Raw genomic sequence first — 44,122 nt, 5'->3', positions numbered from 1 at the left:
CGGCTCCGTTGGCGCTTTTGACCCACCTTTTTGGGGGGGGGGGGGGGGGGGGGGGGGGGGTGTGGGGGGGGGGGGGGGGGGGGGGGCGCGGCGCCCCCCCCCCCCCCCCCCCCCCCCGGGACCTGTGGTCAGTGCTGGTAGGTCGGAGTGATGATCGCCCTTGCCAGGGTGTGGAAGGCGAGGTTGAAGCTGACCACCGCCGGGGAGGCGTCCTGGTCCACGTCCAGCTTGTCCACGTCCACGGCGTGCACCACGAAGTAGTAGCGGTGCGGGTGGTCGCCCTTGGGTGGGGCGGCGCCGCCGAAGGCTCGGGTGCTGTAGTCGGAGCGGACGTGGAAGGCATCACCCGGAAGTGTGGCGTCCGAGGTGCCTGCGCCGGTGTCCAATTGAGTGGTGGTGGCTGGGAGGTTCACGGCGACCCAGTGCCAGAAGCCCGAGGGGGTCGGGGCGTCCGGGTCGTAGCAGGTGACCACGAAGCTTCGGGTCTCCTCCGGGAAGCCCGACCAGGAGAGTTGAGGTGAGGTGTTGCCGCCCTCGAAGACCTGGGCGTCGTCGAGCTGTTCGCCGTCGCGCACGTCCGTCGAGGTGACGGTGAAGGTGCCGACCTGCGGGAGCAGCTGGTAGGGGTCGGGAGCGACTGGGCGCTCGAGGCTCATGGGAGTCCTCCTTTTGTGATCACTTCGACCCTATCCCCGTGCAACCATGGGGGCCTGCGCGGCGTCTTTCGCGTGGAGGGGGATTTTTGATGTCGAGGTTGCGGCTTTTTGCTGCGTTTTTACTGGTTGCCGGACTTGTGGCGTGTGCGGACGCGCCCGAATCCGGGTCCAGTGGGCCGGTGCTGACCACGTCCATGCCGCCGGTGACCACCACTACGCCGGAGCGGCCCAAGCGGATGTTCGAGCCGCCCTATCCGTATGGCACGGTGCAGGCGAAGGCGCCCGCGATCGCTGACGGGATGGTGCCCGTCGTCACGCGCGTTCAAACGGACAAGCCGTACGTGTTCATCACGATCGACGACGGGGCCGTGCAGCATCCGAAGGCTCGTGAGCTGATGATCGAGGCCGGGGTGTGGCCGTCGGTCTTCCTGAACACGAAGTACGCCGAGGGGCACAAGGACTACTTCAAACAGTTGCCCGTCACGGTGCACAGCCACACGACGAACCACCCGAACCTGCAGGGCAAGGGGTTCGAGTTCCAGAAGAACGAGATCTGCGGCAACGCGGACTTTCTCGCTGGGGATTACGGGAAGCGGCCCACGTTGTTCCGGCCGCCGTTCGGGAACTACGACGCGACCACTCGTCACGCGGCGGCCAGTTGCGGGTTCAAGGCGCTGGTCAACTGGACGGCGGCGGTCAACGACGGGCGCGTGCAGTTCCAGCAGGGGGACAAGCTCAACCGCGGCGACATCGTGCTCATGCACTTCCGGACGACGTTCGTCGAGGACTTCACGGCGTTCCTGAACCGGGCCAAGCAGGACGGGCTGACGCCGGTACCGCTGGAGGACTTTCTGGGGTAGCGGGCAACCAGGAGGCCCGGTCGCGCGTGACCTGCGCGGGGGCTTTCTGGTGAAGAGGGGGAGAGATGAAGCGGATCGCAGCAGCAGCGCTCGTCGCCGTGGGGATGGCGGTCGGTGTCGTGCCGGCCGCGTCGGCGGCTGAGGGGAACGAGCTGACGGCCGTCCGGACCGGGCTGCACGCCAGGTTCGACCGGGTCGTGTTCGACTTCAACGGGCCACGACCGAGCGTGACGGAGTACCGGGCGACCTCGCTGGAGCACTGCGCGTCCGGCAAGCCGATCACGGCCAAGGGTGACGAGTTCCTGGTCGTGAGCATGCAGCCCGCCAATGCGCACAACTACCCCGGGCCGCGTGCGTTCGACACGCCTGGGCTGGCGAAGGTCAAGAGCGTCACGAACACGTGCGACTTCGAGGGTCACCTGGACTTCGCGATCGGGTACGCGCCGAAGGGGCTGTCGTACAAGATCACGTTCCTGGACAACCCGACCCGTGTCGTGGTCGACATCAACAACAGCTGACTGGGGAGACGAGTGAAGAAGCGTCTTGGCGCGGTGCTGCTCGCGGTGGCCGCGGTGTTCACGTTCGTACCGGTGGCGTCGGCGCAGGGGCATGCCGAGCTCACGAACATCCGTACCGGCAAGCACGACGGGTACGAGCGGGTCGTGCTCGACCTGAACGGGCTGCCGAGCAACTCGATGTCCCGGGAGGCGACCGAGGCCTCGAACTGCGCCTCCGGCAACCCGGTTCCGATGGCGGGCAACGAGATCCTGGAGACGATGTTCTTCGGTGCCGCGTCGTACGACGAGAACTTCGACCCGACGTACACCGGTCCGCGCAACTTCGTGCCGCAGGGGCTCACCAACATCAAGGGCATCGCCTTCACGTGCGACTTCGAGGCGACGATGGGCATCGCGGTCAGCTACGACAACACGAACTCGTGGCACAAGGTCTTCACGCTGACCAACCCCGACCGGGTCGTCATCGACATCTACTCGTACTGACGCAACTGTGGTCTGGGGCACACGTCTTCAGGGTGTGGGAAGAGCCCTGAGAGGGGGCCGAGATGAACAGACGTCTTGTCGCGGTGCTCGTGGCGGTGCTGGCGGTGTTCACGTTCGTGCCGATGGCGTCGGCGCAGAGCACGGCCACGCTGTCGGACATCAGGACCGGGCAGCACAACGGCTTCAGCCGGGTGGTGCTGGACCTGTCCGGGGCGCCGGCGGAGTATCGGGTCAGTGAGGTCACCGGCGTGTCGCACTGCGCGTCCGGAAACCCGATCACCGTTGCCGGGCCTGGGATCCAGGAGATCCTGGCGGTCACGTTGATCGGCGCGGCCGCGCACGACGACAACGGGAACCTGACGTACACCGGGTCGCGGAACTTCGCGACGCCCGGCCTGAGCAACATCCGCGGGGTCGCGCTCACGTGCGACTTCGAGGCCACGCTGGGAGTTGCCGTCGGTTATGCCAACACCGCGTCGTGGCACCGGGTGTTCACGATGACGAGCCCGAACCGGCTCGTCATCGACGTCGGCCTGTAGACACGAAAAAGCCTCGTGGGGGCAGTAGTCGCCGCTACTGCCCCCACGAGGGGTCCTATTTCCGTTACGCCGCAACGGTCGTGGCGACGGTCTCCTTCGAGAGCGCGTGCTCCAGCACCTGCGCCACGTCCGAGACGAAGTGCACGGTCAGCTGCTCACGCACCGACTCCGGCACGTCCTCCAGGTCCGGCTCGTTGCGCTGCGGCAGCAGCACGGTCGTGATGCCCGCGCGGTGAGCGGCCAGCAGCTTCTGCTTCACGCCACCGATCGGCAGCACCCGGCCGGTCAACGAGATCTCGCCCGTCATCGCCACGTCCGAGCGCACCGGGCGGCCGGACAGCAGTGACGCCAGCGCCGTCGTCATCGTGACGCCCGCGGACGGACCGTCCTTCGGCACCGCGCCCGCCGGGACGTGGATGTGCACTCCCCGGTCGGCCAGCGCCGCGGCCCCTTCGTCGTGCGAACGCAGGTACGACAACGCGATCTGCGCGGACTCCTTCATCACGTCGCCCAGCTGACCGGTCAGCGTGACGCCGGACGCGCCGGTGTCCTTCGGGGCCAGCGAGGCCTCGATGAACAGCACGTCGCCACCGACACCCGTGACGGCCAGACCCGTTGCCACGCCTGGGACGGAGGTGCGCTCCGCCGATTCCGGCGTGTTCTTCGGGCTGCCGATGTAGGACTTCAGCGACGGCTGGTCGACCGTGATCGGGAACTCGGTCTCGCCCAGTGCCACCTTGGCGGTCGCCTTGCGCAGGATGCGCGCGAGGGCCCGTTCCAGTTGCCGCACACCGGCTTCCCGCGTGTACTCGCTCGCGAGCTGGTGCAGCGCGGGCTTGTCGAACGTGACGTCCTCAGGTGTGAGGCCGGCGCGTTCGATCTGGCGCGGCAGCAGGTGGCCGCTGGCGATCGTGACCTTCTCGTCCTCGGTGTAGCCGTCGAGCTGCACGAGTTCCATGCGGTCGAGCAGTGGCGCCGGGATCGTGTCCAGCACGTTCGCGGTCGCGAGGAACACGACGTCCGAGAGGTCGAGCTCGACCTCCAGGTAGTGGTCGCGGAACGTGTGGTTCTGCGCCGGGTCCAGGACCTCGAGCAACGCCGCCGTCGGGTCGCCGCGGTAGTCGGAGCCGACCTTGTCGATCTCGTCGAGCAGCACGACCGGGTTCATCGAACCGGCCTCGCTGATCGCGCGGACGATCCGGCCCGGCAACGCGCCGACGTACGTGCGGCGGTGACCGCGGATCTCGGCCTCGTCCCGGACGCCACCGAGCGCCACGCGAACGAACTTGCGGCCCATCGCCCGAGCCACGGACTCACCGAGCGACGTCTTGCCGACGCCGGGAGGACCCGTCAGCGCGAGCACGGCGCCCGAACGACGTCCGCCCACGACACCCATGCCGCGCTCGGCACGACGCTTGCGCACGGCCAGGTACTCGGTGATGCGCTGCTTCACGTCGTCCAGGCCGGCGTGGTCGGCGTCGAGGATCTCGCGCGCCGCCTTGATGTCGTAGGAGTCCTCGGTCCGCTCGTTCCACGGAATTTCGAGGACGGTGTCGAGCCACGTCCGGATCCAGCCCACCTCGGGCGACTGCTCGGAGGTGCGCTCCAGCTTGTCGACCTCGGCCAGCGCGGCCTTCGCGACCTTCTCCGGCAGGTCGGCGGCCTCGACGCGGGCGCGGTAGTCCTCCTGCTCGGTCGCGGGCTTGCCGTCGAGCTCGGCCAGTTCCTTGCGGATCGCGGCCATCTGCTGGCGCAGCAGGAACTCGCGCTGCTGCTTCTCGACGCCTTCCTTGACGTCCTTCGCGATCGTCTCGTTGACGTCGAGTTCGGTCAGGTGCGCCTGACCCCACTCCACCAGCTTCTCCAGCCGGGTGGTGACGTCGCTCGTCTCCAGCAGCCAGATCTTCTGCTGGTCGTCGAGATAGGAGGCGTAGCCCGCGAGGTCGGCCAGCGCCGACGGGTCGCTGATCTGCTGCACCGAGTCGACCATCTGCCACGCGCCGCGCGTCTGCAGGATGTTCGTCACGAGCGCGCGGTACTGCTTCGCGAGCTCGCGGGTCCGGTCGGTGATCGGGGAGTCGTCCGCGATCGTCGCGTTAACCCACAGCGCCGCACCCGGCCCCGTGGTGCCCGTGCCGATGCGCACGCGCTTGGTGCCGCGCACGACGGCAGCGCGTTCGCCACCGGGCAGGCGGCCCACCTGTTCGATCTCGGCCAGTGTGCCTACTGCTGCGTACTTCCCGTCCAGCCGTGGAACGAGGAGCACTTGATGATTTGCCGCGGTCGTGGCGGCGTCTACGGCCGCACGGGCCTCAGCGCTCGCGTCCGCACCGGAGATGCGGATCGGCACCACCATGCCGGGCAGCACCACGACGTCGTCCAGCGGCAGTACCGGCAGGGCCAGAGTCTCGCCCATCTCGTCACCCTCCAAAGTTGAGTCTGTATCGCTCAACCATCTGGAGTGGGGTGGTGTTCCCCTGGCGTGTTCGCTGTCAGCGAGCAGCTGCCCGGAGGCGTCTGACCAGCGCGATCTCACCTGTCACACGGGCGAGCGCGGTGCTCGTGGGGCACGCGGCGAGCACGCCCACGGGCTTGCGCCGCAGGTCGAGACGGTCGCCGCCGGGAAATTTCACCGAGCACCGGTTGGCCGCCGCGACGAACGGCAGGAGCATCTCGCCTGCCTCGACCGTACGCCCGCTCAGCACGACGGGGCGGGGCGTCCGGCGGGCGGGAGCGAGGGGAAGCGGGGTGTCGAACCGCAGCAGCTCCTCGACGGCGTCCCGTGCGAGCGCCGGTTCGTTCCTGAGCAGCTCGGCCTGGGCCGGATGATCGTGCAGCGCGTGCATCGCGTTGGTGAGGAACGCCTGCGTCGTGGCCAGGGATGTGGCGGCGAACGCCTCCACACCGTGCGCGAGCGTGAACGCCTCGGCCGCCGTGGCTGCAAGCGATTGCGCGAACGTGGCGTCGTCGGCGTCGAGCAACTCGATGGCGCACAGGGTGACCACGGGCCGGACGACCTTCATGGCGTGCGTGATCACCCGTTTGGGCAACGGGTCCGGGTCGCCCGCGTCCAGGCCGAGCACTGTCAGTACGTCGTCGTAACGGGTGATGCACCAGCCGCCGATATCGGCGTCGAAGTGCACCGGCGAGCGTTCCCTGAGATGGCGGAACCTCGCGTGGAGCTCAGCGGTGCTGGAGGGCATGTCCTCTCACACGTGACCGAGACCATCCCGGTTCGGATGTGTGGTGGTGGACACCCGTGCGGCGACGACGGAGGATGCGCACGTGATGGAAGAGCTGAAGTGGGTCCCGTCCACGGTCGACGTCACGCGCCCGAGCGTGGCGCGGATGTACGACTACTACCTGGGCGGCTCGCACAACTTCGAAGCCGACCGTGCCGCCGCCAAGCAGGTGGAGCAGATCTTCCCCGGTGTCGCCCAGAGCGCGCAGGCGAACCGCTCGTTCCTGCGCCGGGTCGTCCGCCACCTCATGACGCAGGGCGTCGACCAGTTCCTCGACCTGGGCTCCGGCATCCCGACCGTGGGCAACGTCCACGAGATCGCCCAGCACGACAACCCGGACGCGCGCGTCGTCTACGTCGACTTCGAGCCGGTCGCCGTCTCGCACAGCAACGCCCTGCTGGCCGACAACCCCAACGCGAACGCGATCCTGGCCGACCTGCGTGCCACGACCTCGGTCCTCGCCGGCGCCCGCGAGACGCTCGACTTCTCCCGCCCGGTCGGTGTGCTGGTGATCGCCGCGCTGCACTTCGTCCCGGACACCGACAGCCCGTACGAGGCCATCGCCGAGTACATGGCCGACCTGCCGGCCGGCTCGTACCTTGCCATCACTCACGCCACCTGGGACACGCTGTCCGAGGAGGAGCTCGCCGAGGCCCGTGAGGTCGCCAAGATCTACAGCAACTCGGACAACAAGCTCACCATGCGCACGCACGCCGAGGTGACGCGGTTCTTCGACGGCATGGAGATGCTGGAGCCGGGCGTCGTCGCGGTCAACGACTGGCGCCCGGACTCCTTCGACGAGGCCCACGTGGGCATCTACGGCGCTGTCGGCCGCAAGCCCTGAAGCAGCCTGTCCCTGATCTCGTTCGTCTCGCGGTCGTTGAGGGTGCGTTCCGGCGCCCTCATCGTCACGCGGATGAGCACGTTCTTCTGACCGCGCTGGGCTTCCAGCCTCTGCTGGACGTGCGGCGGTAGTTCTTCTGACGGCGTCTCGCTGAGGATCTCGATCTCCTCGACGACGTCCTCCGGCACGAGCGCGCGGATCCGGTCGCCCAAAGTCTCGGCGTCCTCTTCGCTGTTCGCGATGATCGAGATGTCCCTGATCGCGGCCGGGTGCCGGGAGATCGGCCGGTACTCGGTGAGGTCCAGCATCTGCGTGCTGATCCGCGGGTCGGTGTTGCGCAGCAGGCGGATGTCCGGGATTCCCTTGCGCAGCATCAGGATCCGGTCCAGGCCGAGGCCCATCGCGAGCCCGTGCGGGTGGTGTTTGACGACGTGCCGCGCGGCCCTGCCGCACTCGCCTACCTCGACCCACTCGCCGTCGTGCTCGACGTCGATCTGCTTGCCGTGCGTGGTGTACGGGTGCTGCGCGTCGATCGTGCGATAACGCTTGCCGGGCAACAGGGTCGTGACGACCGTGCGGATGAGGTCGTCGAGCGGTTCCTCGGCGTTGCTGATCCGCCAGACGTCCAGCTGGTGCGGCGTGCCGGTGTGCAGGCGGTCGACCGTGTCGCGGCGGTAGACCAGGCCGGGGCAGAGCAACGTCACGTCCGGCGTCGCGTTCTTGAGCGCCGGCGGGATCATCGCCGTGGTGTGGCTGCGCAGCATGCACGTCTCGCTGACGTACCTGGTGTAACGGGCGTCCCGGGTGATCGCGTCTTCGGGGTAGCCGAGGTGTTCGTAGTTGTGCTCCACCGGGACGAGCGGGTGGTGGCGGACTTCCCGCGGGTTGTCCAGCGCTTGCCTGAGGTCGGCGATGAGGAGTTGCATCGCGTGCGGGCCCTGCGCGGGATCGGTGAGATCGCGGACGTTCAGGGCGTGCACGAGTTCTTCGGTGCGGTACATGGGGTTTCCCGTTCTCCGGTCTGGGTTCCTGACTGCGGAGTCCCCCGACCGACGGGAAGGTCTTTCAGGCGCGCGCCACCCACGCAGGTCGGGGGCGGCTAAATCGACGCGTCATGGGTTCAGACTAGCGTGCCTACTCGGGTGGCGTCAGCCGCAAATCCGGATCCACCGGCGGCACCCCGTCGAACGGCCCGTCGTCCTTGAGCCGCCCGACGTGGTCCAGCGCGACGTTGATCTCGTCCCGGAACGGATCGCCGTCGGCAGGGGGAGTGCGGAACCAGGCGTGCAGTTCGGCCGGGATCTCGAACCGCTCCAGCAACTCCTCGTACAGCGCGTCGCGGTCGGCTGCCTGCTCGCCGAGCTCCTGGTACTCGCGCAACGCCATGCGCAGCCGGATCCAGCGGTAGCGGTCGGTGTTGCGCTGCTGCTGGAACCGGTCGCGCAGCATGTCGCCGGCCTGCTGCCCGCGCAACGCCAGCCGCTTGATCGTGGCGGGCGGCATGAACAGGTTCGAGCCGCCCTCGTCGTCGGACTGCCGCACGTGCGCGATGCGGCCGCGGTAGCCGGGCAGCGCGGACTGCATGGTGTCGCGCCAGTCCAGGAACGTGTCCAGGATGGACACCAGGAACCGCGGCACGGAACCGATCGACGAGTAGGGGGTGCCGGTGGCCGACGCGTCCTGCTCCGGCAGCCACACGTCGGTCCTGTCGCCGTTCGGGTAGGGCTGGATGGTCAGGCCGAACGTGGGCCAGCGCGGCAGCAGCGCGTCGAAGAAGTGGATCGGGAAGTTGCTGGTGATGCCGCCGTCGGAGAACCAGTGCACGCGCCCGTCCCGGCACAGCGGCACGGCGGCGATCAGACCGGGGAACGACAGCGACATCCGCACGGCGAGCACGACCGGCAGCTGGTCGCGAGGAGGCAGTTCCCGCAGTGGCATGTACTTGTGCAGCGGGCACTTGACGTCGGTCTCGCGCCCGTTGAGCTGCTCGACCACCCGGCTCGGCAACACGTAGCCGAGGCACTCCTCGCAGTACTGCCACTCTTCCTTGAACGGCAACCGGTACGGCCGCCCCTCGGACAGGTCCGTCGTCATCAGCACGAGGTTGATGTCGCCGAGGTCGCCGAACGTCACCGCGTCGGACGTGCCCGCGAGGTCGTCCAGCCGGTCGGCGATCCAGTCGGCCAGCGGCGGCACGCCCGTCGACTTCGGCACCCCGGCCAGCCGATCGAGCCACGACGGCGTGTAGTCACCGGTGCCGGGCACAAGTCCGAAGTGGATGGACGTCGCGTTGGCCTTCAGGAACCGTTGCATCGCATACCCGTACGTGACGATCAACGCGCTGACGGCCGCGAGCGACAGCACCAGCCACACGAGCAGCACGATCGCCGCCGTCGCGTAGTGCCGCGAGAACGCCAGCCCCAGCACGAGCGGCACTGCGGCGAACACCCAGGCGGGCCAAGGCAAACTCGACCGCAACGGCCACAGCACCATGACCAGGCACGCCAGCGCCAGCACGACGACCAGCGCCGCGATCCACCCCGGATACGCGGAGGGGGCGAGCCACGCCGAGAACAGCACAGGCCCGCCCAGCCACAACAACGCCATCAGCGCCAGCACCGACTTGGCGCGCAACCCGACCGCACCCAGCAACGCGAAGAACAGGCACGAGATCGCGCTACGCCCAGTCGTCTCGCGCTTCTGCATGGACGCGATGACGATCCGGTACAGCGCACGGGTCTTCCCGGCGGGCTGGAACAGCTGAGCCATCCGCCATCGTTCCGCGCCCGACCCGGACGTGAACCAGTCGATCAGCCCGGCCAGCTTCTCGAACCCACCGGAGGCCCGGCCGCGTTCGGCCGCCGCCGTGAACCCCGCGGCGATCGCACCGGCGGACGCGCCACCGATCTGCTTGAACTCGTAGTGGCGGGCCAGCGAGGCGACCGCGAGGGGGTACACGACACCGCTGGTCGTGCCGCCCCGCATGGTCAGGTCGCAGTAGCGGTCGTACTCCATGTGCCCATGATCGCGCGATCAGCGCGGTCCGTCGGAAAAATCACTCGGACGCCACGATGAGCAGGTGTCGCGCGTACTGTCGAGTACGTTCGGACCGATTGCTTGGATGCCGGTGTGGCCGCGTACGACGTCGCTCGTCTCCTGCCTGCCAATCCGGAACTGCGTGCGCTGTGCCGGGCGCTGGCCGCGCTGGAGGTCGTGCTGGATCCCGGCAGCGAAGACCGCCACCACCTCTACGACACCGAGTGGGCACCCGGTGAGGAGCCAGCGTCCAAGCGGGACGGAGCGGCAACTACGAGATGCCGGTCGACCTCGGCGCGGTGCGGCACTTCTACGCGGGGCTGCCGCTGACCGCGGACGTCGTGACCGCACTCAACCCCGCCACCACCCTGGCCGCCGTCACCGACCAGGTCGTCGCCATCGGGTATCCGGTCTGACGTTCAGTCGGACGCCGACTCGATCGGGAGCCGTTCCGCCGCCAGCCACCACGAGATCACGTCCTGCGCCACCTCGGCCACGGGCTGGTCGGCGGAGACCACGAAGTCCTCGATCCACGACGCCGCGAAGAGCATCTCGAGCTCCTCGGCGCGGTTCAGGTGCCAGCGCAGGTCCGCCTCGTCGTGGTGCCGTCGCACGAGCCGTTGGTGGAGGACGGACAGGTCCGCCTTCAACCGGCAGACGTTGAGCTTCGCGCCGATCACTTCGGCGTACCGCTCGCGGTCGGCCCTGCTCTCCACCACGCCCGCGAGCACGACGCGGTGCACCCCGGCGGCGACGTAGTTGCGCACGACGGCTTCGAGGTTCCGCAGCTGAAGATCGAAGTGGAACGGGTCGTCCGCCGGCGCGGGCCAGCACGACGACAGCCAGTCCAGGTCGATCAGCGCGTGCGGGACCTTCGCCTCGGCAAGCCGGTCGCCGACCGCTTCGGCGACCGTCGTCTTGCCCACCCCGACCGGGCCGGTGATCAGCAGTGCCTTCACGGGGCGATCTCCGCGAGCTCTGCGGGCGTGCCCGCCATGATCACGCGGACGTGTTCGGTCACCTTCTCCACCGGCCAGTCCCACCACGCGACGCGTTCCAGCAGTTCGATCTCCGAGTCGCTGTACCGCTTCTTGATCAGCCCAGCCGGATTGCCGCCCACGATCCCGTACGCCGGCACGTCCGACACGACGACGGAACCGGCGGCGATGATCGCGCCGTCGCCGATCCGCACGCCGGGCATGATCAGGGCGTTGTAGCCGATCCAGACGTCGTTGCCCACCACCGTGTCGCCGCGGCTCGGTGCGCCGAGGGCGATGTCGAGCGTCTTCTCTCCCCAGACGCCGCCGAAGATCGTGAACGGGAACGTCGACACGCCCGCCATGCTGTGGTTGGCGCCGGACATGATGAACCGCACGCCTTCTGCGAGAGCGCAGTAGCGGCCGATGACGAGTTTCTCGGCGCCGAAGTTGTAGAGGACGTTGCGCTGCTCGAACTCCGTGGCGTGGTGCGGGTCGTCGTAGTAGGTGTACTCGCCGATCTCGATCTGCGGGTTCTTCACCAACGGCTTGAGCAGCACCGTGCGGGCGTAGTCCGGCAACGGGTACAGGTTGTCGGGCGAGGGGATGGTCACGGTGCTCCGATCGGCTCTTCGCTGAACTGAGTGCGGTACAGCTTGGCGTAGTGGCCTTCCAGGGCCAGCAACGCTTCATGCGTACCACGTTCGACGATCTGGCCGGCGTCGACGACGAGGATCTGGTCCGCGGCCCGGATGGTCGACAGCCGGTGTGCGATCACCAGCGACGTCCGGCCCGCGAGTGCCTCGACCAGCGCCTCCTGCACGGCGGCCTCCGAGCGCGAGTCCAGGTGCGCGGTCGCCTCGTCCAGGATCACCACGCGGGGCTTGGCCAGCAGCAGCCGGGCGATGGTCAGCCGTTGCCGTTCGCCGCCGGACAGGCGGTAGCCGCGTTCGCCGACCACGGTGTCCAGCTGGTCCGGCAACGACGCCACCAGGTCCGCGAGCCGTGCGCGGGTCAGCGCGTCCCAGATCTCCTCGTCGGTGGCCGACGGAGCCGCGAGGCGCAGGTTCGCCCCGATCGACTCGTGGAACAGGTGCCCGTCCTGCGTCACCATGCCGACGGTCTCGCGGATCGAGTCGAACGACAGGTCGCGAACGTCCACGCCGGACAGTCGAACGGTGCCGGAGTCCACGTCGTACAGACGGGGCAGCAGCGACGCGATCGTCGACTTGCCCGCACCCGACGCGCCGACCAGCGCGATCAGCGAACCGGGCTCGGCGACGAACGACACGCCGCCGAGGATCACCTCGCCGCCACGGGTGTCGAGCGACGCCACCTCCTCCAGCGAGGCGAGTGAGACCTTGTCCGCGGACGGGTAGGCGAACTTCACGTCCGAGAACTCGACGCGCACCGGACCATCGGGAACGACGACCGGCTCGGGCTTCTCCTTGATCAACGGCGGCAGGTCCAGCACCTCGAAGACCCGCTCGAACGACACCAGCGCCGTCATCACGTCCACCCGTGCGCCGGCCAACGCCGTCAACGGCGCGTACAGGCGAGTCAGCAGCAGCGCCAGCGTCACGATCGTGCCCGGCGCCATCTCCCCGGCGAACACGAAGTACCCGCCCAGCCCGTAGACCAGCGCCAACGCCAGCGAGGACACCAGTGTCAACGCCACGAGGAACAGCCACTGCGCCACGGCTGTCCGCACGCCGATGTCGCGCACGCGCCGTGCCCGCGATCCGAACTCGGCGCTCTCGATGGAAGGCCGGCCGAACAGCTTGATCAAGGTGGCACCGGGCGCGGAGAACCGCTCGGTCATCTGCGTCGTCATCGCCGAGTCGAGGTTCGCGGCCTCGCGGTGCATAGATGCCAAACGCTTGCCCATCCGCCGAGCCGGCAGCAGGAAGATCGGCAGCAGCACCATCGCGAGCACCGTGACCTGCCACGACAGCGTCAGCATCACGATCAGGGTCAGAACCAGGGCGATCACGTTCGTGACGACACCGGAGATCGTCTCGGAGAACGCCCGCTGCGCCGCGATCACGTCGTTGTTCAGCCGCGACACCAGCGCACCGGTGCGCGTGCGGGTGAAGAACGCGATCGGCATCCGTTGCACGTGGTCGAAGACGGCCTGCCGCAGCCGCAGGATCAGGTCCTCTCCGACGCGCGACGACTGCCACCGCTCGGCCAGCGAGAACCCGGCCTCCAGCACCGCCACCCCGGCGATCGCCAGCGCGAGCCACACGACCAGACCGAAGTCGCGGCCGCCGATGATGGTGTCGACGACGCGTCCGGCCAGCACCGGAGAGGCCACCGCGAGCACCGCCGCGACCGAGGAAGTGACCAGAAGTCCGTACACGGCACGCCGTTGCGGGTGGGCGAACCGGGCGACACGCTTCAACGTCGCCCGGCTCACGCGACGGCTTTTCTCGTCCTGCATCGCGCTTTCGAGCGCGTACCAGGCGTTGAAGTCGATGTTCATGACGACCAGTCTCGAACCTCGACCTACAACGAGGTCAAGCCGTTTTCAGGAACTCGTCGACCTCGGCGAGCGCCGCCGCACGCACTGGCTCAGGCGACAGGAACAGGTCGTGCATGCCGGCCTTGATCTCCACGACCTTGACCGATGATCCGATCTTCGGACCCCACTTGCGCATTCCCTCGACGTCGAGCACGGCGTCCGCCTTCGAGACGTCCTCGCTCCACTCGCGAGCGTTCAACATGCTCTTGTCGGAGTGCAGCACCAGCACCGGGACCCGCACGTCGAGTCCGTTGTGGACCTTCTCCTGCGCCAGCAGCACCGCCCGGATCCACCCGGCCAGCACGGGGAAGCCCGCGAGCGGCTTCCACTTCAGGTCGAAGTCCCACTCGCCGTTGCGCGAGTTGTGGATCGCGGCGCCGTACGCCTCGCCGAGGTTCGCGCGGATCTTCACCTTCGGCGCGATCCCGCCGATCAGCTTCACGACCTGCCGCATGAACGGCGGTTCGACGACGTCCAGCCACGGGCTGTTGAGCACCAACGCGTCGATCAGGTCACTGGAGCGTCGTTCGTGCGCCCACAACGAGGTGGTGAGGCCGCCGGTCGAGTGCCCCATCAGCACCACACGCGAATGCTCTTCACGAATGACGGCTATCGCGGCGTCGATCTCCTCGAAGTACACGGCCATGTCGGTCGTGTAGTTCGGCACCTCGCCATCACGCAGCGACCGGCCGTATCCGCGCAGGTCAACGGCGTAGAAGTCGTAGCCCTGGGCCGTGTAGTGCGCGGCCACGTGCTCCTGGAAGAAGTAGTCCGCGAAACCGTGCACGTAGAGGATCGCCCCACGGTCGTTGGCGACCGCACGGCGGCGGACCAGAGTCGCTGAGGCCCCGCCGCGCAACTGCAGAACTGTGGTGTCTTCGTCGCTGCTCACCGCGCAAGTTTGCAACGGTCCAGTCGTGATTCCGTGCACCCTTGTCCGGATCGTGTCTAACCTGGGGGAGTGACGGGGGATATTGAGCAATCATCGAGGGTGCGGTTCCCGGGCATCAGCCCACGCGCCTATGAGCATCCTGCCGACCGAGGCGCCCTCGCGGTGCTGAGGGCGGTGCCCGCCGTGGCACCGATCCTCAAGGCGGTCGCCGGAGCCTTCACCGAGCGGGGTGAGCGCCTGCTTCAGGTGGCGTCCTCCGTCCGGGTGGGCCCCAAGCAGTACCCGACGCTCGACCGCATCCGCAACGAGGTGGCGGCGACGTTCGACCTCGCCGAGGTGCCCGAGCTCTTCGTCGAGCGCAACGCGCAGGCGTACGGCTACACCTACGGCATCGACAAGCCGTTCATCGTGATCAGCACCGGCTCGGTCGACCTGCTCGACAACGAGTCGCTGCGCTTCCTGATCGGTCACGAGATGGGCCACGCGATGTCGGGCCACGCGCTCTACAACACGTTGCTGCGCAGGCTGGTCGACCTCACGACGTCGTTCGCGTGGGTGCCCGCGGGTGCGATCGCCATGCGGGCGGTCATCGCGGCGCTGCGCGAGTGGCAGCGCAAGACCGAACTGTCCTGCGACCGGGCGGGCCTGCTGGCCTGCCAGGACCCGCAGGCCGCGTTGCGCACGCACCTCGCGCTCGCGGGCGACCTCGGCGGCAACGTCGACATCGCGTCGTTCCTCGCCCAGGCGAAGGAGTACGAGGAGGTCGAGGACATTCGCGACAGCATCCTCAAACTCCTGCACACCGAGACCCGCACGCACCCGCTGGTCGTGGTGCGGGCCGCCGAACTGCAGCGCTGGTCGGCGAGCGAGGAGTACCGCGAGATCCTGACCGGCACGTACGCGCGCCGCGAGGACGACAGGCCGACGACGAACCTCGGCGACGACATCAAGAGCGCCGCCCGGTCCTACAAGGACTCCATGAGCAACTCCGCCGACCCGTTGATCAAGACGATCAACGACATCGGCGAGTCGGTCATGGGCGCGGCCGGCAGGGTCTGGAGCAAGGTTGCTCCGAACGGCCCAGCAGAGTAGCTACCATCTGGAGTCATGAGACGACTCCTGGTGCTGGTTCTCTCCGCATTGCTCGCCTCAACGGGCACCGCCGCCGCCAACGAGCAGGTCGTTGGCGGTGAGCGGGCCTCCATCGAGGCGAACCCGTGGGCCGTCTACCTCGTCGACGACCGAGGTGGCCAGTTCTGCGGTGGCACGATCGTCGCGCCCGCGAAGGTGCTCACCGCGGCCCACTGCGCGCTCGGCCGCTCGCCGAGCGAGCTGAAGGTCGTCGCGGGCCGCGAGGACAAGCAGGACCGCACGGCCGGGGTGACGGCGACCGTCACGAAGATCTGGATCCACAAGCAGTACGTCTCCGCCGACGAGGGTGAGGACGTGGCCGTCCTGACGCTGAAGGATGAGCTGCCGTACCTGCCGCTGCCGTTCGCCGAACTGTCCGATCGGGCGCTCTACCAGCCGGGAACGCAGCTGCGGGCGCTCGGCTGGGGGCGCACGGCGGAGAACGGCAAGACGTCCCGCTACCTCATGCAGGCCACCGTGCCGGTGCTGCCGGACGACTTCTGCGTCGACACCTATCCGCAGTTCGTGAAGGCGGACATGTTCTGCGCGGGCTACGAGGGCGGCAAGGTCGACACCTGCCAGGGCGACTCGGGCGGCCCGATCGTGGTGGACGGCAAGCTCGTCGGCGTCACGTCGTGGGGCGAGGGCTGCGCGCGCAGGAACAAGCCCGGCGTGTACGTCCGGATCTCCCGCTACGCCAAGGATCTTCACTCGGTCGTGGATGCTTCGCCGCCTGGGGTTGTCGACCCGTAGGCCGCTGGGCTCTGCTGGTCCACATGCGACTGCCGGCGGTTCTGCTCCTGCTCGTGATCATGGTGACCCCGGCTCACGCCGCCCCTCGGATCGTCGGCGGTGAGGTGGTGGACGACGCCGGTGAGGTGCCGTGGATGGTGGCCCTGACGACGTCGTCGGGCCACCAGTTCTGCGGCGGCGCGCTCCTCGGCCCCGGGCAGGTGGTCACGGCGGCGCACTGCGTCCACGGTCGCGCTCCCGGCTCGATCACCGTCGTCGGCGGGCGGCTCGACCTGCGCACCGACGGCGGTTCCACCTCGGTCGGCACGTCGTACGAACTCGTCGACGGCTACTCGACTCCCTCGCGTGGCAAGGACATCGCCCTGCTGGCGCTCGCCGAACCGATGCCGTACCGGACGCTGCCGGTCGCCGCCGCCGGTGTGTACATGAACGGCAGCGTCGGTGTCGTGTACGGCTGGGGACGGCAGGCGGAGAACGACACGGCCAAGAGTCCGTTGCTGCACAAGGCCTACGTCCCGATCATGTCGGACGAGCAGTGCGCCGCGACCTACGCGCGCTACGACGCCCAGGCCATGTTCTGCGCGGGATATCCCGACGGCGGCATCGACGCGTGCGTCGACGACTCCGGCGGCCCGTTCGTGGTCGACGGCCGGTTGGCGGGCATCGTGTCGTGGGGCATCGGCTGTGCTCGCCCGAACGCGCCCGGCGTCTACACGCGCGTCACGACGTACTTGAGCGGAGTTTCCTGACCACGTCGGCCCGGTGGCGCAGTCCCGCGCTCTCCGCTCGTTCGATCGCCTTGTCGTACAACGCATCGTCGTCAGTCAGCGCGGCTTTGCCCGCCAGGGCGCGCACCTCGATGATGCGGAACCCGGCGTCGGCCGCGCGGCGCAGCACCTCGTCGTACCCGGCGACCGAACGGTCGACCTCCGCGAGCACCAGGCAGGCGTCGACCTCGATGAACAGGTCGTCGTCGCCAGCCAGTTCGAGCGCGCGTTCAGCGTGGTCACGGGCTTCTTCACGGCGGCCGACGGCGATGAGCAGCTCCGCGTACTCGACCCGCGCGGACATCTCGATCGGCCGCAGCCCGTGACGGCGTGACAGTTCGAGGGACTCGCTGAACGCGGCCTCCGCGTCCGCGTGCCGTTGCCGGGCCGCGAGCACCACGCCGAGGTTGTTGAGGCCGTTCGCGAGGTGCTGCCAGTCGTCGATCTCGCCGGCCAGCGCGACCGACCTGCGCAGCGCGTCCTCGGCGGAGGAGAGCCTGCCGAGCTCCAGGTCGACCAGCCCGAGGTTGCCGAGACCGCCGATCAGCTGCGACCGCATGCCGTTGGGCCCGTAGAGCTCGATCGCCGACGCGAGGTGCTCGCGGGCGCGGGCGAGGTCGCCGAGGTCGTGGTGGATCCCGGCGAGGATGTTGAGCGCGGTGGCCTCCGGGGCCTGCGAGCCGGCGGCGCGGTACTCGGCGATGGCCCGCTCGCTGTGCTCGATCGCCGTCCGGTGCTCGCCGGACCGCCAGTCGAGGTAGGCGAGGCAGACCCGCATCGCCGCCGCGCGCTGGCCGGTCTCGCCGCCGTCCAACGCGGCGCGCGCGATCGTGCGCAGGTCGGCGTACTGGCCGGTGAGCAGCAGGTACGGCCTCGTGGCCACCACCAGCGCCGCGTCGGGGTGGTCCTCGGCGAGCGCGACGAGGTTCGGCCGTTCCGCCTCGAACCAGGCCATCGCCGCCTCGCGGTCCGCGAACGCGACGGAGTCCTGAGTGGACGGGAGCAACCGGGTGAAACCGACCTGCAGCTGGGCTTCGGCCCCGTCGGCCCGCCTGAGATACCAGTCGAACACCGTCTGCCGGTCCCGCTCGGTCGACCGTTCGTGCGCGTAGAGGCGCAGCAGGTCGTGCAGCTGGTAGCGGTTGTTGTTCTGCTGCACCAGGTTCGCCGCGACCAGCTCGTCGGTCGCGGCTCCGGCCAGGTCGCGCGGAATGTCCGGGCCGGGCACCGCGCCGAGGAAGTCGAACGTCCTGCGCGCCCGCGGTGAGAGCTTCCGGTACGAGAGGTCGAACGTCGCCTGCACGGCCGTGTCGTCGTCCTCGATCTCCAACGCTTCAAGGCGGTGCTCGCGCAGTTCCTCGACGTAGTCCGGCAGGTGCCGCCCTGCGAGGTTCGCCCCGGCGATCCGCAACGCCAGCGGCAACCGCGCGCACAGCCCGATCAGCTCGCTCGTGTCCCCTTCGACCCGCATGCCCTTGAGCAGCTCCCGTGCCTCCTGCTCGGCCAGCACGGACAGGGTGACCTGCGCGAACTGCGGCAGGTCCTGGCGGCTCGTGATCAGCGCGGCGCAGCCGGGGGCGGCCGGCAGGAGGGGCTCGATCACCTCGGCGGTCGCGTTGTCGAGCACCACCAGCACCCGCCGGTTCCGCAGCAGCTCGTGGTAGTCGTCGTTCGGCCCGCCGCCCAGCGCCTTCACGAACCGCTCCAGCGCCTGCCCGACCGTCATCGCCGGCCCGGTCGAGAAGCCGCGCAGGTTGACGTAGAGCTGCCCGTCCGGGAACTCGGGCCGCAGCCGGTGCGCCTCCCTGATCGCGAGCACGGTCTTGCCGACGCCGGGCAGCCCGGTGATCGCCCGCACCGGCTCGTCGATCAGCTCCAGCCGCGCGATCTCGTCCCTTCTGCCGACGAAGTCCGGCAGGTCGGCGGGCAGCTGACACGGCGCGGGCGGGCGCGGCACCAGCCGGTACCCGGTCGGTTCGGTGATCACCTGCTCGGTGCCGCGCAACCGGCTGACCAGCGTCCGCAACGCCGCGCGCGGATGCATCGGCGGCTCGTCCGGCCACACCTGCGCGGCCAGCACGTCGAACGGCACGGGCTCGCCTGGCCGTGCGGCCAGCGCGTCACGCAGCGATTGGAGTCGATCCACCACGAACTCGATCGTAGGTCCGTAGCGTGCAGGGGCATGAGTGGAAGATCGTTGGGTGTCGTCGCCGCCATCGCGGCCGCGCTCACCCTGGGGGCAATGACCACAGTTCCCGCGAGCGCCGAGCCCGCCGGGAACCCGATCGTCGAACTGAAGAACGTCGCACGGAACCAGTGCATGACATCGGCCAGGAGTGACTACTTCCAGGTCGAGATGGCCGACTGCACCGGCGCCTCGACCCAGCGGTGGGAGAAGGTCGGCCTGCCGAACGGGCAGTTCCACCTGCGCAACATCGCCGACCGGTGGTGCGTCGACGGGGAACGTTCCTTCGTCACCGAAGCGTGCGACGAGGCCGACGGCTACCAGCGGTGGGAGTTCGTCACCGACGCGTCCGGCGCCACGAAGCTCAAGGCCGCGACCTGGCCGGGCTACGCCGACACGACCTGGTACGACGAGTTCGATCTCAAGATCATCCCGGACTCGTCGCAGGACAGCGACCACCAGCGGTGGGTCGTGACCGAGGCCGGCACGGCGCCGCCGTTGCCGGACACCACCGGTGCCGTGGTCACCCTGGAGAACTCCAGGTGGTGGGCCGTCGAGCTGACCGACCACTGCGCCCAAGGGGCCGGCATGGGGCCGTGCCCCGGATCGCCGTACCAGCGGGTGGAGCTCGCCGGCGGCGCGTTCCAGCTGCGGGCAGGCGACGTCTGTCTTCGTTCCAGGCCGGACACGAGGTTCGTCGACCTGACGGGCAACTGCGCCGCGGCCGATCCGGCGCAGCAGTGGCGGCTGGAGGGACCTGACCTGTTCGGTGGTCACCTGGTCCGCAACGTGGGCAACGGTGACTACCTCACGCCCAGCTCCGGAGGCCTGACCCTGTTCCAGAAGGATCCTCCCGGCCGGTACGCGCAGGTGCAGAGGTGGTACCTGCACCTCGCGTGAGCTGACTAGAGGACCAGACCGACCGACATGGTGAGGAAGACGGCCGCGCAGACAGCGTCGAGCGCGGTCGTCACACCGGGTCGCTTGAGCTTCCCGGCCACGCGCGAGGCCGCCAGCACGATCATCAGCTCCCACACCGCCGCCAGTCCGAGGAACACGACGGCGAGCATCGCGAGCTGAGGCGCCGGTTCACCCGATCCGATGAACTGTGGCAGGAACGCGAGCGAGAACAGGATCATCTTCGGGTTCGTGATGTTGGTCAGGAAGCCCTGTCGGAACGGCCGCGTGCTCATGACCTCCTCCGGCTCGCCGCCGGAGCGCCTGATCAGGCCGCGCGTGATGGAAATCGCCAGGTAGAGCAGGTAGCCGGCGCCGATCCAGCGCAGCGCCGTGAGCACCATCGGGTACTGCGCGAGCACCACTCCGAGACCCGAGATCACCAGTGCGACCTGGACCGCCGCGGCCGTGTGGATGCCGCCCAGCGCGAGCAGTCCGGCGCGGGTGCCCGACCGCAGTGACGTGCGCAGCAGCAGGAACGCGTCGACACCGGGGGTCACGATGACGACCGCGCACGCGATGAGAAAGGCCGGAACCTGGCCGAAGTCGAACAACACCGTACATACCCCCGTGATCTAAATCATAGACCGCAAAATCTCCGGCCTGATGGGACATTAACACGAGAATCTCCGGTTTTGACGTCGCCTTAGCGCGATCGCTACCGTTGGTGACCGATCGTCCACCTGGCGCAACGAGGAGTGGTCCGTGAGGGGTAAGCGGTGTGCCGTGCTGGTAGCGGTGATCGCGCTGGTCAGCGGTGGTTCGTCCGCTGATGCGATCGTTGGGGGGACACCCGCGCGGGTGGCCGACACCCCGTGGGTTGTGGCCATCACCACCACGGACGGTCAGCTGATCTGCGGTGGCGCGCTCGTCGCCCCGGACAAGGTCATGACGGCCGCGCACTGCGTGACGCTCAAGGGTGTGTTCGGCAAGAACCAGCGCCCCGCCGAGCAGTTGCGGGTGGTCGCCGGCCGCACCGACCTGCGGAACAAGGCCGAGGGCGTCGACGCGGTGGTCGCGGGCGTGTGGCGGCACCCCGACTACGTCGAGGTCACCAAGGGCGACGACGTGGCGGTCCTGACGCTCGCGAACCCGGTGCCGTACCGGACGATCGCGCTCGGCGAGGTCGGTGACGACGGCGTGGTGCTCGGCTGGGGCCGCACCGCCGAGAACACCCCGCCCGCCATGTCGCTGCGCAAGGTGACGGTGCCGATCCTGTCCGACTCCGAGTGCCTGCTGAAGGAGCCCGACTACCGGCCGGGCGCGATGCTGTGCGCCGGGCGAGGTGGCCGGGACGCCTGCACGGGCGACTCGGGCGGCCCGCTCGTGGTGCGCGGCAGGCTCGCGGGCGTCGTGTCGTTCGGCCGCGGCTGCGCACGCGCAGATGAACCTGGTGTCTACACCCGGCTCGCTCACTACCGGCAGACGCTGGGCTTCTGATATCCACGACCAGGTGCGAACCACACAGTTTCCGGCCACCCTGCGCCGTCAGTGGGGACTCGACCTGAGCCCCACCCAGCTCTACGCGATCTTGCGGTTGCGCCAGGACGTTTTCGTCGTGGAGCAGAACTGCGTCTACGCGGACGTCGACGGTCGCGATCTCGACCAGGGCACACGGCATTTCTGGCTGGAGTCCGAGGGATCGCACGAGCCGCTCGCGTACCTGCGACTGCTCGAAGAGGCAGACGGCACGTTCCGCGTCGGACGCGTCGCCACCGCGCGCATGGCCCGTGGCCGCGGCTACAGCCGTCGCCTCATGCAGGCCGCGCTCGTGGACATCGGCACCGCGCCGTCAGTGCTCGACGCGCAGACGTACGTCGCCGACTTCTACGCGTCGTTCGGGTTCGTCGCCGAGGGCGCCGAGTTCATCGAGGACGGGATTCCGCACCTGCGGATGCGGCGCTCTCCCTGATCACGCGCACCGCGCGCTCGATGTCGGCCTCGGTCAGATCGGCGCGCGCGGTGAGCCGCAGCCTGCTGATCTGGTCCGGCACCGACGGCGGCCGGAAGCAGCCGACGACGACACCGCTCGCGCGGCAGGTCTCGGCCCATTGGAACGCCTGCTCGGGGGACGGCGCGCGCACGCTCACCACGGCCGCGGTCGGCGTGCTGACCTGGAAACCGGCTTCCTTCAGGCGGTTGCTCAGGTCGTGCGCCACCGTCAGCGCCCGTTCGGGACGGTCAGGCTCCTCGCGCAGGATCTTGATCGCCGTGAGGGCCGCCGCCACGCTGCTGGGCGCGAGACCGGTGTCGAAGATGAACGGGCGCGCGGTGTCGATCAGGTGCTTGATCACCCGGCTCGGGCCGAGGACCGCACCGCCCTGCGCACCCAGCGACTTGCTCAGCGTCAGCGTGGTGATCACGTCCGGCGCCTTGATGATGCCCGCCTCGGCGACCGCGCCCCGGCCACCGGGTCCGACGACACCGAGTCCGTGCGCGTCGTCCACGACCAGCGCCGCACCGGTCGCGCGGCAGGCCTCGTGCAGCTCGTTCAGCGGGGCGATGTCGCCGTCGACGCTGAACACCGAGTCCGTGACGACGATCGCGCGCCGCTTGCCGCGCGTCTCCAGCGCGTGCCGGACCTTGCCGACGTCGCAGTGGTCCGCGACCACGACATCGGCCTTCGACAGGCGCGTGCCGTCGATCAGCGACGCGTGGATGTGCTGGTCCGCGACGATCGCCGTGCCGGGGCCCGTCAGCGCCGTCACCGCGGCGAGGTTCGCCATGTACCCGCTGCTGAACACCAGCGCGGACTGCGAGCCGCAGAAGTTCGCGAGCTCGAACTCCAGCTCGGCGTGCAGCTCCGTCGAGCCCGTGACCAGGCGCGATCCCGTCGAACCGGAGCCCCACTTCAGCGTGGCGGCGGCCGCGGCACCCGCGACACGCTTGTCCTTGGCGAGCCCCAGGTAGTCGTTGCTCGCGAGGTCGAGGTCCGTCGAGTCCGACGTGCGCGGCCGCAGTCGCCGGCTCAGACCAGCCTTGGCTCGCGCTTCAGAGCGGACGTCGATCCAGTCGAACGTCGACTCACCACCACTGGAAATCGCCTCAGTTGTGCTCACGGTCACCGCCTGAGTCTCCCATCCGCCCGCTAGCGTGCCGCTCGTGGACCTGTTCACCTTCACGCGCGCCGAACTCACCTCGCCGGTGCAGTTCCTCGGCGGCCGCTGGGTGGTGTCGGCCTACGACGACGTCCGCGCCGTGCTGGCCGATCCGGTCACCTACCTGCCCGACAACGCGCTGACCGCCGTGACTCCGGTGGGCACGGCCGCGTTGCGTTCCCTGGTTCGCGCCCGCTTCTCCCTGCCGCCGACCTTGGCGAACAACGGCTCCGACTCGCACGCTCAGTTGCGCCGCCTCGTCGCGTCGTTCTTCACTCCGGCTCGCGTTGCCGCTGCGGAGCCTCGCATCCGGTCCCTGGTTTTGGAACGGCTGGGTGGTACGGATCTCGTGCGCTCGCTCGCGTGGGACCTCCCGGCGATCGTGCTGATGGACCTGCTCGGGCTGGAGAACGTCGACATCCCGACGTTGAAGCGCTGGAGCTCCGGGTCGCTGGAGTTCTTCTGGGGCGACCTCTCGCGTGAACGGCAGCTGGAGCTGGTCGACGACGTCGGCGACTTCCACCAGTGGCTGATCAAGCGCTACCACGCCCGCGACGGCGAGCTGTTCTGCGCGCTGGCCGATGCCGGAGTGTCCGCTGAGGACTCCGCCGGTCTTTGCTACTTCCTGCTGATCGCGGGCCAGGAGACGACGACCCAGTTGTTGTCCACGGCGTTGCGCCGTGCGTTGCAGGACCGCGCGTTGTGGGCGCGCCTGGGTTCGCCTGGTGTGGCCGAGGCCTTCGTCGAGGACGTGCTGCGGACCGAGACGCCCGTGGTGACGTGGCGGCGGCTGACCGCGCGTGACGTCGTGCTGTCCGGTGTGCACGTGCCCGCCGGTGCGGAGCTCGTGTTGTTGTTGAGCGGCAAGGAGACCGATCCCCGGCACCTGGCGTTCGGCTACGGCCGCCACTTCTGCCTCGGCGCCGGGCTGGCACGGTTGGAGGCCGCGGTGACGTTGCGGACGGTGGCCGAGCACGAACCGTCGCTGCGGCTGGACGGCTCGGAGCCGGAGTGGCTTCAGCTGCTGTCGTTCCGGGCGCCCCGATCGGTCACGGTCGCGCGATGAGCTTGCCCGCCGTGGTGCGGGCTTCGAGTGCTCGGTGGGCTTCGGCGATCTCGTCGAGCCGGTAGACGTCGCCGAGGTTCGGCTTGAGTTGTAGCCCGAACACCTCTTCCGGCGTGGTGTCGCGGGGCAGACCCATGACCGCGACGCCCTTGCGGAAGATGTCGCTCGCCGTGACGTCCAGCGGTTCGCCGCTCGCGTAGCCGAACACGACCATGCGGCCGACACCGTCCTCGAGCAGCTCGAACGCGCTCTTGCCGACCTTGCCGCCGATGGACTCGAAGACGACGTCGACCGGTTCGAGTCCGTCCCAGTCGTAGCCGATGCCGCCCTTGCTGGACGCCGCGAGCACGGTCGCGCCCGCCCGTTCCGCGAGCTGCACGAGCAGACTGCCGACACCGCCGGACGCCGCCTCCACGAGAACCCGGTCGCCCGGCCGGATACGGGCCGCCTTGGCCGCCGCGACCGCCGTGGTGCCCTGCAGCAGCAGGGCGAGGGCCTCGTGGTCGCTCACGCCGTCTGGGACGTCGATCGGGTGCTCGACGACGGCCTTCGTGGCGTAGGCGCCGTCGCGTGGCACGCCCATTACCCGTCGGCCTTCTCTGGTGGTGCCAACGACTTCCGAGCCGAGGATGACCGGCAGGCTTGGCCCTGGATACCAGGGGAACAGCTCCCTGCCCTTGCCCCGGCGGATGACCGTCTCGCCGTAGTTGAGCCCGATCGCGGTGACGTCGACGAGCGTGTCGCCGGCCGGGTCCGGCACCTCCTCGACCTTCAGCACCTCGGGTCCGCCGAACTCGTGGAACCGCACTGCCTTCATTCGCTGCCTCCCCTGAATAAGCGGACCGCTGGTCCGGTTGCTAGAATACGGACTGCCGGTCCGCTTGTGTCAAGGGAGAGTTCGTTGGAACGTGCCGATGCCGCCCGCAACCGGGCCGCGATCCTGGCCGCCGCCACCAGGCTGATCGGCGAGCGCGGCATCGACGCCGTGTCGGTGGAGGACGTGGCCTCGGCGGCAGGTGTCGGCAAGGGCACCGTGTTCCGGCGGTTCGGCGACAAGGCGGGCCTGGTCAGGGCCGTGGTCGACGAGACGGCCGCCTCCTGGATCCGGACGGCGTCGTTGGAGTGCCGCTCCGCCGGAGAGTTCGCCGGCACGCTGTTCGACCACGTGCTGGCGTCGTTGCCGCTGGTCATCGCCGTGGAACGGACGACGGTCCGCAGCTGCGAGGGCAACTTCCGGATCACCGTCGAGCGGCTGGCCAGGTTGGTCGGCTCGACGTTCAAGGCCCACACCGTGCTGGCCGTGCTGCGGGGCGAGCACATCGAGTTCCTGCTGGCCCAGGGCATGACGGCCACCGAGATCCGGGCGGGCGTTATCTCGCTCGCGGACACGCTCGCCGCTGAGGTTTGATGCCCGGGTGATGAACCGACAGCTCTCCGGAACCCGCAAGAAGACGCTGCTGGAGAGGCTCGGCCCGGTGCCGGACGTCGACCCCGACCGCTACGGCGACGGCGGCCCGGTGGGCGCGCTGGAGACGCGGGTCGCACAGCTCCTGGGCACCGAGGCCGCGCTGTTCGTGCCGACCGGGACCATGGCGCAGCAGATCGCGCTGCGGTGCTGGGCCGACCGCACGCACAACCCGATCGTCGCGATGCACCCGCAGGCTCACCCGTTGAACCACGAGGACGACGCACTGACCGTGCTGTCCGGTCTGCGTCCGATCAAGGTCGCGAACTCTCGGGTCGCCACCTGCCCGGAGCCGTACGGGACGCTGCTGCTGGAGGTGCCGGACCGCGAGGCCGGTTTCGTCCTGCCGACCTGGGACGAGCTGACCTCGCTCGTGGATCTTGCACGGGAACGGGACGCGGTCGTGCACCTCGACGGCGCCAGGCTGTGGGAGAGCACGTTCGGCCTGGGCAAGCCGCTGCCCGAGATCGCGGGCCTGTTCGACTCGGTCTACGTGTCGTTCTACAAGTCCCTCGAAGGCATCTCCGGCGCGGCGCTCGCCGGCACCCAGGACTTCGTCGACCAGGCACGGGTGTGGCGGCACCGGTACGGCGGCATGCTGTTCCAGCAGTGGCCGGCCGCCCTGTCCGCGTTGCACGGCCTGGACACGGTGCTGCCCCGGCTGGGCACCTACGTCGAGCACGCCAAGGTCGTGGCCTCCGCCATGGGCCTGCCCGAACCGCACACGCACCAGTTCGCGCTGCACCTGCCCGGCGACCCGAAGCGGCTGACCGAGGTGAGCGGCAAGTTCCTCGGCAACTTCTGGCGGGACGGCCTGCTCGCGAAGAACGAGATCACGATCGCCGAGCCCGCGCTGGAGTGGACGGCGGACGAGGTGCGGGAGGCCTGGGCGGTGTTCCAGAGCCTGATCTAGGGCGACGTCGCTCACCTGGCTGTTGGACCCGGCGGTGCGAAATGCGACGATGCCGGGGCTGTGAGGGGAGTGCGAGGAAGCCGGTGCGAATCCGGCGCCGTCCCGCGACTGTGACCGGTAGTGAGAGAACCGGGAGTCAGGAACTCGTTCCCCTCTTGATCACCGACCGCGGGCGTGGACACCCGAGGAAGGACTTCGCCGAGCATGTTCCCCTTTTCGGCTGTCGTCGGCCATGACGATCTCCGGCTTGCCCTGCTGCTGAACGCCGTACATCCCGGCATCGGCGGCGTTCTCGTCCGCGGTGAGAAGGGGACCGCGAAGTCGACCATCGTGCGTGCCCTGGCCGCGTTGCTGCCCGAGTTGGACGTGTCGAAGGGCTGCCGGTTCGGCTGCGTGCCCGGCAGCACCGACTGCCCCGACGCGCCCCACGACGGCGTCGAACGGCGGCCGGCCAAGCTCGTCGAACTGCCCGTCGGCGCCACCGAGGACCGGCTGGTCGGGTCGCTCGACCTGGAGAAGGCGCTGACCGAGGGCGTGCGCGCGTTCCAGCCGGGGCTGCTGGCCGCGGCGCACCGGGGCGTGCTCTACGTCGACGAGGTCAACCTGCTGCACGACCACCTGGTCGACCTGCTGCTCGACGCCGCCGCGATGGGGCGCGCGCACGTGGAACGCGAGGGTGTGTCGGTCTCGCACCCGTCGCAGTTCCTGCTGGTCGGCACCATGAACCCCGAGGAGGGCGAGCTTCGGCCGCAGCTGCTCGACCGGTTCGGGCTGACCGTGGCGGTGAAGGCAGCGCGGGACGTGAGCGTGCGCACCGAGGTGATCCGGCGCCGGCTCGCCTACGAGGCCGACCCCGTGACGTTCGCGGCGAAGTGGGAGGCGGAGGACGCGAAGCTCAAGCAGCAGATCGCCGACGCCCAGCGGAAGCTGCCGCGAGTGTCCCTTCCGGACAGTGAGTTGCGCCGGATCGCCGCCGTCTGCGCGGCTTTCGAGGTCGACGGCATGCGCGCGGACCTCGTCGTCGCCCGTGCCGCCACCGCCCACGCGGCGTGGCGAGGTGCGGAAAGCGTCGAGGAGAACGACGTCGAGACCGCGGTCCGGCTGGCCCTGCCGCACCGGCGCCGCCGCGACCCGTTCGACGAGCCCGGCATCGAGGAGCAGCAGCTCGAAGACGCGATGCGCCAGGCAGCCGAGCACGCGGAAGAGCCGGACGAGGGCCCGGACGACGACGGTCCCGGCGGCGGCGAGCTGCCCGAGCCGCAGGAAGGCCCGAAGGGCAACGGGAACGCGCCCGGCGACCGTCCGGCACCGGAGCCCTCGCCCGCGTTCAAGGCGCGGCTGCTGGAGGTTCCCGGAGTCGGGGAAGGCGCGCCCGGCAAGCGGTCCCGGGCCCGCGCCCGCACCGGCCGGATCGTCCGTTCGTCCAAAGTGGACGGCAACGGACTGCATCTGGTCGACACGCTCACGAACGCCGCGCCGCACCAGCGAGCGCGTGGCCGCAGTGGTGCCGGGCTGCTGCTCACCGCCTCCGACCTGCGCAAGGCGGTCCGGGAGGGCAAGGAGTCGAACCTCGTCCTGTTCGTCGTCGACGCCTCCGGCTCGATGGCGGCGCAGAAGCGGATGTCGGCCGTCAGCGGCGCGGTGATCTCGTTGCTGCGCGACGCCTACCAGCGCCGGGACAAGGTCGGCGTGGTGACGTTCCGCGGCACCCAGGCCGAAGTCGCCCTGCCTCCGACGACTTCCGTGGACGCGGCGGCCGCCAGGCTCAAGAAGATGCGCACCGGGGGCCGGACCCCGCTCGCGGACGGCCTGATGAAGGCCCACCGCGTCCTGGAGATCGAACGGATGCGCGACCCGCAGAAACGCCCGCTCGTCGTGCTGCTCACGGACGGCCGCGCGACGTCGTCCGGCCTGGGCGGCGACCCGACCAAGGACGCGCTCAAGGCCGCCACGCTGCTGGAGAAGACCGCCGTCGTGGTCGTCGACTGCGAACAGGGCCACGTCCGCCTGGGCCTCGCGCAGAAGATCGCCGAGGCGTTGCAGGGCACCTGCGTGAAGCTCGACCAGCTCAGCGCCGACCACCTCGCCGGCGTCGTCCGGGCCGCGTGAGTTCGCTTCCCGGCGACCGACGAGCAAGGAGAAACCCAGTGCCCCAAGGACAACCCACCGAGGTGCCGAAGGACGGCCTGACCACCCGCCAGCGCCGCAATCGGCCGTTGCTGATGCTGCACACCGGTGAGATGAAGGGGAAGTCGACGTCGGCGTTCGGCATGGCGCTGCGCGGCTGGAACCAGGGCTGGGACATCGGCGTGTTCCAGTTCGTGAAGTCCGCCAAGTGGAAGGTCGGCGAGGAGTCCGCGTTCAAGGCGCTCGGCCGGCTGCACGACGAGACCGGCGAGGGCGGCGCGGTCGAGTGGCACAAGATGGGCGAGGGCTGGTCCTGGACCCGCAAGCAGGGCACCGAGGACGACCACGCCACGGTCGCGCTCGAGGGCTGGCACGAGATCCAGCGCCGGATCAACGCCGAACGCCACGGCTTCTACGTGCTCGACGAGTTCACCTACCCGCTGCACTGGGGCTGGATCGACGTCGACGAGGTCGTGGAGACCCTGGCGAACCGGCCCGGCCACCAGCACGTCGTCATCACCGGCCGGTACGCGCCGCAGAAGCTGATCGACGCCGCCGACCTCGTGGTGGAGATGACCAAGGTCAAGCACCCGATGGACGCCGGGCAGAAGGGTCAGCGGGGGATCGAGTGGTGAACAGGCTGGTCGTCGCGGCCCCGGCCTCGGGCAGCGGCAAGACCACCGTGGCGACGGGCCTGATGGCCGCGTTGCGCCAGGCCGGGTCGCGGGTCGCGCCGTTCAAGGTGGGACCCGACTACATCGACCCCGGCTACCACTCGCTCGCCACGAACAGGCCGGGCCGCAACCTCGACCCCGTGATGGTCGGCGAGCACCGGATCCCCGGCCTGTTCGCGCACGGCTCCAAGGGCTGCGACATCGCCGTGGTCGAGGGCGTGATGGGCCTGTTCGACGGCCGCATCGACACCGCGGGCATCGGCTCGACCGCGCACGTCGCGAAGCTGATCAACGCACCCGTGCTGTTCGTCGTGGACGCACGCGGGCAAAGCAGGTCGCTCGCCGCGCTGCTGCACGGGTTCCGCGGCTACGACCCGACGGTCCGGCTCGGCGGCGTGATCCTCAACCAGGTCGGCTCGGAACGGCACGAGCAGGTGCTCCGGTCGGCGTGCGATGAGGTCGGCCTCGACGTGCTCGGCGTGCTGCCGCGCGATCCGCAGTTCTCCTTGCCCTCACGGCATTTGGGGCTCGTGACGGCGGCGGAGCACGGTCCGGAGGCCGTCGCCGCGGTCGACGCGATCGCCGCCGCGGTGGGCAAGCACGTCGATCTCGACGCGGTGCGCAGGCTGGCCTCGTCGGTGCCCGCGATGGCCGTCGCCGCGTGGGAACCCCAGGTCGACCGCGTCGCGAACGAACCGGTGGTCGCCGTGGCGGGCGGAGCGGCGTTCACGTTCGGCTACGCCGAGCACGTCGAGGTGTTGAAGGCGGCGGGAGCGGCCGTCGCCGTCGTCGATCCGCTGCACGACGAAGACCTTCCGGAGGGCACGGCGGGCCTCGTCCTGCCCGGCGGATTTCCGGAGCAACACGCGGAAGCTTTGTCCGGCAACGCGAAGTTGCGCGAGGCAGTGGCCCGGTTCGCTCGTTCGGGTGCGCCGGTCCACGCCGAGTGCGGAGGGTTGCTGTACCTCGCGAGATCACTGGACGGGCACCCGATGTGCGGCGTGCTCGACGCCGAGGGGTTCATGACCCCGAAGCTGACCCTCGGTTATCGGGACGCGGTGGCCTCCGCGAGCTCACCGCTGCACCCGCCGGGCAGCCGCGTGACCGGCCACGAGTTCCACCGGACCCAGCTGTCCACACCGCACTCCACCCCGCCCGCGTGGCACTGGCGCGGTGTCGACTCACGGCCCGTCGCCGAGGGCTTCGTGGTGGGCGGCGTGCACGCGTCGTACCTGCACACGCACCCCGCCGGTGATCCGGAGGCGGTAGCCCGATTCGTGCGGGCCTGCCACCCGTTCGTGGCAGGAGTGGCAGACGGTACGGTCATCGCTTAAGTCTCTCCCCGAAACCCCCTGTGGAGCTGTCGTGACGACGACCGGTCGGGTCTCCTTCGTCGGCGCCGGTCCCGGTGCCGCCGACCTCATCACTCTCCGAGGCGCGCGCCGCATCGCGGAAGCCGACGTCGTCATCTGGGCGCCCACGGCGGTGGACGCCGAGTGCGTCCGCGAGCACGCCCGCGCCGACGCCGAACTGGTCGACTTCTCGCGCGTCACGCCGGAGGAGATCACGGACGTGTACCGCCGTGCCGCCGCGTCGCGTCAGGTCGTCGTGCGCCTGCACTCGGGCGATGCCGCGACCGGTGGTGGCGTCCAGGAGCAGCACGACCTGTGCGTGCGTCTCGGCCTCGAGGTCGAGGTCGTGCCGGGCGTGTCCGTCGTCGCCGCCGCTGCCGCGAAGATCGGCCGCGAGCTGACGCTGACCGAGGCGTCGTCCACCGTGCTGATCTCGCCGGAGAGCAGCGAGCTCGTGAGCGAGTTCGCCGCGCTGCAGACCACGATGGCCGCAACCGTCTCGGGCGCGCGCGTCGGCCAGTTCGTGGAGAAGCTGCTGCAGGGCGGGTACTCCGAGGCCACGCCGGTCGTGGTCGCGTACAAGGTGAGCCAGGCCGACGAACTGATCGTGCACACCACGGTCGGCGAGCTGGAGTCGGTGGTGAAGCAGCACAAGCTGTACCGCCCGACGCTGTTCCTCGTCGGTACCGCGGTGAAGGCGCCCACGCGTCGTGTCTCGGCGTCGGCGACGACGTCGGTGGACGAGCCGCTGCGCGCCGCCCGTCCCACTCGCTGGTCCCGCCGCGCCGCCTCGCGCATCGCGACCCGCGTGGACGAACCGATTCCCACGTCCGCGCCCGCTCCCGCCACCGCTCCCGTCGCCGAGCCGAACCCGGCGTGGACGGCGGTGGAGGAAATACAACAGTCCGTGCGCAAGCCCGCCGAGGAGCCCGCGCCGAAGCCGAAGCTGGTGGTGGTCGCGGCGGAGAAGCCGAAGCCGCCGACGGTCCGCGCTTCGACGGCCACTCCCAAGAAGCGGCCGTCCGCCCGTAAGCCCAAGCGCACCGCCGGCAACTGATGTCGGTCGAGAAGCTGCTGGAGGCGGCGGGCCGCCCCGTCGAGATCGTCGACGCGGCGGACGGCCTGCGCCCCGCGCTGAACGTGTGCCGCGCCCGCTCCGCCGTGCTCGTCAAGCTGGCCGCCGGCATCGGGCCCGCCGAGATCGGCGCGGGCCTCGCCGGCTGGCGGCGATCCCTGATCGTGCAGGACTCGGGCGAACTGACCACTGTGGACCCGCGCGACGCGGTGACGAGGCGCTGGACCGCGCCGGACGCCGTGTTGTGCCTGGCGGACAACGAGTTCCTCCGCGCGACCGACGGCTGGGCGTTGCCGGACGACGCCTTCGGGAGCCGCACGCACGTGCTCGGCGCCGAGGTCCGCGCGTTCGTGCTGGCCCGCCTCGCCCCCCGTCCCGGCGTGCTGGTGTGGGACGTGCTCGCGGGTTCCGGCGCGGTCGGCGTCGAGTGCGCCCGGCTGGGCGCCGCGGTCATCGCGGTCGAGCCGGATCCCGTGCAGTGCGTGCGCATCATCGCGAACGCGTCCGCGCACGGCGTCGACGTCCGCGTCGAGGAAACCGAACTGGACGCGCCCTCGTTGCCGCGCCCGGACGCCGTGTTCGTCGGCCGCGGCAATCTGAGCGCGGTCAAGGCGAGCGCGGCGGCCTCGGCCAAGCGCGTCGTCGTCGCGACGGAGAGCGTGGACGAGATCGTGCCCGCGCGCGACGCGTTGCAGGCCGCGGGATACGAGGTCGAAGGTGTGCACTGGACGGCCTCGCGCCTGCTGGACTCCGGGTTCGCGCCGGCCGTGCCGGTGACCGTGCTGTGGGGAACCAAGAAGTGATCGGGGTGTTCGCCGGCGCCGCCCACCGCGGTGACGCCGCAGATCTGGCCGGTCTGCTCGGTGCCGACGCCGTTGTCCCCGACGGTCCCGTCAAGCCCGCCGTCCGCGGCCTCTGGTCCCGGCTGGGCGCGGTCGTGCTGTTCCTGGACGCGGCCACCGCCGTCCGGTTGATCGCTCCCTTGTTGCGGGACAGGCGATCCGACCCCGCCGTGGTGTGCGTGGACGAGCACTTCGTCGTCGCGCTGGCCGGTGACGTGGACGTGTTCGCCCGCCACGTCGCGGACCTGCTGAACCGCACCGCCGTGGTGACCAGCGGCCCGTCCATCGACTCGGTGCTGGACGAACTGGTCGAGCAGCTCGACGCCACCGCGGACGGCGACGTCGAGGCCTGCACCGCCGCCATCGACGCGGGCGAGAAGGTCGTGCTGCGCAACCCGTTGAACTTCCCGCTGCCCGCGCTGCCGCCCAACGTCGTGGCGGGTGGTGAGGACGCGACGTGGGTGATCGTCATCGACGACCGGGCCGCGGCGACTAAGGACAACGTGCTGCGGATCGTGCCGCGCACGCTCGTCGTCGGTGTCGGCTCGACGCGCGGTGCGTCGGCCACGAGCGTGGGTGCCGCACTGTCGGAACTGGACACCCACGGTGGTCTGGATCTGCGCGCCATCAAGGCATTCGCGACGGCGGACGCCAAGGCGGACGAACCCGGCATCGTGGACGCCGTGGAGGACTGGGGTTTCTGGCACGGCGACACCGCCGAGCTGCTGACGTTCCCGACCGAGGAGCTCGCCGAGATCGGCGTGCCGAACCCGAGCTCGGTGGTGCGCAACTCGATGGGCACGGCGAGTGTCGCGGAGGCGGCCGCGTTGCGGGGCGCGCGCAGCATCGGTCACGGTGGTCGGATCGAGCTGGCGGCCGAGAAGTTCAAGCGGGACAACGTGACCGTGGCCGCGGCACGGGTGCTGCCGCGTGGCCGGCTCGCGCTGGTCGGGCTCGGTCCCGGCTCCGCCGAGGAACGCACGCCCCGTGCGGAGGCGGAGATCCGGCGGGCGGCGTTCGTGATCGGGACGCCGGAGGCGATCGACGCCGTCGGACCGCTTCTGCGCTCTGGCACCGAAGTCGGCCACGAGGGTGCGTGCGATTTGGCCTCACGTGGGGCCGCGGTCGCGTTCGTCGCTTTTGGAACCGGACCAACGCTGGACAATCCGGTCGAAGCCGACGTGATTGTTGTTCCCGGAGTATGGGAACACTGATGTTTTTCCTTCTTTCGTAGGGTCTCCGCTGAAGTTTTCTTGATTAGCGTCGCCATGCACACGGCCCATCCCTGCACCGGGCCCGAAAGCACTGGAGACCGGCATGAGAGCCCGTCGTCTCGTCGCTGTCGCCTGCACCGCCGGCGTCGCGCTGTCCCTGCTGACGATCACCGCCCAGGCCGCCGCGCCCAAGGAAGGCCTGCGGCTGCTGACCGTTCGCGACTCCCTGACCGCCACGCACACCTGGTACGAGCAGACGTTCGACGGGAAACCCGTGCTGGGCGCCTACTACGTCGAGCACGTCGACAAGGCGACCGGTGTGAAGACCGTGGACGACGGCAGGATCGCGGTCGGCACCGTCGACGTCACTCCGGCCGTCACCGCCGAGGACGCCAAGTCGAAGTCAGCCGGCGTTCCCGAGGGCGCGAACCTGAAGGTGCTGCCCGGCACCGGCCTCGTCTACGAGGTGATCTCCGACAACGGCAAGGGATCCGAGCGCACGCTGGTACACGCGGAGTCCGGCGCCGTCGTGAAGACCGAGAGTCTGGTCAAGCACGCGAACGGCACCGGCAAGGTGTTCAGCCCGAACCCCGTTGTCTCGCAGCAGAACCAGAACCTCAAGGACGCCAACGACGCCGACTCGGCCGTGCCCGCCGCCGCGTACAAGTCGGTCACGCTGTCCGATCTGGACGGTTCCGGCTACCTCAAGGGCAGCTACGCGACGATCACCGGCGCCAAGGGCAAGCTCGCGTACAACAAGACCAACAAGTTCGAGTACACGCGGAACAACGACTACTTCGAGCAGGTCAACGCCTACTGGGGCGTGACGGAGGCGCAGAAGTACATCCAGAGCCTCGGGTTCAAGAACATCAACAACGAGGCGCAGAAGATCACCACGCTGGGCCTGACCGAGGACAACTCGTTCTACGACCCGTCGAAGGACCAGATCACCTTCGGCACGGGCGGCGTGGACGACGCCGAGGACCTCGAGGTGGTGTGGCACGAGCTCGGCCACGCGATCCAGGACGCCCAGGTGCCGGGCTTCGGCTCGTCGCTCGACGGCGGCTCGATCGGTGAGGGCTTCGGCGACTGGTGGGCGTTGGTGCTGTCCTCGCGTGACTCGCAGGACACGGCCACGACCCCGTTGGCGTGCATCATGGACTGGGACTCGACCTCGTACACGACCACGACGCCGCACTGCATCCGTCGTGCCGACACCGAGCTGAAGGTCGGCGACCGGCAGAACGAGGTGCACTTCGACGGCCAGATCTGGTCGCGGGCTCTGTTCGACGTCTTCAAGGCCTTCGGCCGGGACAAGGCGGCGAAGATCGTGCTGGAGTCGCAGTTCTCCTACACGCCGAACACGACGTTCAAGGCTGCCGCCGAGGCGACCGTCGCCACGGCCAAGAAGCTCTACGGTGACGCGGATGCCGCCACGGTTACGGCCGCGTTCAAAGCTCGCGACATCCTCAAGTAGGTCAATTGTGAAGTCGGACATGTGCGACTAATGGCGGTTACGCCGCCGAATCCCCGCCCGTGACGCTGTGTGTGCCGCTGTTGTACATCCTGCACACACAGTGTCATCGGGAAGGACTGGCAAACATGGCGAAAACCCTGCATCGCCTGATCGTGTCCGTCGTGGTGTCCGCTCTCGCGAGCATCTTCTTCATCGCCCCGGCCAATGCGAGCGACGTGTCGCCGATGATCGTCGGTGGTACGCGGGCAAGCACCTCGACCTATCCGTGGGTGGTCTACCTGGCTTCGACCTCCGGTTCGCAGTTCTGCGGTGGAACGCTGGTGAAGGCCAACAAGGTCGTCACCGCCGCGCACTGCGTCAAGGGCAGCTCCGCCTCCAGCGTGCGCGTTGTGCACGGCCGTGACGACAAGCAGAGCACCGCGGGCACGGTCGTCAGCGTGACCAGGATCTGGGTGCACCCGAGCTACACCACCGCGACCGCCGGCTACGACGTCGCGGTGCTGACGCTGGCCAGCAACATCAGCTCGGCCACCCTGCCGCTGGCCACGCCGTCCGACACCGCGCTCTACGCGGCCGGCAACTCCGCGCTGATCCTCGGCTGGGGCACCACGTCCTCCGGCGGTTCCGCCTCGCGGTACCTGCTCAAGGCCAACGTGCCGCTGACCTCGGACTCGACCTGCAAGACCGCGTACTCGCAGTACAGCAACAGCTCGATGATCTGCGCGGGCTTCCCGCAGGGCGGCACCGACACCTGCCAGGGCGACTCCGGTGGCCCGCTGGTGTTCGGCGGCAAGCTCATCGGTGACACCTCGTGGGGCCGCGGCTGTGCCGGTGCCGGCTACCCCGGCGTGTACGGCCGGATCGCCACGTACTACTCGGTGATCACTGCTCAGCTGTAAGCCGTCATTTGCTTGTTGCAGGGTGCGCGCGTGGCGCGCACCCTGCACGCATGGCTGATCTAGAACCTGTACCGGAAGACTGGTCGAACGCGCTGGTCGTCGTCGCTCACCCCGATGACATGGAGTACGGCGGTGCAGGCGCCATCGCGCGGTGGACCGCCCAAGGCAAGAACATCGTGTACCTGCTCGCGTGCCGTGGCGAGAACGGCATCGACTCGATGGAACCGAGTGTCTGCGGGCCGTTGCGGGTCGCGGAGCAGATCGCGGCGTGCGTGGCAGTCGGCGTGACCGAGGTCGAGTTCCTGGACCACTCGGACGGCACCATCGAGTACGGCCTTCCGCTGCGGCGCGACATCGCGGCCGCCATTCGTCGGCACAAGCCGGAGGTCGTGATCACCGGCAACTACCGCGAGACCTGGCCCGGTGGCGGCCTGAACATGGCCGACCACATCGCCGTCGGACGCGCGACCGTCGACGCGGTGCGGGACGCGGGCAACCGGTGGATCTTCCCGGAGCTCGGGCTGGAGAAGTGGGAAGGCGTGAAGTACGTGGCGGCGGCGTCCTCACCGTTGGCGACGCACGCCGTGGACATCACCGACTCGTTCTACGCCTCCGTGGTCTCTCTACGCGCGCACAAGGCGTACCTGGAGGCCTTGAGCGGCGACATGGCCGATCCCGCGACGTTCCTCCGTTCGATGGCGGAGAACACCGGGAAGCGGTTCGGAGGAGTGCTGGCCACCTCTTTCGAGCTGCTGGCGCTGTGACCATGTTCCCTTCGGCTGGACACGGCGTGTCCCGTGTGGATGCTTCTACGCATGCCCTTTGAACAGCACTACCTGGCCGGCCTCGACCTGCGGGGCCGGCGCGTCCTCGTGGTCGGCGGCGGCACGGTCGCGCAGCGCCGTCTACCTCGCCTGATCGCGTCCGGCGCCGTCGTCGAGCTCGTGTCGCCCTCCGTCACACCCGCCGTGCAGGGCATGGTCGACGCGGGAGAGCTGACGTGGCACGAGCGGCGTTATGAGGCCGGTGACGTCGAGGGCGCGTGGTACGTGGTGGCGTGCACGTCGAACGTCGAGGTGAACACGCAGATCGGCGAGGAAGCGCTCTCGCAGCGTGTGTTCTGCGTGCGCGCGGACATCGCCGTCGAGGGCACGGCGGTGACGCCGGCGACCGGTACGCACGACGGCATGTTGATCGGTGTGCTTGCGGGTGGCGAGCACCGCCGGTCGGCCTCCGTGCGGGACGGGCTCGTGGCGGCGTTGCGCGACGGGCGCATCGCGGACCAGGCCGCTCCGCCGGTCGGCGTGGCGCTGGTGGGTGGCGGACCCGGTGATCCTGAGCTGATCACCGTGCAGGGCAAGCGATTGCTGGCCCACGCGGACGTCGTGGTGGCCGATCGGCTGGCGCCGCGCGAACTGCTGGAGGAGCTGCCAGCGCACGTCGAGGTCGTGGACGCGGCGAAGATCCCCTACGGCCGCGCGGCGACGCAGGAGTTCATCAACCAGACGCTGATCGACCGCGCCAAGGAGGGGAAGTTCGTCGTCCGGCTCAAGGGCGGCGACCCGTACGTCTTCGGGCGCGGCTTCGAGGAACTGCTGGCGTGCGCCGAGGCCGGCATCCCGGTGACCGTGGTGCCGGGCGTGACGTCGGCGTTCGGTGTGCCCGCGCTGGCCGGTGTGCCGGTGACGCACCGAGGCGTGGCGCACGAGGTCGTCGTCGTCTCCGGTCACGTTGCGCCGGACGACCCGCGCTCTCTCGTCGACTGGTCCGCGATCGCACGCCTTCGCGGCACCGTCGTGCTGATGATGGCCGTTGAACGAGCCGGTGCGTTCGCCACGGCGTTGATGGAAGGCCGCCCCGGTTCGACCCCCGTCGCCGTGATCCAGGAGGGCAGCACGGCATCTCAGCGCGTTCTGCGGTCCACTTTGGACTCCCTGGGTGCCGACGTGAAGGCGCACGAGATTCGTCCTCCGGCGATCATCGTGGTCGGCCCCGTCGCGGGCATTGCTTCCGCAAATAGTTAGATAAGTTTCTTTACAAAAGCCGCGCACCCGGTGGACTCTGCATTCACGCCGCCAAGTCCACCGGTTTTGCGGAGGCCCGCATGAAACGCGCCCTGTCTTTGGTGGCAGGCATTGTGCTTGCGATGTCCGGTTTGGTCGTTTCGACCCCGGCGAACGCGGCATCCCAACAGGTTTTCTGGACCTTCTACGGCTGGTACGACAACACGCCGCCTGGTGGCGACATCGCCTATCCGGGGCTCCACGACACGGCCGGCGGCAAGGGCACGTGGTCGGACCCGATCACGTTCGCGACGTCCAGCAAAGAGGCCAAGCCGGGAACGAAGATCTATTTCCCGCGGGTCAAGAAGTACTTCGTCATGGAGGACTCCTGTTCCTCCTGTGAGCAGGACTGGAACGGCAACGGCCCCAACGGCGGCCCGAAGCTGTGGCACTTCGACGCGTGGATCGGCGGCAAGGGCGGCAACGCCATGAACGCGATCGACTGCGAGGACGCGCTGACGAACTACCACGACGACGGCAAGCCGGTGATGGAGGAGACGATCCTCAACCCGCCGTCGAACCTGCAGGTGGACTCGACGCCGATCTTCAACACCTCGACCGGCGAGTGCTACGGCGGCGCGAAGCCCAAGACCACCAACGGCGAGTACAAGAACGTCTCGACCGGCAAGTGCCTGCAGGGCGGCTCGTCTGGTGCCCAGCTGACCACGGCGACCTGCAACGGTTCCGAGAAGCAGCAGTTCAAGTTCCACGGCGCGTTCATGGAGCAGGGTTCGCCCCAGCAGTGCGCCACGCTGTCGTCGGGCAAGGTGCTGCTGAAGAAGTGCGACGGCGGACCGGCACAGCAGTGGTCCATCAACCCGAACAAGACCATTTCGGACATGCAGTACAACACCAAGTGCTACCGAGACGCGTCCGGCAAGGTGACGGCGGCGTCCTGCTCCGGTTCCGCCGCCCAGTGGACCTTCAAGGCGGCGGCGAAGAAGTAGCAAATTCACTTTGCGGCTGTGCTCACCACCGTTCAGGCTTCGGTCTGGACGGTGGTTTTTTCATGCACCTCTCGACCCACAGGAGCCTTGCTTGTCCACCCAGACAGCCTCGCCACCAGGCGGGGACCGAGTGCTCACCCGCCTGCTGACGACCTACCTGCGGCCGTACCGCAGGGAGCTGACCATCGTCGTCGCGTTGCAGCTCGTCGGCACGGTCGCCTCGCTGTACCTGCCGAGCCTCAACGCCGACATCATCGACAACGGCGTGGCCCGCGGTGACACCTCGTACATCGTGGATCAGGGCGTCTGGATGCTCGTCGTCTCGCTGCTGCAGATCGCCTGTTCGATCGTGGCCGTCCGGTACGGCACGCGCACCGCGATGGCGTTCGGGCGGGACGTGCGGTCCGGGGTGTTCCACCGCGTCGGCTCGTTCTCCGCGCAGGAGGTCGCGCGGTTCGGAGCGCCGTCGCTGATCACCCGCACCACCAACGACGTCCAGCAGATCCAGGTGCTGGTGGTGATGCTGACGACGATGTTCGTCGCGGCGCCGATCATGTCCGTGGCCGGTGTCGTCATGGCGCTGCGCGAGGACGTCGGGCTGTCGTGGTTGCTGCTGGTCTGCGTGCCGGTGCTGGCGGTCGCGATCGCCATGATCACCGTGCGGATGGTGCCGTTGTTCCGCCGTCAGCAAGAGCGCATCGACCACGTGAACCGGGTGCTGCGCGAACAGCTCACGGGCGTCCGGGTGGTGCGGGCGTTCGTGCGGGAGAAGGCGGAGACCGAGCGGTTCGCCGACGCCAACGCGCAGCTCACCGACATCGCGCTGAGGGCGGGCCGGCTGCAGGCGATGATCTTCCCGACGGTCATGCTGATCTTCAACGTGTCCAGCGTCGCGGTGCTGTGGTTCGGGGCGCACCGCGTGGCGGACGGGGAGATGCAGGTCGGCGCGTTGACCGCGTTCCTCGCCTATCTCCTGCAGATCCTGATGTCGGTGATGATGGCGTCGTTCATCTCGACGCTGGTGCCACGTGCCTCCGTCAGCGCCGGGCGGATCATGGAGGTCATCGAGACCGAACCGTCGGTGCACGCTCCTGCGGATCCGGTGGCCGCGTCTCTCGGGCGCGGAGAGGTCTCCTTCCACAGTGCGGAGTTCCGCTATCCCGGAGCCGACGCTCCGGTGCTCAGGAGCACGTCGTTCAGCGTGGGCGCCGGGCAGACCACCGCGATCATCGGCAGCACCGGCTCCGGCAAGACGACGTTGATGAGCCTGATCCCGCGGCTGATCGACGTGACGGCGGGGGAGGTGCGGGTCGGCGGCGTCGACGTGCGGGCGCAGGACCCCGAGGCGTTGCGTTCGCGGATCGGCCTCGTGCCGCAGGTGTCGTACCTGTTCACCGGAACCGTGCGATCGAACCTTCAGCACGGCGCACCGGACGCCACCGACGAGCAGATGTGGACGGCGCTGGACATCGCGCAGTCGCGGGACTTCGTCACCGCGATGGGCGGGCTGGACGCCACGATCTCCCAGGGCGGGACCAACCTGTCCGGCGGCCAGCGGCAGCGGCTCTCCATCGCGCGGGCACTGGTGCGCCGGCCGGACGTGTACCTGTTCGACGACTCGTTCTCCGCGCTCGACCTCGCCACCGACGCGGCGTTGCGAGCGGCACTGCGGCCGTACACCCGCGACGCCGCCGTGATCGTCGTGGCGCAGCGGGTCTCCACAGTGGCCCAGGCGGACCAGATCCTCGTGCTGGAGAACGGCGAGATCGTCGGCAGGGGCACGCACCGCGAACTGATGGACAACTGCCCCACGTACCTGGAAATCGTCCACTCGCAGCTCACGCCGGAGGAAGCGTCATGACCACCACCGCTCGTGAGCAGCCGCCGCGACCGATGGCCGGTCCGGCCGGCCGGTTCGCCATGCAGGCCCCGGTCAGCAAGGCGGCGGACTTCGGCACGTCGGCCCGGCGTCTGGCCGGCCTGATGAAACCCGAACGCGTCACCTTCGCCTTCGTCGTCGGGCTTGGAGTGCTCGGCATCTCGTTCACCGTGCTGGGCCCGAAAATTCTCGGCGACGCCACCGACATCATCTTCAACGGCCTGCGCGGTTCGGGCATCGACTTCGGTTCTCTCGGGGCGGTGCTCTCGTTCGCGGCGGGCCTGTACGTGCTGGCCTCGCTGTTCAGCTGGTTGCAGGGGCGGCTGCTGAACACGGTGGTGCAGCGCGTGGTCTACCGGTTGCGCGAGAGCGTCGAGGAGAAGCTGCACCGGTTGCCGCTCAAGTACTTCGACAGCCAGCCGCGCGGCGAGCTGCTCTCCCGCGTCACCAACGACATCGACAACATCTCGACGACGTTGCAGCAGACGATGAGCCAGCTGCTCACCGCTGTTCTGAGCATCATCGGCGTGACGGTGATGATGTTCGTGATCTCGCCGCTGCTGGCGGCGGTGATGATGCTCGTCATCCCGATCTCGGTCGCCCTGACCCGTGCGATCGGCAAGCGCGCGCAGAAGCAGTTCGTGGCGCAGTGGAAGCACACCGGCCGGCTGAACGCGCACATCGAGGAGGCGTTCAGCGGCCACCAGCTGGTGACCGCGTTCGGCAGGCAGCAGGAGTCGGAGGCGGAGTTCCGCCGCCGCAACGATGAGCTGTACGAGGCGGCCGCCGGAGCGCAGTTCGTGTCCGGCCTGATCATGCCGTCGATGATGTTCCTGTCGAACCTGAGCTACGTCGCCATCGCGGTGATCGGCGGCCTGCGCATCACCACCGGCGGCATGACGCTGGGCGAGGTGACGGCGTTCATCCAGTACTCGCGCCAGTTCACTCAGCCGCTCACCCAGGCCGCCTCCCTGTCGAACCTGCTGCAGTCCGGCGTGGCGTCGGCGGAGCGCGTGTTCGAACTCCTCGACGCACCGGAACAACGCCCGGACCCTGCGGACGCCGTGCCACCACCGTGGCGCTGCGGCAAGGTCGAGTTCCAGGACGTCTCGTTCTCCTACGACCCGGACAAGCCGCTGATCGAGAACCTCTCGCTGATCGCCGAACCAGGCCAGATGATCGCCATCGTCGGCCCCACCGGCGCGGGCAAGACGACACTCGTGAACCTCATCATGCGGTTCTACGAGCTCGGCGGCGGCCGGATCCTGCTGGACGACGTGGACATCACCTCGTTGCGCCGCGCAGACCTGCGCGCACAGGCAAGCATGGTGCTGCAGGAGACATGGCTGTTCGGCGGCACCATCCGCGACAACATCGCCTACGGCAAACCGGGTGCCACAGAGGAGGAGATCCTCGCCGCGGCCGAAGCGACCTATGTGGACCGTTTCGTGCGCTGCCTGCCCGACGGCTACGACACCGTGATCGACGAGGAGGCCTCGAACGTCTCCGCGGGCGAGAAACAACTCCTCACCATCGCGCGTGCGTTCCTGTCCGACCCAACGCTGCTGATCCTCGACGAGGCCACCAGCTCAGTCGACACCCGCACGGAGTCGTTGGTGCAACACGCCATGGCGGCCCTGCGCTCGTCGCGCACGTCGTTCGTCATCGCCCACCGCCTGTCCACCATCCGCGACGCCGACCTGATCCTGGTGATGGAGGCCGGGCGCATCGTCGAACAGGGCACGCACGACGAGCTGCTGGCTAGGCAGGGCGCGTACCACCGGCTGTACTCGGCGCAGTTCGCGGCGGCGATCTGAAGTGAGCGCGTAACGGCTTGAAGCTGAACAACCCCACCGCGGTGCGCAAGGCGACGGCCACGTACCACGGAGCCAACAGTCCGAAGTAGTCCGCTGTGAGCCCGCCCAGCAGCGCGCCGACCGGCTGAACACCCCAGGTGATCAGGGTCTGCGCGCTGCTGACGCGCCCCAGCAGTTCCGTGGGCACCACACGCTGTCTGAAGCTTGAGGTCGCCACGCCCCACACGGCCGTGCAGAACGAACTCACGACCGCGAACGCCGCAACCGTGGGAAGGTCGTGGGCGACCGTCGCGATTCCCAGCCACATCAACGGAATCAACACCACAGTCGCCGCAACCGTGCCGCGATACCTCGCAAGCAGTCGTTCAGCGAGCAACCCGCCCGCGACCCCACCACACGCGAGAGTGGCCAGAAACGCCCCGAACCCTGCGTTGGTCAGCCCGAGCCTCTGCTGGGCGAACAGCACCAGCGTCGCCATCGTCATCGCGATGCACAGGTTCGTCGTCGCCGACACGACCGTGATGGTTCTGAGTGCCTTGTGCCTCAACAGCCACCGCATGCCTTCCCTGGCCTTCGGCCTGGCCGTCGGCTCCTTGCGTTCGGTGCGCATCCTGGTGACCAGCGCTGCCGCGATGGCGAACGTCAGCGCGTTGACCCAGAACGGCGCAGGAACGGCGATCGCGAACAACAGGCCACCCAGCGGCGGTCCCACGAACTGCAGCGCCACCGCCTGCGACGCGAACAGCCGCCCGTTCGCCCGCTCCAGCAGATGGTTCTCCACGGTGGCCTTGATGAGCGGCTGCCCGACCGCCCTCGGCACGGTCTCGACGGTGCCGATCAGAAACGCCAT

General features: G+C 69.1%; 42 protein-coding genes and 1 riboswitch (1 of these 43 cut by a window edge). Of the genes, 28 read left to right on the top strand and 14 right to left on the bottom strand.

The genetic code is table 11. From position 1 onward, the window contains the following. Positions 1-128 precede the first annotated feature (128 nt). Positions 129-656, bottom strand: coding sequence for a YbhB/YbcL family Raf kinase inhibitor-like protein (locus ACIRG5_RS17705; RefSeq protein WP_402905777.1), 528 nt, complete (start codon positions 654-656; stop codon positions 129-131). 179 nt (positions 657-835) lie between these two features. Between ACIRG5_RS17705 and ACIRG5_RS17700 the strand changes: the two genes are divergently transcribed. From ACIRG5_RS17700 to ACIRG5_RS17685, 4 genes are all read left to right on the top strand, one after another. Further along, positions 836-1,516 carry a polysaccharide deacetylase family protein gene (locus tag ACIRG5_RS17700; protein ID WP_402905775.1) on the top strand — a complete coding sequence of 227 codons (681 nt, stop codon included), beginning with the start codon at positions 836-838 and terminating at the stop codon, positions 1,514-1,516. Positions 1,517-1,581: 65 nt separating this feature from the next. Then, positions 1,582-2,034 carry a hypothetical protein gene (locus ACIRG5_RS17695; RefSeq protein ID WP_402905773.1) on the top strand — a complete coding sequence of 151 codons (453 nt, stop codon included), beginning with the start codon at positions 1,582-1,584 and terminating at the stop codon, positions 2,032-2,034. Positions 2,035-2,046: 12 nt separating this feature from the next. Further along, the gene (locus ACIRG5_RS17690; RefSeq protein WP_402905771.1) at positions 2,047-2,517 is read left to right on the top strand and encodes a hypothetical protein; all 471 of its coding nucleotides are present in this window, start codon (positions 2,047-2,049) and stop codon (positions 2,515-2,517) included. A gap of 62 nt (positions 2,518-2,579) precedes the next feature. Further along, entirely contained in the window at positions 2,580-3,056 is a 477-nt protein-coding gene (locus ACIRG5_RS17685) for a hypothetical protein (RefSeq protein ID WP_402905769.1), read from the top strand. 64 nt (positions 3,057-3,120) lie between these two features. Here ACIRG5_RS17685 and lon read toward each other — a convergent pair whose 3' ends face one another. Together lon and ACIRG5_RS17675 are read right to left on the bottom strand one after the other, a co-directional pair. Beyond that, entirely contained in the window at positions 3,121-5,472 is a 2,352-nt protein-coding gene (gene lon / locus ACIRG5_RS17680) for an endopeptidase La (RefSeq protein WP_402905767.1), read from the bottom strand. 76 nt (positions 5,473-5,548) lie between these two features. After that, positions 5,549-6,259: a hypothetical protein gene (locus ACIRG5_RS17675; RefSeq protein ID WP_402905765.1), complete on the bottom strand. Its 711-nt coding sequence runs from the start codon at positions 6,257-6,259 to the stop codon at positions 5,549-5,551. Positions 6,260-6,344: 85 nt separating this feature from the next. Here ACIRG5_RS17675 and ACIRG5_RS17670 point away from each other — a divergent pair, with 85 nt between their 5' ends. Next, positions 6,345-7,142 carry an SAM-dependent methyltransferase gene (locus ACIRG5_RS17670; protein ID WP_402906200.1) on the top strand — a complete coding sequence of 266 codons (798 nt, stop codon included), beginning with the start codon at positions 6,345-6,347 and terminating at the stop codon, positions 7,140-7,142. Here the strand turns inward: ACIRG5_RS17670 and ACIRG5_RS17665 are convergent. Both ACIRG5_RS17665 and ACIRG5_RS17660 read right to left on the bottom strand, forming a co-directional pair. After that, positions 7,115-8,143, bottom strand: a complete 1,029-nt coding sequence (locus ACIRG5_RS17665; protein ID WP_402905763.1) for a hypothetical protein — start codon at positions 8,141-8,143, stop codon at positions 7,115-7,117. The two genes, ACIRG5_RS17670 and ACIRG5_RS17665, sit on opposite strands and share 28 nt — an antisense overlap. Positions 8,144-8,276: 133 nt before the next feature. Next, a complete protein-coding gene (locus tag ACIRG5_RS17660; protein WP_402905761.1) occupies positions 8,277-10,157 on the bottom strand; it encodes a patatin in 1,881 nt (626 codons plus the stop codon). 299 nt (positions 10,158-10,456) lie between these two features. Here ACIRG5_RS17660 and ACIRG5_RS17655 point away from each other — a divergent pair, with 299 nt between their 5' ends. Continuing rightward, positions 10,457-10,594, top strand: a complete 138-nt coding sequence (locus tag ACIRG5_RS17655) for a hypothetical protein (protein WP_402905759.1) — start codon at positions 10,457-10,459, stop codon at positions 10,592-10,594. A 3-nt stretch (positions 10,595-10,597) separates the two neighbouring features. On the opposite strand, the gene ACIRG5_RS17650 is transcribed toward ACIRG5_RS17655, so the two are convergent. The 4 genes from ACIRG5_RS17650 to ACIRG5_RS17635 are packed head-to-tail and all read right to left on the bottom strand — an operon-like array spanning position 10,598 to position 14,571. Then, complete coding sequence (locus tag ACIRG5_RS17650) at positions 10,598-11,137, bottom strand: AAA family ATPase (RefSeq protein WP_402905757.1); 540 nt, start codon at positions 11,135-11,137, stop codon at positions 10,598-10,600. Then, positions 11,134-11,769, bottom strand: a complete 636-nt coding sequence (locus ACIRG5_RS17645; protein WP_402905755.1) for a CatB-related O-acetyltransferase — start codon at positions 11,767-11,769, stop codon at positions 11,134-11,136. The genes ACIRG5_RS17650 and ACIRG5_RS17645 overlap by 4 nt, the downstream gene beginning before the upstream one ends. After that, a complete protein-coding gene (locus ACIRG5_RS17640; RefSeq protein WP_402905753.1) occupies positions 11,766-13,640 on the bottom strand; it encodes an ABC transporter ATP-binding protein in 1,875 nt (624 codons plus the stop codon). The genes ACIRG5_RS17645 and ACIRG5_RS17640 overlap by 4 nt, the downstream gene beginning before the upstream one ends. 34 nt (positions 13,641-13,674) lie before the next feature. Then, on the bottom strand, positions 13,675-14,571 hold the full coding sequence (locus ACIRG5_RS17635) for an alpha/beta hydrolase (protein WP_402905751.1): 897 nt from the start codon (positions 14,569-14,571) through the stop codon (positions 13,675-13,677). Positions 14,572-14,640: 69 nt separating this feature from the next. Between ACIRG5_RS17635 and ACIRG5_RS17630 the strand changes: the two genes are divergently transcribed. From ACIRG5_RS17630 to ACIRG5_RS17620, 3 genes are read left to right on the top strand one after another with little or no spacing between them, the layout of a single operon-like run. Continuing rightward, positions 14,641-15,663, top strand: a complete 1,023-nt coding sequence (locus ACIRG5_RS17630) for a M48 family metallopeptidase (protein ID WP_402905750.1) — start codon at positions 14,641-14,643, stop codon at positions 15,661-15,663. A gap of 15 nt (positions 15,664-15,678) precedes the next feature. Continuing rightward, positions 15,679-16,455 carry a S1 family peptidase gene (locus ACIRG5_RS17625; RefSeq protein ID WP_402905748.1) on the top strand — a complete coding sequence of 259 codons (777 nt, stop codon included), beginning with the start codon at positions 15,679-15,681 and terminating at the stop codon, positions 16,453-16,455. 23 nt (positions 16,456-16,478) lie between these two features. Next, the gene (locus ACIRG5_RS17620) at positions 16,479-17,204 is read left to right on the top strand and encodes a S1 family serine peptidase (protein ID WP_402905746.1); all 726 of its coding nucleotides are present in this window, start codon (positions 16,479-16,481) and stop codon (positions 17,202-17,204) included. Here the strand turns inward: ACIRG5_RS17620 and ACIRG5_RS17615 are convergent. Continuing rightward, complete coding sequence (locus ACIRG5_RS17615) at positions 17,176-19,371, bottom strand: tetratricopeptide repeat protein (protein WP_402905744.1); 2,196 nt, start codon at positions 19,369-19,371, stop codon at positions 17,176-17,178. The two genes, ACIRG5_RS17620 and ACIRG5_RS17615, sit on opposite strands and share 29 nt — an antisense overlap. Positions 19,372-19,404: 33 nt before the next feature. Here ACIRG5_RS17615 and ACIRG5_RS17610 point away from each other — a divergent pair, with 33 nt between their 5' ends. After that, positions 19,405-20,307 carry a ricin-type beta-trefoil lectin domain protein gene (locus tag ACIRG5_RS17610; protein WP_402905742.1) on the top strand — a complete coding sequence of 301 codons (903 nt, stop codon included), beginning with the start codon at positions 19,405-19,407 and terminating at the stop codon, positions 20,305-20,307. Between the two features lie 5 nt (positions 20,308-20,312). On the opposite strand, the gene ACIRG5_RS17605 is transcribed toward ACIRG5_RS17610, so the two are convergent. Next, on the bottom strand, positions 20,313-20,921 hold the full coding sequence (locus ACIRG5_RS17605; RefSeq protein ID WP_402905741.1) for a LysE family translocator: 609 nt from the start codon (positions 20,919-20,921) through the stop codon (positions 20,313-20,315). A 148-nt stretch (positions 20,922-21,069) separates the two neighbouring features. On the opposite strand from ACIRG5_RS17605, the gene ACIRG5_RS17600 reads away from it, so the two are divergent. Continuing rightward, positions 21,070-21,804 (top strand): serine protease, encoded by a 735-nt coding sequence (locus tag ACIRG5_RS17600; protein WP_402905739.1) that lies wholly within the window; start codon positions 21,070-21,072, stop codon positions 21,802-21,804. A gap of 13 nt (positions 21,805-21,817) precedes the next feature. Further along, the gene (locus tag ACIRG5_RS17595; RefSeq protein ID WP_360048207.1) at positions 21,818-22,276 is read left to right on the top strand and encodes a GNAT family N-acetyltransferase; all 459 of its coding nucleotides are present in this window, start codon (positions 21,818-21,820) and stop codon (positions 22,274-22,276) included. On the opposite strand, the gene ACIRG5_RS17590 is transcribed toward ACIRG5_RS17595, so the two are convergent. Continuing rightward, positions 22,230-23,423: an 8-amino-7-oxononanoate synthase gene (locus ACIRG5_RS17590; RefSeq protein ID WP_402905737.1), complete on the bottom strand. Its 1,194-nt coding sequence runs from the start codon at positions 23,421-23,423 to the stop codon at positions 22,230-22,232. The genes ACIRG5_RS17595 and ACIRG5_RS17590 overlap by 47 nt on opposite strands. A 43-nt stretch (positions 23,424-23,466) precedes the next feature. Between ACIRG5_RS17590 and ACIRG5_RS17585 the strand changes: the two genes are divergently transcribed. Then, positions 23,467-24,528: a hypothetical protein gene (locus ACIRG5_RS17585; RefSeq protein WP_402905735.1), complete on the top strand. Its 1,062-nt coding sequence runs from the start codon at positions 23,467-23,469 to the stop codon at positions 24,526-24,528. On the opposite strand, the gene ACIRG5_RS17580 is transcribed toward ACIRG5_RS17585, so the two are convergent. Continuing rightward, positions 24,512-25,345 (bottom strand): zinc-binding alcohol dehydrogenase family protein, encoded by an 834-nt coding sequence (locus ACIRG5_RS17580; protein ID WP_402905733.1) that lies wholly within the window; start codon positions 25,343-25,345, stop codon positions 24,512-24,514. The two genes, ACIRG5_RS17585 and ACIRG5_RS17580, sit on opposite strands and share 17 nt — an antisense overlap. Before the next feature lie 84 nt (positions 25,346-25,429). Here ACIRG5_RS17580 and ACIRG5_RS17575 point away from each other — a divergent pair, with 84 nt between their 5' ends. From ACIRG5_RS17575 to ACIRG5_RS17505, 15 genes are all read left to right on the top strand, one after another. After that, the gene (locus ACIRG5_RS17575) at positions 25,430-25,936 is read left to right on the top strand and encodes a helix-turn-helix domain-containing protein (protein ID WP_402905731.1); all 507 of its coding nucleotides are present in this window, start codon (positions 25,430-25,432) and stop codon (positions 25,934-25,936) included. Between the two features lie 10 nt (positions 25,937-25,946). Continuing rightward, the gene (locus ACIRG5_RS17570; RefSeq protein ID WP_402905729.1) at positions 25,947-26,906 is read left to right on the top strand and encodes a threonine aldolase family protein; all 960 of its coding nucleotides are present in this window, start codon (positions 25,947-25,949) and stop codon (positions 26,904-26,906) included. A 30-nt stretch (positions 26,907-26,936) separates the two neighbouring features. Continuing rightward, a riboswitch (cobalamin riboswitch) is annotated at positions 26,937-27,073 on the top strand. A 37-nt stretch (positions 27,074-27,110) separates the two neighbouring features. Further along, complete coding sequence (locus tag ACIRG5_RS17565) at positions 27,111-29,015, top strand: putative cobaltochelatase (RefSeq protein WP_402905727.1); 1,905 nt, start codon at positions 27,111-27,113, stop codon at positions 29,013-29,015. A gap of 38 nt (positions 29,016-29,053) precedes the next feature. Further along, positions 29,054-29,668 carry a cob(I)yrinic acid a,c-diamide adenosyltransferase gene (gene cobO, locus ACIRG5_RS17560; protein ID WP_402905725.1) on the top strand — a complete coding sequence of 205 codons (615 nt, stop codon included), beginning with the start codon at positions 29,054-29,056 and terminating at the stop codon, positions 29,666-29,668. Next, positions 29,662-31,041, top strand: a complete 1,380-nt coding sequence (locus ACIRG5_RS17555; protein WP_330273185.1) for a cobyrinate a,c-diamide synthase — start codon at positions 29,662-29,664, stop codon at positions 31,039-31,041. Before cobO ends, ACIRG5_RS17555 begins: the two co-directional genes overlap by 7 nt. 31 nt (positions 31,042-31,072) lie before the next feature. Next, positions 31,073-32,116 (top strand): cobalt-precorrin-4/precorrin-4 C(11)-methyltransferase, encoded by a 1,044-nt coding sequence (locus ACIRG5_RS17550; RefSeq protein WP_402905723.1) that lies wholly within the window; start codon positions 31,073-31,075, stop codon positions 32,114-32,116. Next, complete coding sequence (locus ACIRG5_RS17545; protein ID WP_402905721.1) at positions 32,116-32,937, top strand: hypothetical protein; 822 nt, start codon at positions 32,116-32,118, stop codon at positions 32,935-32,937. The genes ACIRG5_RS17550 and ACIRG5_RS17545 overlap by 1 nt, the downstream gene beginning before the upstream one ends. After that, positions 32,919-34,190 (top strand): cobalamin biosynthesis protein, encoded by a 1,272-nt coding sequence (locus tag ACIRG5_RS17540; RefSeq protein WP_402905719.1) that lies wholly within the window; start codon positions 32,919-32,921, stop codon positions 34,188-34,190. The genes ACIRG5_RS17545 and ACIRG5_RS17540 overlap by 19 nt, the downstream gene beginning before the upstream one ends. 103 nt (positions 34,191-34,293) lie before the next feature. Further along, entirely contained in the window at positions 34,294-35,667 is a 1,374-nt protein-coding gene (locus tag ACIRG5_RS17535) for a M36 family metallopeptidase (RefSeq protein WP_402905718.1), read from the top strand. 125 nt (positions 35,668-35,792) lie between these two features. Continuing rightward, a complete protein-coding gene (locus ACIRG5_RS17530) occupies positions 35,793-36,566 on the top strand; it encodes a S1 family peptidase (protein ID WP_402905716.1) in 774 nt (257 codons plus the stop codon). Positions 36,567-36,616: 50 nt separating this feature from the next. Beyond that, on the top strand, positions 36,617-37,330 hold the full coding sequence (locus ACIRG5_RS17525; protein ID WP_402905714.1) for a PIG-L deacetylase family protein: 714 nt from the start codon (positions 36,617-36,619) through the stop codon (positions 37,328-37,330). Positions 37,331-37,381: 51 nt separating this feature from the next. Beyond that, positions 37,382-38,590: a uroporphyrinogen-III C-methyltransferase gene (cobA, locus tag ACIRG5_RS17520; protein WP_330273192.1), complete on the top strand. Its 1,209-nt coding sequence runs from the start codon at positions 37,382-37,384 to the stop codon at positions 38,588-38,590. A 122-nt stretch (positions 38,591-38,712) separates the two neighbouring features. After that, positions 38,713-39,576: a ricin-type beta-trefoil lectin domain protein gene (locus tag ACIRG5_RS17515; protein WP_402905712.1), complete on the top strand. Its 864-nt coding sequence runs from the start codon at positions 38,713-38,715 to the stop codon at positions 39,574-39,576. A gap of 130 nt (positions 39,577-39,706) precedes the next feature. After that, positions 39,707-41,437, top strand: coding sequence for an ABC transporter ATP-binding protein (locus tag ACIRG5_RS17510; protein WP_402906198.1), 1,731 nt, complete (start codon positions 39,707-39,709; stop codon positions 41,435-41,437). 32 nt (positions 41,438-41,469) lie between these two features. Further along, positions 41,470-43,272 (top strand): ABC transporter ATP-binding protein, encoded by a 1,803-nt coding sequence (locus tag ACIRG5_RS17505; RefSeq protein WP_402906196.1) that lies wholly within the window; start codon positions 41,470-41,472, stop codon positions 43,270-43,272. Here ACIRG5_RS17505 and ACIRG5_RS17500 read toward each other — a convergent pair. Then, on the bottom strand, positions 43,217-44,122 hold the 3' portion of the coding sequence (locus tag ACIRG5_RS17500; RefSeq protein WP_402905710.1) for an MFS transporter. 294 nt of this gene lie beyond the right edge of the window; only the last 906 of its 1,200 coding nucleotides appear in the window; its start codon lies beyond the right edge, outside the window; its stop codon occupies positions 43,217-43,219. The genes ACIRG5_RS17505 and ACIRG5_RS17500 overlap by 56 nt on opposite strands.

It is taken from the genome of Lentzea sp. NPDC102401, assembly GCF_044765805.1.
Lineage (GTDB): Bacteria > Actinomycetota > Actinomycetes > Mycobacteriales > Pseudonocardiaceae > Lentzea > Lentzea sokolovensis.
This window is presented reverse-complemented; position numbering and strand designations above follow the sequence as displayed.

Bases quoted from the DNA above. Each gene is read 5' to 3' on its own strand.
- ACIRG5_RS17705 (WP_402905777.1), bottom strand. From the start codon at position 656: ATGAGCCTCGAGCGCCCAGTCGCTCCCGACCCCTACCAGCTGCTCCCG.
- ACIRG5_RS17695 (WP_402905773.1), top strand. From the start codon at position 1,582: ATGAAGCGGATCGCAGCAGCAGCGCTCGTCGCCGTGGGGATGGCGGTC.
- ACIRG5_RS17685 (WP_402905769.1), top strand. From the start codon at position 2,580: ATGAACAGACGTCTTGTCGCGGTGCTCGTGGCGGTGCTGGCGGTGTTC.
- lon (WP_402905767.1), bottom strand. From the start codon at position 5,472: ATGGGCGAGACTCTGGCCCTGCCGGTACTGCCGCTGGACGACGTCGTG.
- ACIRG5_RS17675 (WP_402905765.1), bottom strand. From the start codon at position 6,259: ATGCCCTCCAGCACCGCTGAGCTCCACGCGAGGTTCCGCCATCTCAGG.
- ACIRG5_RS17670 (WP_402906200.1), top strand. From the start codon at position 6,345: ATGGAAGAGCTGAAGTGGGTCCCGTCCACGGTCGACGTCACGCGCCCG.
- ACIRG5_RS17665 (WP_402905763.1), bottom strand. From the start codon at position 8,143: ATGTACCGCACCGAAGAACTCGTGCACGCCCTGAACGTCCGCGATCTC.
- ACIRG5_RS17660 (WP_402905761.1), bottom strand. From the start codon at position 10,157: ATGGAGTACGACCGCTACTGCGACCTGACCATGCGGGGCGGCACGACC.
- ACIRG5_RS17655 (WP_402905759.1), top strand. From the start codon at position 10,457: ATGCCGGTCGACCTCGGCGCGGTGCGGCACTTCTACGCGGGGCTGCCG.
- ACIRG5_RS17640 (WP_402905753.1), bottom strand. From the start codon at position 13,640: ATGAACATCGACTTCAACGCCTGGTACGCGCTCGAAAGCGCGATGCAG.
- ACIRG5_RS17625 (WP_402905748.1), top strand. From the start codon at position 15,679: ATGAGACGACTCCTGGTGCTGGTTCTCTCCGCATTGCTCGCCTCAACG.
- ACIRG5_RS17620 (WP_402905746.1), top strand. From the start codon at position 16,479: ATGCGACTGCCGGCGGTTCTGCTCCTGCTCGTGATCATGGTGACCCCG.
- ACIRG5_RS17610 (WP_402905742.1), top strand. From the start codon at position 19,405: ATGAGTGGAAGATCGTTGGGTGTCGTCGCCGCCATCGCGGCCGCGCTC.
- ACIRG5_RS17580 (WP_402905733.1), bottom strand. From the start codon at position 25,345: ATGAAGGCAGTGCGGTTCCACGAGTTCGGCGGACCCGAGGTGCTGAAG.
- ACIRG5_RS17570 (WP_402905729.1), top strand. From the start codon at position 25,947: ATGAACCGACAGCTCTCCGGAACCCGCAAGAAGACGCTGCTGGAGAGG.
- ACIRG5_RS17565 (WP_402905727.1), top strand. From the start codon at position 27,111: ATGTTCCCCTTTTCGGCTGTCGTCGGCCATGACGATCTCCGGCTTGCC.
- ACIRG5_RS17545 (WP_402905721.1), top strand. From the start codon at position 32,116: ATGTCGGTCGAGAAGCTGCTGGAGGCGGCGGGCCGCCCCGTCGAGATC.
- ACIRG5_RS17535 (WP_402905718.1), top strand. From the start codon at position 34,294: ATGAGAGCCCGTCGTCTCGTCGCTGTCGCCTGCACCGCCGGCGTCGCG.
- ACIRG5_RS17530 (WP_402905716.1), top strand. From the start codon at position 35,793: ATGGCGAAAACCCTGCATCGCCTGATCGTGTCCGTCGTGGTGTCCGCT.
- ACIRG5_RS17525 (WP_402905714.1), top strand. From the start codon at position 36,617: ATGGCTGATCTAGAACCTGTACCGGAAGACTGGTCGAACGCGCTGGTC.
- cobA (WP_330273192.1), top strand. From the start codon at position 37,382: ATGCCCTTTGAACAGCACTACCTGGCCGGCCTCGACCTGCGGGGCCGG.
- ACIRG5_RS17515 (WP_402905712.1), top strand. From the start codon at position 38,713: ATGTCCGGTTTGGTCGTTTCGACCCCGGCGAACGCGGCATCCCAACAG.
- ACIRG5_RS17505 (WP_402906196.1), top strand. From the start codon at position 41,470: ATGGCCGGTCCGGCCGGCCGGTTCGCCATGCAGGCCCCGGTCAGCAAG.